Here is a 57,262-nt window from a genome sequence, read left to right on the forward strand (position 1 = left end):
TAAAACATAAACAACCTTAATTAGCCAATAAGCCTTATTTATCTTCAATAATCAATTTTAACCGGACAACAGTGAAATAAATTCAGCATGACGATCGCTTTGGAAAATGGATTGTCTAAAATAATATTAGCCATCAACAATTTAACGAACCTAACTCTTCCCAAACCTGTAGTACAAGCTTAAACCACCATAATTTTGTGCCTTTGCCACACTTTTAACTTCCTTTGTTTTAAAAATCACATTGAAATCGGCAGTAAATCTTTTTGAACTGTAATTTACCCCGAACTGTTGTTCAAAAACAATCGGCTTTACACCAAAAGTTACCGGACTGTCATCATTAAAAAGGCTTCCTTGTATGGTGGCATCGTAAGCAACAAAGTTTAATTGTGGTTTTACATAGAAGAAAAACTCTGAATTGTTTAAGCTTTTTGTTTTCGAATTTCCGATCACTGCGTTATGATAGGCGCTGTTAAACAATTGATTTAATTTACCTGCCCTAAAAAGCACTGATGCACCCAAACCCGAAAAAGTTGTTCCTAAATTGGCATAACCCTGTGCACTGATATCTACAATAGGATCTTCGGGTCTAAAAAGTAGTTTACTGTAGTTGGCGGCAAAGTTTATCGCCAGTTCATTTTTGATTTGGTAATCCCAACCTGCAGGAGTATAAAAACCCACAGTTTTATGTAGAAAACGCTGTGCAGTTTGAGCAAGTGAGTTGGGGCCTACCGTTCCCAATTCTACACTGGTTTTTAAAACACTCTCATTTTTATAGAAAATAGAGTATGCACCACCTGCATAAAGATAACCTGCAAAAGGCCTGTCCTGATCTTCTTTATTCGGTACCTGGCCCCAATAAGGCGTATACATTTTTTGTCCGGCAGAAATTTCGTAAGTCTTTTTCTCTATTTTATCCGATAGTTTTTCGGTATTAATGGCATGGCGGAAGTAAATAAATAATCCGTTAGTATAATATCTATCGTTTAATGTGGCCAAATAAGCATCGTTTTCGGTTTTAAAACCGAATTCGTTTTTAAAAGATTGAGAAAAACTGGTCGAAACAACCAAACAAAAAACTACGGTAAATAAAAATGATCTCATAAAAAAGCCCAGGCAATTTACCTAGGCTATAAAAGTATTTATTGTAATTGGATTTTTGATCGTTAATCCAAAAGAATTAGCAATTAGTTTACAATGGGAGCAATTTTGACACTTAAATCTAAAGGTTTTTTTACTTTATTTTTAGTTAAAGCCAATTCAATTACTTCGCTCATTTCGGTTACATAGTGAAATTTTAAATCCTTGATATAACTTTCTTTAATCTCTAAAATATCTTTACGGTTGCTTTTGCAAAGTATAATTTCTTTAATGTTTGCCCTTTTTGCCGCAAGAATTTTTTCCTTAATCCCACCAACAGGAAGTACTTTTCCGCGTAAGGTAATCTCGCCGGTCATCGCTAAATGCTGTTTTACCTTACGTTGTGTAAATGCCGACGTTAAGGCAGTAAGCATTGTTACCCCTGCAGAAGGTCCGTCTTTTGGTGTAGCACCTGCAGGCACGTGAACATGAACATCCCAGTTGTCAAATAAAGTGTAATCGATACCAAATTCAGCTGCATGCGCACGTAGATAAGCCAAAGCAATTACTGCCGATTCTTTCATTACATCACCCAGGTTACCGGTTAAGGTTAATTTTCCTTTCCCAGGACTTAAGCTCGATTCGATGAATAAAATATCACCTCCAACGCTTGTCCAGGCTAAGCCTGTTACCACGCCAGCTACTTCATTGCCTTCGTATAAGTCTTTATCATAAATCGGGGCACCTAAAATACGCTCAATATCTTCATTGCTTAAGTTTGCATCATAAGCCTCTTCCATTGCAATTTTTGTAGCCACACCACGCACCAGAGAGCCGATTTTTTTCTCTAAACCACGTACGCCCGATTCTCTTGTATAATCTTCGATCACTTTTTCGATCAGGGCAGGTTTAAGGGCAATATCTTTGGCCTGCAAACCATGGTTTTCTTTCTGTTTTGGCAACAGGTATTTTTTTGCAATCTCTATTTTTTCTTCAATAGTATATCCATTCACCTCAATAATTTCCATACGGTCTAACAAAGCAGGCTGTATTGTACTTAAAGAGTTTGCTGTGGCAATGAATAAGATGTTTGACAAATCGTAATCTACCTCAACATAGTGATCGTAAAAAGCATTGTTCTGCTCAGGATCTAAAACTTCCAGCAAAGCTGATGATGGATCGCCGCGATGGTCGGTTCCTACCTTATCAATCTCATCCAAAACAAAAACAGGGTTATCTGCTCCAGCTTTTTTAATAGACGAAATGATACGGCCTGGCATGGCACCTATGTAAGTTTTACGGTGACCACGGATTTCGGCTTCATCGCGGATACCCCCTAAAGCCATACGTACATATTTGCGGCCTAATGCTTTCGCAATAGATTTTCCTAAAGATGTTTTACCAACCCCCGGAGGGCCAACCAAACATAAAATTGGCGCTTTCATATTGCGCTTTAATTTTAATACGGCTAAGTATTCAATAATACGTTGTTTAACTTTTTCTAAACCAAAATGATCTTTATCTAAGATACGCTGTGCTCTTTTTAGGTCGAAATTGTCTTTAGTAAACTCGCTCCAGGGTAAATCTAAAAGGAGTTCTAAATAATTTAACTGAACGGAGTAATCTGGGGCAGCAGGGTTCATTCTACCCAACTTATCTAGTTCCTTATCAAAATGATCAGCAACGGTCTGCGTCCATTTTTTCTTTTTAGCTCTTTCCTGTAAAGCATCAAATTCTAAATCGGCAGAGTTGCCGCCCAATTCTTCCTGGATGGTTTTTAACTGCTGGTTTAAGAAATAATCGCGTTGTTGCTTATCAAGGTCGGTACGTACTTTAGACTGGATCTGGTTTCTCAGCTCCAGCATCTGCAATTCGACCATTAAAAGTTCCATTACTTTTTGCGCTCTTTCCTGCAATTTATCCATCTCAAGGATTTTTTGCTTATCGGCCATTTCGGCATTCATATTTGACGAAATGAAATTGATCAAAAATGAATTGCTCTCAATGTTTTTTAGTGCAATACTGGCTTCGCTTGGAATATTTGGTGAAAGCTGGATAATCTGCGCAGACATCTCGCGTATAGAAGCGATTAATGTTTTAAACTCTTTATCTGCTTTGTGCTTTTGTTCTTCGAATTTTTTAACAACGGCTTTGATATAAGGTTCGTTCTGTACCTCTTCAATTAAGCTGAAACGTTGTTTACCCTGGATAATTACGGTGGTATTTCCATCGGGCATCTGTAACAGCTTAATGATGTTTGCCACAGTACCAACCGTGTTAAGCTGCTCAAAAGTAGGATCTTCGATAGAGACGTCTTTTTGAGAAACAACACCAATAATCTTATTTCCTTTGTAAGCTTCTTTAATTAATTTAATGGATTTATCTCTTCCAACCGTAATAGGAATAACTACGCCTGGAAATAAAACTGTGTTTCGCAAAGGCAATATGGCCAACGTTTCGGGCGTTTCCTCATTGTTCATTTCCTCCTCGTCTTGTTGAGACATTAAGGGAAAAAATTCGGTATCCTCATTTATAATTGGCATTGCTGTGTGGAAATCAAATATATCTTGTTTACTCATTATCACATTTTCCGCTAACGACAAACTGGCAGTTTAATCGTATTCACTTTATTTAATTTTGGTATTAAGTTAATAAATTCAACTCTTGTGCCAAAGTGAAAATAATATTAATCTTATGTTAAAAAGGCAGAGTAATATAAATATTTTCGCCAATATCATATAAAGCATATTTTAGCGTTTAAGCTAATGTTTAGGGCATCTGGTTTTGAATGAAAGAAAATTAAAAACTTTTAATTTATCAGAATAGGATTATATTGCAAAAAAATTCTCCTATAAATTTGGTTAGGCGTTAGATTTGTTAAACTTATTACTCATACATGAACAATTTTAAAAAGGCGATTTTAGGATTAATTATTTTTACATCAACTGGTAGTTTCGCACAAAGCAATTACGAAAGAAGCATGCAGGCTATGATGAAAGGTGATTATAAAACTGCCGCTCTACAATTAGAAAAAGCTGATACTAAAACTCCTGATAATGCAAATGTACTTCAGATGCTGGGGTATTCTTATTTCCAAAATCGTGAATACGAGAAATGTATCGCTACTTACAGCCGATTATTAACCATTAAACCTACAGAGGTTTCTGCTTATTATTACCGTGGTATTGCAAGATTAAAAATAGCCAACGACCCTAAAGAATCGTTAAATACCATGCGCGAGAATTTTTATTTGGCATCTCTCAAAGATTTCACAAAAGCCATTGAAATTAATGGCGATGAAGATGCACAGATGTTTCAGAACCGTGGCTTAGCTTACAAAGATTATGCAATTTTCAGGTCTTTTAAAGCAAAGAAAAAAGAAGAAAAAGTAGCTTGCGTAGCTTTATTCAATAACTCTATCGCTGATTTTCAGAAAGTATTAACCTTACAGCCATTAAGAAAAGACATTATCGATTGGGTAACCTACGATAAGGCACAGATTGCAAGCCTAAAATAAAAATACAGCCTTTACATAAAAATGGGACTTGAATATTTTCGAGTCCCATTTTTTTTATTTCAGTTTTCCAATAACTGAATACTTTTTTTCTTTTAGCAATCTAATTTTCTGTTGCTTTTTGATTGTGTATAAGCTATCCGGATAGTAAGTTAAAGTATCCTGCGATTGGTATAAGATGTTTTTATTATCGATGATGATCTCTATTTTACCTGCTTTCTGACCTTTCCAGATAATAGAAACCTTCTTAACAGGGATTTTTTTATTATCGGAAGTATAGATATCTACTCCATCCTGTTTTTTTGTTTTAAAACTTCCTTTCCACGATATTTTATTAATGTCGGCATTAACAAAAATGGCTAATTCTTTTGCCCAGTCAGCGATTTTAGACGTTTTGCTTTCAGCTGCCCCATTTACACTAACGGTTTTATTTACAACAGGGTTTAGCTTTTGCAAGCGCGGAATTTCTTTTCCGAAATATCCTTTTATATCGAAATAGGTTAAACCAGTATTTGCTTCAGCTTCTTTTCGCTGGTTGCAGGAAAACAATGCCAAAGCAAATACCAGGATATAAAGTTTTTTGATCATTATACTAAAACATTTCCTGTCATTTCTGCTGGAATAGCCACGCCTAATATTTTTAGAATAGTAGGGGCAATGTCGCCTAGTTTACCATCTGCAATGCTTTTATAGTCCTTATCAATTAAAATACAAGGAACCAGGTTGGTTGTATGTGCAGTATTCACAGACCCATCACCATTGATCATAAATTCTGAGTTTCCATGATCGGCCAGGAGAATAAACGAATAGCCATGCTCCAGACCCTTTTTTACTACAGTTTCTGCACATTTATCTGCAGTTTCAACCGCTTTTACCACGGCCTCAAAAACGCCTGTATGGCCAACCATATCTGGATTGGCAAAGTTTAAGCAAATAAAATCAGCCCATCCTGTTTCCATTTCTTTGGTAATAGCATCTGTAATTCCTGCAGCACTCATTTCGGGTTGAAGATCGTAGGTTGCTACTTTCGGAGAAGGGATTAAAAGGCGTTTTTCGTTTTTAAATTCAGCTTCCCTACCGCCAGAGAAGAAGAAAGTTACGTGAGGGTATTTCTCGGTTTCAGCAATGCGGATTTGATTTTTATTGTTGTTGGCCAATACCTCGCCAATGGTTTGGGTTAAATCATCCTTGGTAAAAATTACGTTTACCTTTTCAAAGCTCTCGTCATAAGTAGTCATGGTAACATAATACAACGGCAGTTTATACATTTGCTGTTCAGGGAAATCTTTTTGCGTTAAAGCAGTAGTAATTTCACGGCCTCTATCTGTACGGAAATTAAAACAGATAACCACATCATCATTTTGTATAGTGGTAACAGGAGCCCCATTAGCCTGCGTTAATACGATTGGTTTTAAGAACTCATCTGTAATACCATCAGCGTACGATTTTTTTATTGCTGCCAAAGCATCCTGGGTTTTTTCGCCAATGCCATTTACCATTACATCATAAGCTTGTTTCACACGCTCCCAGCGGTTATCGCGGTCCATTGCATAATAACGGCCAACCATGGTAGCCAATTTAGCATTGGTATTTTGGATATGGTTTTCCAGATCGGTAATAAAACCCAGACCAGAATTTGGATCAGTATCACGGCCATCTAAGAAAGCATGGATAAAAGTATTTGGCACATTTGCTTCATTTGCGGCATCGCATAAAGCTTTTAAATGTTCGATATGGGCATGTACGCCACCGTTTGAAACGAGGCCGATGAAGTGAACTGCTTTGTTATGCTGTTTGGCATAATCAAATGCACTTACTAAAACCGGGTTGCTGTGCAATTCTCTGTCTGTAATCGATTTGTTGATTCGTCCGAGCTCTTGGTAAACTACCCGACCTGCACCTAGGTTCATGTGTCCAACTTCAGAATTTCCCATCTGTCCGGCTGGTAAACCTACTGCTTCACCAGATGCCTCAAGCTTAGAATTTGGATATTTCTGTAATAAAGAATCGAAAAAAGGAGTATTGGCGGCATATGCTGCATCAGAATTATCTTGTTTTCCGTAGCCCCAACCATCTAGAATTATAAGTGCGAGTTTTTTATCGTTTACCATTTTTAGTGTAAAATTTATTGATATACATTAAAACATTTTCGTGTATAACATGTTTTAGTGTTTTGTTTATATCGCAAATATAACTTTATTGAAGCTTATACAAATGAAGAAATCCTTTTTTTGATGTGCTAATGGCATAATTTTAGCTATAGGGTTCTGTATAAAATACAGAAATGATCCGGAGCTTATTTTTACTCATTATTAGTTTGTCGTCATTATATCACCCTACAGCGCTTCAGGCAGATATTATTGATGATTTATCGTCGTATTTTAAGGCTAGCAACTCAAAAGAAATTGCAAAAAATTTCGCCTCAACTATCGAACTTATTATTGTTGATGAAGAAGATGTATACTCTAAAGCACAGGGTGAACAGATTTTAAGAGATTTTTTTGTTAAACATCCTCCAGTAAAAACAAGTATTTTTCATAAAATTAATACCAATCCAAATTATCGTTTTGGTGTAATTATTCTAAGTACGGCCAAAGAGACTTTCAGGGTGTCTATCACCATGAAAAAATTCAATACCAGCTTTTCGATTACCGAATTAAGGATTGAACCAGCAAAGGATTAATTGGCTAGGCAGGACTCACGAAATTTTGCCACCGCTATGCTTTGCCAACTGCATAAGTCGCGGAGACTAGAAACTTCTGAAGCCAACAAATCACTTTAACCCATCAGTAAATTGTCTGCTAATAAATAATTCTTATTTTTGCGGCATAAAATCTACATTTTGGATACTCAACTTATACATCAATTCATAAAAAATGCCCTTACCGAAGACGTTGGTGATGGAGATCATACTTCACTTTCAACAATTCCACCAGGAACGCAGGGAAAAGCAAAACTGATTATCAAGGAAGACGGCATTTTGGCTGGAGTTGAATTGGCCCTTGAGATTTTTAAAGAGGTTGACGATACTTTAAAGGTTGATGTACTCTTGCAAGATGGTGTAACGGTAAAAGTAGGTGATATTGCCTTAACCGTTTCAGGAAGTACACATTCTATTTTAATTGCCGAACGATTGGTTTTAAATTGCATGCAGCGCATGAGCGGTATTGCGACTAAAACCCATCGGATTGTTGCGTTGTTAAAAACAACTAAAACCAAAATTTTAGATACCCGTAAAACCACTCCTGGACTTCGTTATTTAGAAAAATGGGCAGTAAGGATAGGAGGAGGTGTAAACCACCGCATTGGTTTATATGATATGATCTTAATTAAGGATAATCATGTAGATTACGCCGGAGGGATTTCAAACGCCATTATAGCTGCTAAAAAATATCTGACAGATCAAAATAAGTCACTTCAGATCGAAATTGAGGTACGGAACCTGGAAGAGTTATCTCAGGTTTTGGCTATTGGTGGTGTAGACCGTATTATGCTTGATAATTTCAGTTTTGAAAATTTAAAGGCAGCGGTTAAATTAATAGACGGCAAATTTATTACAGAAGCTTCTGGAGGAATTACTGAAGAGAACGTTGCTGAATATGCAGCATGTGGTGTAGATTTTATTTCAATGGGTGCACTTACACATTCTGTGAAAAGCCTGGACATGAGTTTAAAAGCATACTAAATTGATTTGCTATAAAATTAAAAGCTTATTTTTTGTATCATTGTAGGCTATGGTTACGGTTTATTCTCTCAGCGCGTTATTAATTGCTTACCTTTTCGGATCTATACCAACAGCTGTATGGCTTGGTCAGGCGTTTTATGGCGTTGATGTAAGGGAATACGGAAGTGGCAATGCCGGTGCGACCAATACTTTTAGGGTATTGGGAAAAAAAGCCGGAATTGCTGTTATGATCATCGATATTGCAAAAGGCTATACTGCAACTAATTTGGCCTATCTGATCGGCATGTCTGTAACCGGGCCGCAAAATTCAGTAGTTTTCGTAAATTATCAACTTGCACTCGGTGTAACTGCAGTAATGGGACATTTATTTCCAGTTTTTGCAGGTTTTAGGGGTGGCAAGGGGGTTGCTACACTTTTTGGAATGATTTTGGCAGTTAACTTCGAGGCATCTATGCTTTGTGTTCTGGTTTTTGTGGTAGTATTGCTGTTAACTAAATATGTTTCATTAAGCTCCATTTGCGCAGGGTTTACTTTTCCGCTAAGTGTGGTCTTCTTGTTTCAGGTCTCTATCAAATCTGAAGTGCTTTATGGCATGGTGGTTTGTATTTTAATCTTAGTTACGCATCAAAAAAACCTCGAAAGATTGCTGAAGGGCAAAGAATCTAAAGTGTATTTGTTTAGGAAGAAAACTAATTAATTAACAAAACACATTTCACCAAAACTTATTTATAGGCTTACTGTTTAATCTTCGGTTCTGCTTATCAGTATTTACTAGTCATTTAAAATCGCATTTATGAAAAAGTTATTTTTAACAGCAAGTGTTGCTGGGATTTTATTATTTAACTCATGTTCTACCGTTCCTTTAACTGGGCGTAGCCGATTTGATTTAGTGAGTAACGACCAGGTTTTGCCAATGGCATTCCAAGCTTACAGCACCTTTTTAACAGAAAATAAAAGTACGGTTTTGCCGGCCTCGAATGCACAGGCTTTGAAAGTCAAGACCGTTGGCAGTAGATTAATTACAGCTGTAAAATCGTATATGAACAGCAATAACTACGGTAACCTGATTGCAGATTACCAGTGGGAGGTTAATGTGGTACAGAACAACGAGAAAAATGCATGGTGTATGCCAGGAGGGAAGATTGTAGTTTATACGGGTATTTTGCCTGTTACCCAAGATGATGCTGGTTTAGCAACCGTAATGGGCCATGAGATTGCCCATGCTATTGCAGGTCATTCTGCAGAACGGATGTCGCAAGAAATGGTTGCCCAGGGTATTGGTGCAGCGGCGGGGGTAGCATTATCTAAAAACCCACAAACACAATCTATTTTTAATACCCTTTACGGTGTTGGTACACCAGTAGCAATGTTAAAATTCAGTCGCAACCAGGAATTAGAAGCCGACCGTTTGGGATTGATTTTTATGGCAATGGCTGGATACAATCCACAAAATGCCACTGCTTTCTGGAACAGGATGTCGGCTGCATCTGCGGGAGCTCAAAAGCCAGCTGAGTTTTTAAGTACCCACCCAAGTGATGCTGCACGTATTGCACAGATCCAAAAATATTTACCTGAAGCACAGCAGTATTATAAGAAGTAAGGTTTAAGGTGTAGGGTTTTAAGGCTGAAGGTACAAAGGTGGAGGGTTTATGCATGATGCAGAGACTTCCACCTTTTTCTTTATCGTCGCCCTGAATCTATTTCAGGGTCTTTCCAGTCACTAAGATTCTGAAATAAATTCAGAATGACGATTGCCCTGAACAATGAACCGATAGCCAATGAACTAATCGCCCAATACTTTCAAAATTGCACTGGCTTTTAATAAACACTCTTCATATTCTAAAGTCGCATTACTTTGGTAGGTAATGGCGCCACCAACCTGAAAAGATAGATAGTTAGATTCAGCATTGTATAAAATACTTCGGATCACCACATTAAAGTCGAAATCTCCATCTGGACTTATACAGCCAAAAGAACCCGAATAAATGCCTCTTTTGGTTACTTCGTATTCTTCGATCAATTTCATGGCTTTAACCTTTGGGGCACCCGTCATAGAACCCATTGGAAATGCGTTTTTAATGGCATCGATAAAATGAATATCTGGATTTAGTTCGCAGCTAACGGTCGAAATCATTTGATGGACCTGCGGGAAGCTGTAGATACCAAATAACTCGTCGACTTTAACAGAACCCTTAACTGCCGATTTAGTGAGGTCGTGACGCACCAGATCAACTATCATTACATTTTCGGCCTGCTCTTTAATATCATTCCTGAGTTGCTGCTTTATGGCCTCATCTTCTATCAGATCAGAACTTCTTTTGGCTGTGCCTTTAATGGGCTGCGAGATAAGTTTAGACCCACGTTTGCACAAAAACCTTTCTGGTGTTGCAGATAAAATATATTTACCATGAACTTTAAAATAACCTGCAAATGGGGTAGGAGAAACTTGATTTAGCGCCTCGAAAGTTTGGATAGGATCTATCTCTGTATTTTCGGCAAAAAACTCCTGGCAAAAATTAATTTCGTAAATATCACCCCTAATAATATGATCTTGTAAAGCCTTTACTTTACGAGTGTATTGATCTTTCGATAACCTTTGCGTAATCTTAATTGAATTCAGCTTAGTTTCTGCTGACGATTGAAAAGATTCAATATCATCTAAAATGGAATGATGGCCAATTAAAACTTCTACCTTGCCATTTTTAAAAGCTATTAAATATTTTGGAACAAAAAAGTAAAGATCGGGGAAATCTAAACTATCCAAATGACTTGAACTGAGATCTTCGGTTTCGTTTTTTAGATCATAGCTGAAAAAACCAAAAATCCATTGTTTATGTGTAGCATAAAAACTTTTTAATTGATCAAATGCATTGCCTGACAAACACTTTAATTCATCCACTGCAGCCGCCGCGATCATAAAGTTGTAGGCAGAATAATCGTCTTTGTAATGATTTGAATCTAAAAAGCAACAAATCTCGAACTGGTCGGCCCAGTGCAATGCTTTTTGTTTAAAATCGGATATGTTTTGTAGGGTTTTCAAGCTGCGGCAAAGGTAGAAATTGAGATGAGAATTGTAAAAAATTAATTTTACCTTGGGTAATTATTAAATCATGAAAGTAAAGTATCTATTCCTCCTCCTTGTTGCTGCACTAATATTCAGTTGCTCGATGCTCGAACAAAAAAAAGTTTATTTGAACAAGCTCCAGGTTGCAAAAGTGAAAATGGACACGACTAATGCCAAAGATTCTTGTGCAATAGTAGATATTTTATGGTTCTTTCCAAGTATGAAACGTTGCGGCATCGACAGAGAACAGGTAAACCTATATGTATGTAAGCAAGAATCGACAGGAGATACATTATACGTTTTCGCTGAATGCGGCCCTGACAAAGCCCTTCCATTTTTTAAGGGCGTTTATATTATGAAAGGCGACATCAAACGCAAAGATTTAAAAGAAGTGATTGTTTCTGTGCCTGAGAATTTTATTATCCCCAAAAAGGCTAAATATGTTTTCTCTGATTTATTTTGGTTAGAGGATTGAGGATGTTGATACGCAAGTTGCTAAGTTAATTTGCTATCTCAATTGGTAAAGAATTACCGGCTTTCTCACGCTTCTGCCATTAAAGTTGATAACTCTGGAACGAAAAAAGCAACCCGATTACGGATTGCTTTTATATGATCAGTCGTCATTTAGCATGACGAATTATGTTTTTAACGTAACTCCAAAGTTTGTGCTCTGTCTGGTCCTACTGAAAGGAATTTAATAGGCACTTCTAATTCTTTTTCTAAGAACGCAATGTATTCAGTCAATTTAGCAGGGATTTCGTCAACCGAAGTAATTTTAGTCACATCGGTAGCCCAACCATCAATTGCTTTTAATACTGGTTTTGGTTCGATAGAAATGATATCGTATGGCATATAATCAATCGTTTCGCCATTATATTCGTAGTGGGTACAAGCATAAATGGTATCGAAAGTGTCTAGAACATCAGCTTTCATCATAATTAATTCGGTTACACCGTTTAACATGATGGCATATTTTAAAGCTGGAAGATCAATCCAGCCACAACGGCGGGCACGGCCTGTAGTTGCGCCAAACTCATGACCTAAAGCACGTAAGTTCTCACCAACTTCGTTATCTAATTCAGTTGGGAAAGGACCACCGCCAACACGGGTACAGTAAGCTTTGAAAATGCCATAAACTGCACCAACTTTATTGGGAGCAATACCTAAACCAGTACAAGCACCAGCAGTAGTAGTATTGCTTGAAGTTACAAAAGGATATGAACCAAAATCTACGTCTAATAATGTGCCTTGAGCACCTTCTGCTAAAACCGCTTTTCCTTCTTTTAAGAAACCGTTTACATAATGTTCGCTATCTACGTGAGGAATGGTTTTTAAAAATTCGATTGCCTCGAAGAAAGATGCTTCTTTTTCAACCAATTCATATTCGAAACCTTCGTAGTGAGAAAGGATTTCTGTATGTTTTTCTACCAATTTAGCATAACGCTCCTTGAAATCGGGTAGCGTAGTATCACCAACGCGTAAACCGTTACGGCCGGTTTTATCCATATAAGTTGGGCCAATACCTTTTAAGGTTGATCCAATTTTATTTTTACCCATGCGTGCCTCGTTAGCAGCATCCAATAACTGGTGGGTTGGTAAAATTAAGTGTGCTTTACGGGCAATTACCAGTTTGCCTTCGGCAACCGGATCATGACCAGCTTTTTTTAAATTATCTAACTCTCTTTTTAGGATAATAGGGTCGATTACTACACCATTACCGATAAGATTCATGGTTTTTTCGTTAAAAATTCCTGAAGGGATTGTATTTAAAACGAATTTTTTGCCATCGAACTCTAAAGTATGTCCGGCATTTGGGCCACCCTGAAAACGGGCAATAAGATCATATTTTGGACTTAGTACATCAACGATTTTTCCCTTTCCTTCGTCGCCCCATTGCAGGCCGAGAAGTACATCTACTTGCGTCATTATTTAATAAATTAAGCTGGTTTTATTTGTATTTTGATTTAATTTTGTTCAATTTTTTCGGTAGTTGTTGCACTTTCGCTTACTTTTCTGGCCATGCTGCAATCAGAGCAGAAGCCGTAAAGATTTAACGAATGGTGTTTAACATCAAATTTTAAAAGATCACCAACCATGGTCTGTATCTGGTGGATTCGGGGATCGCAGAATTCTACTACTTTACCACATTCTATACAGATTACGTGATCGTGCTGGCGGTAACCATACGATTTTTCGAATTGCGCCATGTTTTTACCAAACTGGTGCTTGGTAACTAAATCGCAAGAAACCAATAACTCCAATGTGTTATAAACCGTAGCACGACTTACGCGGTACTTTTGGTTTTTCATATGGATATAAAGGGTTTCTACATCAAAGTGGTCGTTTCTTGAATATATTTCTTCCAATATAGCGAAACGCTCTGGTGTTTTACGTAGATTTTTGTTTTCTAAATAAGCTTCAAAAATCTTGCGAACGAGCTCATTTGTTTTTTGTTCAGACATAGTTTTTAAACTCCATTCAAAGGTAGTCAATTAGTTTGATTGTTCGAGGGTTAGATTGTTGAAATGTTGTAAGATTAGTCTTAAGTCGAAAGCCCTGAGTCCAAAGTCTACAGCTATACAACTCAGGACTTCGGACTCCAGACCCTGGCCTAATTATGCATCAAACCTGGTTACTCCGGTAACCCCTCTAACCTTTAATAAATTTTTAATCAGGTTTTCCAGGTGTTCGGTATCGTTTACAAAAATCATAATCGAACCATCAAAAATCCCCTCATTGGTATCAACAGTAATCGATCTCATATTTACTTTGAAGTCGGTAGAAATTACCCTGGTAATGTTGTTAATTAGGCCTACATCATCAATACCTACGATGCGTAAACCAGTTAAGAAAGTTAATTCCTGTTGTTTGTTCCATTTGGCTTTTACCACGCGATAACCATAATTAGCCATTAACTGTGCTGCATTTGGACAATTGGTGCGGTGTATCTTTATACCTTCGCTCACGGTGATGAATCCAAAAACATCATCTCCCGGTATTGGGTTACAGCAAGCTGCCAACGTATAATCAATTCGCTGCATATCTTCACCAATGAGTAAGATATCAGATTCTCCACCTTTAATTTTACTCTTGATTCCATCAACAGAAAGATTTTCGGGACGCTCAGGGCCACGGTTTTCAACTTCTTTCTCGCTCGATAGATATTCTTTAATATCTTTCAGCTCTATTTTCCCAAGGGCAACATTCACAAAAAGTTCTTGTGTAGAAGGCAGCTTAAAGAAATAGCTGAGTTTTTGTAAATTATCGGTATTATAAGTGATTTTTAACGATTTCAGTTTCCTTTCTAAGATTTCTTTACCATTTTCGGCAATTTTCCGCTTTTCTTCCTTTAAAGAAGATTTGATTTTAGCTTTTGCTTTAGCCGTTACAACCACGTTTAGCCAATCTTCTTTAGGGGTTTGTTTGCTCGAGGTAATAATCTCTACCTGATCGCCATTTTGAAGTTTGTATGAGATGGGAACCAGCTTATGGTTAACCTTTGCGCCAATACAGGTAGCCCCTACATCGGTATGGATCTCGAAGGCAAAATCCAATGCTGTAGCACCTAGGGGCAGCTGGATCAAGGCGCCTTTTGGCGTGAAAATAAAAATCTCATCGGAGAAAAGGTTCATTTTGAAATCATCAAGAAAATCCAAAGCATTGGCTTCAGGATTGCTCAACATTTCGCGAACTTTCTGTATCCATTGATCCAGACCGTTATCATTGCTCGATTCTTTGTATTTCCAGTGTGCAGCGAAACCTTTCTCTGCAATTTCGTTCATGCGCTGTGTACGGATCTGCACCTCCACCCATTGTCCGCGTGGCCCCATTACCGTGGTGTGTAAACTTTCGTAACCATTTCCTTTTGGTGATGAAACCCAGTCGCGTAATCGATCTGGATTTGGACGGTATAGATCGGTTACAATCGAATACGCTTTCCAGCAATCGGCTTTTTCATTTTCAGGTGCCGAATCCAAAATAATCCGGATGGCAAAAAGATCGTAAACCTCTTCGAAAGGAATATTTTTCTTTTTCATCTTGTTCCAGATAGAGTGGATTGATTTTGGCCTGCCATAAACATCGGCCACTAGACCTTGCTCATGAACAATCTCATCAATAGGCTCAACGAATTTTTTGATAAACAGTGCTCGTTCTGCTTTTTTCTCGTTTAATTTCTTTGCGATGAATTTGTAGGTATCAGGATCGAGATATTTCATCGAAAGATCTTCCAACTCTGATTTTATGGCATATAAACCCAATCTATGGGCTAATGGAGCATATAAATAAATGGTTTCTGAAGCGATTTTAAGCTGTTTGTGGCGAGGCATAAAATCCATTGTGCGCATATTGTGCAAACGATCGGCAAGTTTGATCAGGATTACCCTTACATCATCGGCCAGAGTGAGCAGCATTTTTCGGAAATTCTCGGCCTGTAATGAGCTATTGGTATCGAAAACACCAGATATTTTGGTTAAACCATCTATAATTTTAGCGGTTTTTTTACCGAATTCGCGCTCAATATCCTCTAGAGTGATATCGGTGTCTTCTACCACATCATGTAGTAAGGCACATACAATAGAGGTTGTTCCAAGGCCAATTTCTTCAGCGGCAATCTGTGCTACAGCGATAGGGTGGTAGATGTAAGGTTCGCCAGATTTTCGGCGCATATCTTTATGGCTTTCCAATGCCATATCAAAAGCTTTCCTGATTTCTTTTTTATCGCCTTTCTGTAAAGTAGATTTGCTTGCCCGTAGTAATGCCCTATATCTTTTTAGAATCTCTTGCTTTTCCGCCTCTAAATCAATCACTAACTCTGTTTTCATTTGTATTTTTTGCGTAAAAATTGCGTCTTATTTATGAATAAAACTTATATTAGTTTTGTGAAACAACTAATATATGAAATAACACCTAACTTTGTAAAAGTATAAATTTATGAAAATTAAAGGGCTCTTTTTTCTTTGTATTGTAATGATTTGTAGCATTTCGCTACGGGCCCAGGATCCTGCCGCGCCAATATTCCCTAAATTGGGTAAAAGTGATACAATAAGAGTAGCCTCAACAAATGATAATGGTATAATGATTCCGTGGATGCAGCTTAATGATGTATCTATTTATGCCGCAAGGATATGGAAATCGCCGGCGGAACAGGCTGCGTACAACCGATTACGGTATAATGTATTAAAAGTAATGCCATATGCACTGTTTGCAAAACGTAGATACGAACAATTGGAACAGGATATTGCCCGTACACCAGAAAAAAAAGAACAGAAACAACTGGTTAAACAATGTGATAAAGAAATTAAAGACATGTTTAACCGCGAAATAAAGGATTTAACGATTACTCAAGGTCAGATTTTAACGAAACTGATCGACCGCGAGGTGGGCAGAACAACATACGATATTATAAAGCAGACCAAGGGTGGTTTTGCTGCATTTTCTTATCAGATTGTGGCCCGTGTGGTTGGACATAATTTAAAAAGTACTTACGATCCGAACGAGGATAGGGATATAGAATCTATTATCCGTACTTCAGGATTTTATCAATAAAATATAATGCAGGAACGCATTCCGAATATTTATTCGTTTAAGGTTAAGAAAATTAATGGCGAAGAACAGCCGTTATCAGCCTACAGGAACAAAGTTGTTTTAATTGTAAATACAGCATCAGAGTGTGGTTTTACACCGCAATTAAAAGAGCTACAACAACTTAAAGACGAGATTAATAGCCCTGATTTTGAGATTCTGGGCTTTCCCACTAATGATTTTGGAAAACAAGAACCACTAAACGGTTCTGATATCGCATCTTTTTGTGAAATTAACCATGGTGTAAAATTTCCGGTTTTTGATAAGATTATGGTCCGTGGCGAACATGCTCATCCGCTTTATCAATTTCTGAGCGATAAAAAACAAAACTCAAAATTAAGTTCGAAACCTCGGTGGAATTTTCATAAATACATTGTGAACAGAAATGGCGAAGTGGTAGATTTTTTTATGCCTTTTACCAAACCACTGAGTTCGAAAATCAAAAAGAAAATTCAGCAATTGCTGAACCAAAATGCCCAATAATACATCATGAAATTAGATATTTTAGTTATAGCCGTACATCCTGATGATGCCGAGCTTTGCTGTTCAGGTACCATTTTAAAACATATTGCCATCGGTAAAAAAGTCGGGATTGTAGATTTAACCCGTGGCGAACTGGGTACACGGGGTACAGCAGAAACGAGAGATGAAGAAGCGGCGGCCTCTGCTAAAATTTTAGGTTTACATGCCCGTGAAAATTTAAGGCTAAGGGATGGCTTTTTTCAGAATGATGAATTTCACCGTTTAGAAGTAATTAAAGCCATTAGGAAATACCAACCAGAAATTATTCTAAGCAATGCGCTGGAAGATCGTCACCCCGATCACGGTAGGGCAGGCGACCTCGTTTACGATTCGGTATTTTTATCGGGTTTACCAAAAATAGAAACATCAATTGATGGAGTTAAGCAAGAGGCGCATCGCCCAAGATTGTTATTGCAATTCATTCAGGATAGGTATTTAAAGCCTGATATCATCGTAGATATATCTGATCATATGGATAAGAAGATTGAGTCCATCAAGGCTTTTAAAACACAGTTTTATAATCCTGATGTAGATGGTTTGCAGACTTATATTTCTTCTCCCGAGTTTTTCGAAAGTGTAATCGGCCGTGCAAGAGAATTTGGAAAGAGCATTGGCGCAACTTTTGGCGAAGGTTTTACTTCTAGAAAATTGTTGGGCGTTGATAATTTATTTGATTTGCGATAAATGTTTATTGGAACTTATCAGAAGTGCATGCCTGGTATATTTTTAAGGCATGCACTTCTTTTTCTTAGATACGGCAAATTATTTATTCGCCTCTAGATTTCCCTTGATCTCTCCAGCCTTAAATGCTGCTTGTGTTTTCAGATCGTCGACTTTATCAGCAGCTTTGTCAGCCAAATCACTTGCCTTATCTTTCAGATTTTCGCCTGCAGCTTCAACATTTCCCTTAGCTTCGCCTGCAGCAAATGCACCTTTTGTTTTTAGCTCATCAAACTTGTCATCTGCTTTGTCTTTTAACTCTTCGGCTTTGTCTTTTACATTTTCCCATGTATCTTCCGCCTTGTCTTTAACGTCTTCCCAAGCATCTTCTGCTTTGTCTTTTAATTCGTTAAATTTATTTTTTGCTTTATCAAAGAAACTTTGTTCTTGGTCCTGATTTTGATTTTCTATGCTCATAGTTAATTGAATTTTTCAGATTAACAACTTAAATCAGATATAGTTTTAAATTTTTGTTGATGCCCAGCTAATGTCAAAAAAAATAGCACAAAATAACAAAAGCCCCCTTTATTTGTTATGCTGAAAATGAATAATAATGGCGAATATATTCTCATCTCTCAAAAACGCTTACAATCTTTTTAAACATGTCGATTTCGATAAGTTAGAAGCTTTATCGAAAAAAGTTGATTTACCCAAAATGGTCGAAACGATATCCAGCCTGGACGATAAACAGATTCAGGGGATGATGAAAATGATGGGTGGATCGGGAAAAAAGAAAGAATTGCCACCCATTGAAGGCGATTTTTATCATTTAGGCGATGAAGCGCTTAAAGATGAAGACCGTGAACTTCAGTTAAAAGTACGTGCTTTTTTGGAGAAAGAGGTAAAACCCATTGTAAACCATTACTGGAATAAAGCAGAATTCCCTTTCGAAATTATCCCAAAACTTGCTGAACTGAATATCTGTGGTTTAACTTATAAAGGTTATGGCTGTCCGGGAAAATCGAATCTGATGGAAGGCATTTTAGCGATGGAAATGGCTAGGATTGATACTTCGATTTCTACTTTTTTTGGCGTACAGAGTGGTCTGGCGATGGGATCGATCTATTTATGTGGATCGGAAGAACAAAAACAACAATGGTTACCGCTAATGCAGCAATTTAAAATTATTGGTGCATTTGGGCTAACTGAACCTGAAGTGGGCTCGGCTGCTGCAGGGGGACTAACTACAACATGTAAAAAAATAAATGGTAAATGGGTGTTAAACGGCCAGAAAAAATGGATCGGTAACGCCACTTTTGCCGATATCTTAATTATTTGGGCACGCGATGTGGAAAGTGCAGAAGTGAAAGGATTTATTGTAAAAAAAGATAATCCAGGTTTTGCAGTAGAGAAAATGCAGGATAAAATGGCCTTACGGATTGTGCAGAATGGAATTATTACCTTAACTAACTGTGAGGTTGAGGAAGCAGATCGTCTGCAAAATGCAAACTCATTTAAAGACACCGCTAAAGTACTGCAAATGACAAGGGCAGGGGTTGCGTGGCAGGCTGTAGGTTGTGCCCGTGGTGCTTATGAAAATGCTTTGGAATATACACGGAATCGAAAACAGTTTGGCAAACCCATTGCATCTTTTCAATTGATTCAAAATCACTTGGTAGAGATGTTATCGAATTTAACAGCCATGCAAACCCTCTGTTTTCGCTTGTCGCAATTGCAGGATCAGGGACTGCTGAAAGATGAACATGCCTCTTTGGCAAAGGTATTCTGTTCGTTAAGAACGCGTGATGTAGTAAGCAAAGCAAGAGAAGTGATGGGCGGGAACGGTATTTTACTAGAATATAATGTGGCCCGTTTTGTAGCCGATGCTGAGGCGATTTATTCGTACGAAGGCACAAAAGAAATTAATACACTGATTGTTGGGCGAGCTATTACAGGATTTTCGGCCTTTGTTTAGGGGAATTTGATTTTATGTAATGCTTGTTAATCTGAGCATAGTTGAAGACTCCTGTTGGGGAATAAAGAATTTTTAGGGTTTGGAAACGAATGTCAGTATTTTATAGGGGCTGCAGTCCAGCCATTCTCTTTAATCTTTTTTATTTCTGTCATGCTGAGGCACGAAGCATCTTTTTCATCGGTTAGAGATGCTTCGTGCCTCAGCATGACAGTACATCCTAGGATAGTGGAAGCACCCCCGATTGTAAGGCATGCCTCCCGATTTTACATTGGAATTAAATTGAAAAGAGAGAAAGTGGAGCTGAAAATTCCAAACGCATATAGCCCTTCATCCCCAAATCAATAAGGATTAAATTTTTAGACAATTAACTTCTCAAATTTTGCCCTCTTTTTAATATGGATGTTTATTAAATACAACCTGACTCATTGCACTTTTCTCATACAGCGCAATACAGGCTTTGTTAAAAGCTGGATCAAAGTTTACTTCTCCTGGCCGTAATGTTTTTGGAATATTTCCGTTTTGCATAAAGAAATAAACTTTTGTATTACCGTATTTGGTATGAGGCATCAGATTGCCATAATCTTCCATTTCTTTCCATAGCGAATCTTTAACTGAAACGATATAGATCCGTTGTACCGGACCAGTATTATTTGCATTTCTATACTTGGCAATTTCTTTAAAACCAGCTTTCATATCCTCAATTCCAGGCTGATCAAAAACATCTTTAAACATGAAAAATATTAATGCTAAAACCCCTGCAACCAGGAAATAAACCAACAATTTTCTATTCATGCCTACAATAAAGGCAATATTTTTTCCATAACCGTCAAGCCTTCGTCAATATGTTTTTGCTCAATGCAAAGCGCCGGGCGAAAACGTATGGTTTTCTCCCCGCAACCCAAAAACATCACATTGTTTTCTAATCCTTTGCCAATAAATGCGTTGCGCATTTCTTTTGTAGGAAAATCAAAAGAACACAATAAGCCTCTTCCGCGCACATTTGTCATTTGATCAAACCTATGCGATAGATTTTCTAGTTGATCTCTTAAGTAAGCACCCACTTTTTCAGCATTCCCACAAAGCTGATCTTCTTCTACAATTTGTAAAATCTGTGTAGACCGAACCATGTCAACCAAATTGCCTCCCCAAGTTGAGTTAATCCGGCTTGGTACTTTAAATACATTGGTTTCAATTTCGTCTACTTTATTGCCAACAAGGATACCACAAACCTGCATTTTTTTACCAAAGGCGATAATGTCTGGTCGGGCCCTTTCACTAAAATGCTGGTGGCACCAAAATTTGCCGGTTAAACCCACGCCTGTTTGTACTTCATCATAAATCAAAAAGGCATCGTTTTCATCTGCTAAAGCCTTGAGTTGAATCAAAAACTCTTCGCGCAGGTGGTTATCTCCACCTTCTGATTGGATCGGCTCCACAATTATCGCACAGATATCGTCTTTATTATCAGCAAAGGCTTTTTTGATCTGGGCTAAAGTTATATCCTCGGTTTGAATGGCATGACTTAAATTATTTCCTGAAAGTGGAAATTTAACTTCTGGAACAGCCACCCTTGGCCAATCGAACTTGGCAAACCACTTTGTTTTGTCGGGCAGCGTATTGGTTAAACTTAAAGTATAACCTGTTCTGCCATGAAAAGCCCTTTCGAAGTGTAAAACCTTAAAGCCTTTTTCTTCAGTATATCCTTTTGCAAAGTTTTTCTGCACTTTCCAGTCCATGGCAACCTTAATCGCGTTTTCTACTGCTAAGGCCCCACCAGCAATAAAAAAGGCATGTGGCAGGTAATCAGGAATACCAACTTTAGAAAATGTTTCAACAAACTGTGCATACTGTTGGGTGTAAACATCAGAGTTCGATGGATTAGCTAATGCAGCGAGGAGAAGATTTTTTTTAAACGCTTCATCGTTGATCATTTTAGGGTGGTTATAACCTAAAGGCACGGAAGCAAAACAAGTGAAAAAATCGAGTAAAGTTCTGTTGTGTTTAGCATCATAAATGTAAGCGCCATGACTTTTTTCCATATCATAAGTCAGGTCGAAACCATCGGCCAAAATGTGTTTACTTAACGATTCGTTAACGCGATCTGCAGGTACTGTTAGTTGATACATAAACTTGGATTTGGTATATTCCAAATTTAGTTAAATGCGCCTAAAATCAAAATTTAAGCACTTTTTGTACCCATGCATCAAAAAATAGGTTTAAACTGTTTAAAGTATGATTATAGACAAAATCGGGTTTTGGACTTCACAGATGTGGAAAACTTTTTTACCTGTGCTCTTTATTAAAGTGCCTTATTTTGATAAAATGAGTGTGCCAAATGCTTTAATTTTCCATTCAATACCAGGAACAGTTTCTGTTGCATATTTGGCAGATGTATTTTCAGCAAAAGTGATTATCCATTTTTTGCGACGATAAAAAAACTCACAGCTTGTACTATGCCAATTTCATTACTGGCAATAATGCTCAAACATGTCCGTTTTTATAAATTGAACCTCTTTTAGATATGAAAAAAAATACTATTTTAATGCTGATTATGATCGTTGCTGCATGTGGCTCAGCTAGAGCACAAGCAGTAGCTGCTAAACCTCTTACGGTCTTAGAAGTCAACAGAAAGAGGATTGACTCCTTGGATAGTAAAATTATTGAAACGATAGCACTTAGGGAAAAACTCGCTAAGGAGATCGGAGAATATAAGGCTAAGAATAAAATACCTGCGCTACAAACGGCTCGCTTTCAGGAGGTCCTGAATAATGCTGTTAAGGATGGGGTGCAGCAGGGTTTATCTGAGGAATTTATTACCGAGCTCATGAATGCGATCCACCGTGAAAGTCTTAGGATCGAAAGCAAAGCCGCACATAATTCAAATTAATTTTTCAAACCAAAAATTAAGTAAAAAAAGCCACACCTAAACATATTTTAAATGTGGCTTTTTGTTATTTCGAACAAAACTGTCTAAAATATGGATGTAGACAAAACCAGCTTTTGGACTTTACAGATTGGAAAACTTTTTTTTAAAGATAATCTATATAACCCTGGTCTCCTCCATGATAAAAAGTAGATTCATCCCAATCTGTTAATGGTAAATCATGATATATCCGTTCTGCCAAATCAGGATTTGAAATAAATAACCTGCCGAAAGCTACCAAATCCACAAGTTCAGTTCGTAATATTTCTTCAGCCGTTTTTACCGTGAAACCACCTGCCATTATAATCAGGTTTTTGAACCGCCTACGGGCATCCTGCAAAAAATCCAGGGGAATAGATTGTGCTCCATTGATAACTTCGCTGGAAAAGTGCACATAAAGAATATTTATTTTCTGCAATTCATCCAGAATATATTGGTGTGTTGCAAGTTCCTCTGGGTACGGTTTCAAATCGTACAAGGCACGAAATGGTGAAAGCCTGACCCCTGTTTTATCTTTACCAATTGCATCAGCCACCCCATGGACAATCTCCAACAAAAATCTGCTTCTGTTTTCAATACTTCCGCCATAATGGTCTGTCCTGAGGTTGCTATGCGGGTTAATAAACTGGTCGATCAGAAAGCCATGTGCGCCATGTATCTCCACTCCGTCGAAACCTGCATTTATGGCATTTATGGCAGCTTGTTTAAAAATGTTAACCCAAATAGGTATTTCAGGTGTTTTAATGGCAATTGGTATGGCCATGGGCTGATATGTGCCATCTGGCAGGTGAATAGTCTCTTGCACGCCTATTGCCGAAGGAGCGATCAAAGATTCCCCATTTTGAATAGATGGATGGCCTACACGCCCGCCATGAACTAACTGCACAAAAATTTTTCCACCTTTTGCATGAACGGCATCCGTAATTTTTTTCCAGACTTGTATCTGCTTATCATTATAAATTGCAGGCGTATTTAATACTTCGCCTCCGTTGGATGCAACCAGGGTATTATCTGTAATCAATAACCCCGCACTAGCCCTTTGTGCATAATAGGTTATCATGGATTCTCCAGGTATACCGTCAAGACTTGCCCTCCGCCTATTCATCGGTGCCATTATTATTTTATTGCGGAGTGGGAGGGATTGATGAAGAAACGGTGCTAATAATTTTTTCTGTTCCATTATTTTTTTCTTACAAATCTAAATCCATATACACTTTCTCAACAGGAACAAAAGTTGGTTTTCTTTGTATATTTAGCGGTTAATGAAAAGCAAGCATTTATACCAACCTTTTGAATTGCATGTTTCGGATATGGAGCATTGGCAAGAGCGCCCGCTGGTTTATCAATTTTTTGAAATTGTCCAAATCATCGAAGGCGAAGGCAAACGTATTGTCAATGAAAACAAATTTTCGTACCATACAGGTAGTATCTTTTTGTTCACACCCTTAGATTGCAGGGGCTTTGAAAGTCGTACCCCCACACGGTTCTGTTCGATCCGCTTTTCGGAAGTCTTCCTCGAAAAATATAAAAACAAACAGGAAAAAGAGCAAATTGTAAAATGGCTGAAACAGCTTGAGAATATTTTTACACATCATAACCGTTTTAAGGCATTGTTGATCAGAGATGATAAAGATTGTGATATGGTTTCTATGTTGATTAAAAACATGACTGAAGAATACCATAAGAAACCTTCTTATTACGAAGAAAACTTACAACATTTTGTTACACTCATTTTAAATATTTTATCGCGAAATGTACTTCCTGAACCGGCGATAACTAGCCATATCAAGTTTGAAGAACCATTAATTAACAAAATGCTGGTGCATATTCATCAACACATTCATTGCCCGAAAAAATTAAAAATAAAATACCTGGCTGAGCAATTTCACCTGTCTGCAAGCTACATTGGCGAATATTTTAAGAAACTAACAGGCGACAGCCTGCATTGCTATATTACGCAATACAAAATGAATTTGATCGAGCAACGATTAATTCATAGCGAACACACCATTGAACAGATAGCAGATGAGCTGGGTTTTTCGGATACGAGTCATTTAAGCAGACAATTTAAAAAAGAAAAAGGATTGACCCCTGCAGGTTTTAGAAAAAGAAATATTGTTGAGTCCATCGCTTGATTAAAAGTTAAATTATGGATGTTATCCCTAGCGGTTTAGTAAGGCAATTTTGTGATACAGGGATTAATCGTGAAAAAAGGTAGGATAGCCCACACGGTTCATATACACGTGATTTATATCCTAAGCCCAAGACAGGAATTTCTATCTTAAAACCTTCCCGATATTTAATTTAAATATCGGGAAGGTCTTATCTAAAGAGCATTTGCCGTTGCGCTACATCCCGTCTGATCGCATTGCAAAAACTAATTTTACATGTCTGAAGGCATTTGCTTCGCTCCATTCATTATCATAGTTTAAGCCATAAGGCCAAAAATGACCTCCTCCTGTATGTATTGCGGCACTTTGACCATCAAAAATCTTAATGAGGGCTACTGTATTGGCTCCCAGGAAGTCGCCTGTAGTAGTATTTGACGCCCATCCACCACTTATACCAACCCCATAGGTATGTGCAATTTCGTGCATTGCCGTACGCACAGCCTGGTAACTGGTGTTTGCACCAAAACGTATATTACCATTCGTACTTCCATCAGCTGTGGGCACACCTGTGTTATATTCTACCGTGAGCGTGCGCGATGGCCAGTTAGCACCTGCGTTATACCTCGCACAGGCATCGTTCATGGCATTAGTAATGCGTGTAACCACATCGGCAGGTACTCCTGTGCTGGTAAGTACCCAACCCAATTGACCATTAGCGTTAACGGTTAGTAAAGACCATTGTTGGCTTTCGTCACCCGAGTAACTCCATTGTTCAACATTGGCGCCATTATCTATAGATTGATTGGCCACATTAAGGTCTTTGCCGCTGTTTCTGTTTATAATACGATAATAACCGTTCCCAAGTGATGTAAATTGCCACTGCTGATTTGTTGCTCCGGTGTAGGTAGATATATTTACGTTAGCTCCATCGGCTGTACCTGCCTGGTCTACCTGAAGCCCTTTCGCGCTATGTACACCAATAATCGAATAGTAACCACCAGAAAGCAGCGTTAAGGTCCATCTTTGATTTGTTCCGCCATTGCTGGCATATTGGGAAACATTTGCACCGTCTGCAGTCTGAAATCCGCCAACATCAAGAACTTTCCCGCTTTTGTGGTTCACGATGTAGAATGTACCGTTCCCGACAGATAAAGGGGTTTCGTTAGGCGGTATTGCACTTAATTTTACTTTTATGGAAAGGTCTTTGGTTGCATCTGGGTCAGGGAGATCGCTTTTTCTGCAACTGCCGGCAAGTAAAATCAGTCCGAGCATAAAGATGCTGATTAGGCCTGAAGTAAAGGATTTTGTTTTCATAAAGATTAGGTTAGGATGAATGAACACGCATATATAAATGTTCGTTTGGTTATTTAAAGAGGACATATGCTACCCATTTATATGGGCCACTCTTTTTTTAGTTTGAAATGTATAGGTTAAAGTGGTCTTAAATTAAAAAACAGATTTTCAGCGATATAAGGCTGATAAGCCTGTTTTGGTGGTTAGACAGTTAATGAAATTTTGTTATGAAGAAATTGAAGTAATCACTGAGCGTTTAGTGAGCTATAAGCAAGTTCACTAAACTTGATTGAATGGTTAATTAGCATATGGCTTTTGGCGAAGCTTGATACTCTGTTGATCTTCAATGGGAGAAGAGTTTCTAAATACGAGGGTGATTTGGCGTTTTGCAGCATAATTTAGTTTTTCATGATCGGTTAAACGGTTTGTTATCTCGAAGAACTGGTTATAGCATTTTAATGCTTACAACCATCAATTATCTTGATGGTGAATACAGGATAATCAGGAACTATCATATTTTATACTTGGTTAAAACAAATTAAGCATAAAAAAAGTGCTGGTAGTGAGGGGTAATCTAATAAAAATGAGGGGGTAAACTCTTTTTATTTTTGCGATTATAGCCTTATCTTAAGTTTTTATATAAAGTATAGTTTTTATAAGCGTAAGAAATACGTTTATTTTTTATTCAATAAATAAAAAAACAAAGAAAACAGAAGTGGTTTATGCCAATTTTTGGCCATTATCTGTCGCTTTAATTGATGTTTCCGGAATCTGGCGCTGCCGAAGAAGCGGCCGGTATAAAAAATGATACCTTTAAAGGGTATCATTTTCTAGTTATTACAAAGTCAGTCGATTTATTTTTTATTAGCTTGAAGCTGCGTTGCTAACAATACACCTCCAAGGGCAGCAGTCAGAAAAAAACCTTCAAAAATCCGTAAACGCTTTTTTTCTTTAAAACCGCGATAAAAAGTATAAGCAGCTATAATACCTAAACCCACATATTCTATATCTCTTTGTACTCTCTTTGATGAATCTTTGGGATTGATCAAAGCAATCTTCAATAACGTTTCAATTAAACTGATATTTTTAGAAACGCCTCTTCTAATCTGTGCTTTACTTGCCGAAGCACCAAATTTTTTTGCCACTGTTTGTAGCCCGCTAGTGGTAATCTCGTTGATTAAATGTGTTTGAGTATCTTTTTTTTCCATATCGCTTTTCATAAGTCCTATTATTTCAACGCCACTTATGGCATATAGTTTTGACTAATTTGAAAAAAGCGGAATATGGATCAGATTCTATAAGTCTGCTTCTTCAATCAGATAATCCTTAATTCCTACTTCGATATGGTGACCAATTAATTTTTTTCTGTCTATTTTTAATATCAGAACGCCGAACGTCTTCCTCCGCCATCAACAACCGAAACAGTTCCAGTTACATATTTGGCACGTGGCGAAACGAGGAAGACAGCCATGTTTGCCATATCCTGCACTTCACCAAAATCTTGCAGCGGTATTTCGCTTTCTGCATATTTCCGACGCTCATCACCAGGAAAATAGGGCCGGATGTTTTCGGTATCGATCAGTCCAGGTTGCAAACAGTTCACCCTAATTCCATATTTACCCAACTCGCCAGCAAGTTGTTTAGACCACATTGCAACAGCAGCCTTGGCAACAGCAGAAACATTCAACGATCGTAATTCATAAGTACTGGTTAAATTGAGTATTGTACCCTGCTTTCGGCTTATAAAATGCGGTAACAACGCTTGCGTGAGTAGTCTGGGGCGCTCAAAATCTAAGGCCATCGACCTAGTCCAGGGTTCTTCGGGCCCTGTGGCACCTACGGGCTGACTTTGCCCCGCATTATTAATGAGGATGTCAATATGGCCAAGTGCAGCTAAAGCCGCAGTGGCAATTTTTTGTGGTGCGTCAGGTGTTAGTAAATCCTGTGTAAAAACAACAGGCGTAGGGCTTCCTTCGGCAACGATCTCGTTGAAAAGGCTATCTAATGATTTTTGGTTGCGGCCCGTTATAAAAACTTTTACACCTTCTTTTGCCAGTTCTTTTGCTATTGCTCTACCAATTCCTTTAGAGGCCCCGGTTACCACTGCAGTTTTTCCGGTTAAATATAAGTCCATATTTTCTTGTGATTAAATTGACCTTGCAATAATAACCCTTACCATGTATTTTTATAGCATGCACTACCATTTGTGTGGTACAAACAAATTTGTAAGTAATGACGGCAAGAAAAGAAAATTCTACCTATACCCTCAACGAAAAATTTATAACGGATTGCGATCTGACCTATGCGGCCAACAAAATAGGAGGGAGATGGAAAATTATAATATTGGATAAACTTGGAAAGCGAAAAATGAGGTTTAACGAGCTGAAAAAAGAATTTCCATATATATCAGAAAGGATGTTAACCTTACAGTTGCGGGCATTAGAGCATGATGAACTGGTTAAAAGAACCGTTTATGCGGCGGTTCCACCAAGGGTAGAATATGAACTAACTCCGATCGCATTAGAATTTCTCCCCATTTTTTGCCAATTAAGTGCCTGGGGAAAGAAGAATAAAATGCTAAAGAATAATAGATCATAAACCGTTAAAGTATGAACATATATATGCATAAATCAGCAGATATTGGTTACCTTTAATGGATTTGGCAGATGTTAATGCTGCAATCAGTTGATTAGTATATTTTAAAACGATATCGAGTTAAGTATTATGGCAGAAGTTAAATTAAATATCCAAAAAGAAGAACCTAGCGCATTTGAACTTTATGATGAAGGTGAAAAATATGGAGAAATGGTTTTTGATATTCAGGGAGAAAATTTAACGGTTTATCATACCGAAATTGACCCCGAGAAAGAAGGCAAAGGTTATGCAAAACTATTGCTAGATGCGATGGTAAATTATATACGAACAAATAACCTGAAGGTAATTCCACTGTGCCCTTATGTGCATTTGCAATTTAAACGACATGAAGAACTTTATAAAGATATCTGGAACAAAGTGCGTGAAAACGACTAGTCTATAATAATTATAGAATCAATTTCAGGAAAGTTACATTAATCAAGCATTTTGATCTGGATATGTTGTGCGATATCGTCAAAGAAAATTAACTTTACCGAAAACCATTCAAATTCTTAAAACTTACTACGCACAAAATGAAACTCGTAACCATTCAGAAAAACGTTTTAGTAATTGCTTTAATATTGTTTTCGTTCGGAGGCTTTGCACAAGGTATTAATGCTGACGCATCAAAGAAACTCAATACACTTCAACAGCAGTTTGTTGATCTGCGTTTTGGCATGTTTATCCATTATAACATCCCAACTTACGCAAATGCAGATTGGCCTGATCCTGAAGCATCTCCGAAATTGTTCAATCCCAAAAAGCTCGACGCGAACCAATGGGCTAAAGCGGCAAAATCGGCTAATATGAGTTATGGCTGTTTAACCACTAAACACCACAGCGGATTTTGTATATGGGATACCAAAAGCACCGATTATAATGTAATGAACAGTCCTTACGGAAAAGATGTGGTAAAACAATTTACCGATGCTTTCCGGGCAAATGGATTAAAAGTAATGCTTTATTATTCCATTTTGGATACACACCATAAATTGAGGCCCAATCAGATCACACCGAAACATATCGATATGATTAAACAGCAACTAACTGAGCTGTTAACCAAATACGGCAAAATTGAAGCATTAATTATTGATGGTTGGGATGCGCCGTGGTCTAGAATATCTTATGATGATGTGCCTTTCGAGGATATTTATACTTTGATTAAAACGCTGCAGCCTGATTGTTTAGTGATGGATTTAAATGGGGCAAAATATCCATCAGAAGGACTTTATTATACCGATATTAAAACATACGAAATGGGCGCGGGCCAACGAATGCCTAAAGAGAGTAAAGTGATGCCAACTTTAGCTTGTTTGCCCATTAACAGCTCGTGGTTTTGGAAAACCGATTTTCCAACGGTTCCGGTAAGAAAGCCACAAGAAATTGTAGATGGCTTAATTAAACCTTTAAACGCTGCAAGTTGTAATTTTATTCTAAACGTAGCACCCAATAGAGATGGTTTAATTGATGATAATGCACTAGTTGCCTTAAAAGAAGTTGGTCAATTATGGAAAAACGAAGGGCCAACCAAAGCACTCCCACCATTGGGTTTGCCTATTATTTCCAGTAACCTCGCCAAAAATCAGGCAAGCAACTCGAGCTGGAGCAACGATATGAATATTATGGATTTTGCAAATGATGATAGCTATAGGTCCTCATGGGAATCGAACAGCGCTGTAACAAATCCTTGGTATGAAGTTGATTTTAAAAATGAAAAAGCCATAAATATGATTGTTGTGGCAGAACAAAAAGAAAACATCGACACTTATGTACTTGAATATTGGAACGGTGTAGAATGGAAAAAAGCTTTTGACGGAAAAAACGAAGACCGCATTAAAATTCACCGTTTCGATCGTGTTTGGACCAGTAAAGTCCGCATCCGTATTACACATGCAAAAGAAACACCATCAATTGCCGAATTTCAGGTTTTTAATGAGCGGAGGTTATAATGCCAGTTGTTTTGGACGATCTGTTATTTCAATGTGTATAGATAGTGCATCTTCATCTATTATTTAATAGCCTTGCTCTATTTTTATTTCATTGAAAAGAAAGTAGCGATACTTTTATAACAAGAATCAAATCAACGGGACGATTTAGAGATCTTATTGGGGTTCCTCAGCAATGAGGAACCTTTTTTATTTAGGGCCAGTAATATTGACCAGATTTACAACATATTTTTCAGTATTTACAGAACAGGATAATTTTTCTTAAAAAGCCTCACCAGGTTTTCTGCTATTACCTTGTTGCCTTTATCAGAAGGATGCAAACCATCATAAGTCATTTTCACCGCATCTAACGGATAAGGATAATCATCATTTTTGGGATTATAGGGAATGGAAGCAGATTCTGGATATTTATAGTTCTGGTATACTCCAGTTGAAGGATTTTTCAGCCTTTTAAATTTAACTGCTTTTTCAAGTTTGAGTTTTCGGTTATGATACAAGTCAACCACTGGGAAATTTTCATGTTTTGCTATTTCGATGATGGCATTGGCAAACATTTCTAAAGTCTGCCCTTTTTTTGCTTTATAAGATCCGAATGCATTGTTGTTGGCATCGGCTATATATACAAAATCGTTGCGCTGTATCGGTGTAATAACTACAATTTTAGCACTTGGATTTAAACTCCTGATTTTATCGATAATGATGCGGTAAGCACCACAGGTAGTACCTGCTCCAGTGTTATTAATATAATCGTTTAAAGAACCTACCGGGATGCCGTTCCACCAATCGTTTGTGCCCAGAAAAACAGAATATAAGTCTGATTGGACAATACCCAGGTTGTTGATTTCTTTTGCAATGCCAACCGTTGTCCAACCGTTATGACCTTGGTTAATATAACTGATGTTTGGCAAACGATCTTTCACCCGGTCTAAATATCCCTTTTCAACCCGGTTACCTGTTTCATTTAAATGATTGTTAAGGTAGGTAATGGAGTCGCCGATAGCCGTCCATTTGATTTCTTTTGCCGGGGTAAACGAAAAATTAATAATCAAGAGGAATAAAAGTGATGTAGTTAATTTTTTAAGGTTTTTTTTGCTCATGTTGTGTTAAAAATCATAGTTAATCCATAGGTGAAGATCTGCGATGAATTTAGTTAGAAAATTTTAGGTTTTTGAAACAATCGGTCTTTTTAAAAATAGATATATGGATTTAAATTAAACATCTATTTTTTTGAGGTATTGGTCGATTTTAAGCTCAACTTACAGGGTGGTCTTTTATATTTATATTAATTCATCAATTATTAAAGGTTAAATAGTAAAAAGGGGGGCAGAAATGCCCCCTTTTTATTTTTGGTTATGCTGCCTTAAAAAAAATAGCGCATTGGCCATAATGGGCAGATTTTGTTGATAAGCTATCAGGCCAGGAAGCTTAATGGCAGTTAAAAATATTCTTCGATATGTTCATAGTGGTATATCGGCTTAAAACTTATCCCTCATCCCAAAGAGCCCCATCAGTCCTCCGGTATGGATGGCCAGTATTTTTTCTTCTGTACCAATAATGCCTTGTTGCTGAAGATCCTGGATGGCATAAAACATTTTTGCTGTATAAACAGGGTCTAGAAGCAGCCCGGTTTTTGCAGTAAAGCTTTTGATAAAGCTGATCAGTTCGGGGGTGGTTTTTGCATATCCGCCAAAATGATAATCGAGATGAAGCTCAAGGTGATCGGATATGGGTGTATATTTCGTTATTTCCTCTTTAATAAAGGTAGCGCCTTTTAACACGGGTATAATATGGAGTTTAGTATTTAAACCGTATTGCTGAATTCCCTTTAACAGACCTGCAGCCGTGGTTCCTGTTCCGGCAGCACAGAAAATGTGGTCATATGGCTCAACTAGTTCTTCAATTACCTCTGCACAGCCAATGGTGGCCTCAATAGATGCACCCCCTTCGTTTATAAAATAAGCTTGAGCGTCAGATGCAAAGTATTGATCAAACAATTGTTGTTTATCCCGGTAACTTTCTCGGTTAGTAAAAATAAGTTCCATCCCAAATAAACTGCACAGCAATAACATCTCATTTTTTACTTCTTCTCCACGTACAAAAGCTGTTGCGGCTAAGCCCGATCTTGATGCTGCAGCTGCAGTAGCTACAAGGTGATTGGAGTAAGCACCTCCAAAAGTAACCAGATGCGTTTTGCAATCTGCTTTAGCCTTCGCTAAAATATATTTAAGCTTACGCCATTTATTCCCGGAAATATAAGGATCAATAAGATCATCCCGCTTAACAAACAGGTTATTAAAAGGCGCAAATGTTATTTTTTGTACTGGACTATATATTTCTTCGAACACGTGTAAAAATAAAAAACACCCGAGTATTTCGGGTGTTTTAAGTATTATTATATTCGAAAATTAATTATTTACCGATACCAAAGCCAAAGCCGGCATTAACCATGCTGTATTTTGCCTGGGTATATGAACCATAAAATTTAAAGAAACCAAACTTCAACTGAAAGCCTAAACTTCCCCTTACACCATCAATATCGGTTTGTTTCACCGAGATTGGATCAACATAAGTTGCATTGTTTCCGCCATCTTCAAATTTATAAGTACCAAGCGCCTTTAAATTGGTGTTAGAGGTTTGGTAACCGATGCTGGCAAAAGGAGTAAAAAACATGATTTTCTTAGAAACGATGGCATCAAAATTTACACCATTGAATTTAGCATCAATACGTTGATCCGAATTTGCCGTATTATTGATATTCAAAGGCAAATTATATTTGTATTGGGTAAAGCCTCCAGCGATTGCGATATCTACAGGAACTAATTTCTCAGTAGCTGAGCCCATAAAAAGTGGCAGAAGTTCAATTTTTGCACCGAAGCCGATCATTGATAAGCTTCCTAAATCGCTGCCTAATTTAATCTTTGGCATTGCTCTTAAGGTAACATCAATGTTTTTGGGTAAGCCCAAAGTAGCCTGGATTTGTGAAGAAGGTACTACATGGAAACCTACGCCCTGTGGCAGGTTGAAGAATTTATTGGTCGGAATTCCACTACTTGTGTAAATCTGCATTTTACCACCTTCATGGTCATCGCCAAAGGCAGTAGGGCCTATAGATGATGCGCCTGGGGCAGGTTTAATATTGCTTAGGCCTAATGTATTTACATCGTAGCTTCTGGCCGATTGTGGAACGAAAGCTGCTGAAGCGGAAACACGAACATCGAACTTTAAAAATCCCTTCGATTTGGCAGTATTCGACCATCCATCAGTTAAACCCAGGCCTAGACCTTTGTACAAAGGATCAAAATAGGCATTAACCAGTTTGGTTGCATCAGCCGGCCCACCAACAAATAGCCCCCCAACATCTTGTTGAGCACTTGCTTTTTGAGCCATTACCAATAAAAATAAGACACATAATGCCTTTAAAGCGTAACATTTTTTCATATAAATGATTTAGGATGATTTGATTGTACTAAAGATAGGGTTGTTTTTCCGAAAACTGCAATCATTAAAAAAATCTTGAGGTTAAAAGTTTATTTTTGTCCCATGGAAAATGTGGTCGAATTGCAGGAATCAGAAGAGCAAGAATTATATGAACATTTAAAAATAATTGTCGATAAGGGGCAGTCTTTGCTGCGTATCGATAAGTTTTTGATGGTGCGCGTAGAAAATGCTTCGCGAAACCGTATTCAAAATGCAATTGATGCAGGGAATGTATTGGTTAATCAGAAACAGATAAAAGCGAGTTATAAGGTTAAACCTTATGATGAAATATCTATCGTTTTACCGCACCCACCGCGAGATACCGAAGTATATCCTGAAGATTTACCGCTCGATATTATTTACGAGGATAGCGATCTTTTGGTTGTAAATAAAGCTGCGGGGATGGTTGTACACCCTGGTTTTAACAATTATACCGGAACCTTGGTTAATGCTTTGGCATTTCATTTTGAGCAACTGCCGCAGTTACCTGGTAATGATGGCAGGCCAGGGTTAGTGCACCGTATTGATAAGGATACTTCGGGTTTATTGCTGATCAGTAAAAATGAAAAATCGATTACTCACCTTGCACGCCAGTTTTTCGACCACAGCATTACCCGTAAATATATTGCACTGGTTTGGGGCGATATCGAAAGCGATGGAACAGTAACCGGTTATATTGGCAGAAGCGCGAAAGACCGCCGTGTGATGGATATTTATGATGATGAAGAAAAAGGGAAATGGTCTGTAACGCACTATAAAGTATTAAAGCGTTTGGGTTATGTTACCTTAATCAGTTGTGAGCTCGAAACAGGTCGTACGCACCAGATAAGAGCGCATATGCAACATATTGGTCACCCACTTTTTAACGATGCCATGTATGGCGGTGATAAGATTTTAAAAGGGACTACGTTTAACAAGTACAAACAGTTTGTAGATAATTGTTTTGAGTTGTTGCCCCGTCAGGCTTTACATGCGCAAAGTTTGGGGTTTATTCACCCAACCACCAAAGAGTATATGTATTTTGAATCGCCATTGCCGCCTGATTTTAAAGCCGGCTTAACCAAATGGGAAAATTATATCGCTACATCATAAAGTATGCTTCAGGAGTACCTTTTATTTAATGATGAATTTCAGGCGGTAAATGCCCCGATTTTAACAGCTTCGAATAGAAGTTTCAAATTTGGCGATGGATTGTTCGAAAGCATGCGAATGATCAATAATAAGCTGCAATTTGCCGACTTACATGCTGATAGGTTAACAGCAGGTATGAAAGCATTAAAAATTGACGGACATGCTTTAATGGATGATTATTTTCTGCGCCAAAAAACCGCCGATTTAGCAAAACGCAACAAATGGAGCGGTAATGTCCGTTTCCGCCTTTCGGTTTATAGGGGCGGAGCAGGTGTTTACACGCCCGAAATAAACAAAGCAGGTTACATTTTAGAGGGCATTCCCTTAAAAGCATCTACATATGAGTTAAACAGCAAAGGTTTGATCATTGATGTTTTTGACGAAATGACCAAACCGGTTAATAAACTCTCGAATTTTAAAACAGCCAATGCGCTGCTTTATGTAATGGCCGGCCTTTTTAAAAGTCAGAACCGTTTAGATGAGGCAATGATCCTGAACCAATACGGCTTTCTTTGCGAAAGCATTAGTGCAAATGTTTTTGTAGTATACAATAAACAGATTTATACACCTTCACTTGCTGAAGGCTGCATAAGTGGCGTAATGCGTACAGCCATTATGCAGTTGTGCAAAATGAACGATATGCCTTTAATCGAGGCACAAATTAACCCTGAAATATTAAAAGAAGCCGAAGAGGTTTTTATTACCAACGCTACACAAGGAATTCAATGGGTAATGGGTTACGGCCGGAAACGTTATTTTAACGAGGTATCGAAATTTTTGATTGAGAAATTGAATAATTTATAGTGCTATCCATGGTCTCTAGTCAAGAGATCAGATGTCGGTCGTCATGCTGAATTTAGTTCAGCATCTTTCATGCTATATAGATACTTTCATATCAGCAACAGCGAGCTGAGATTTTTAGCCTAAGCTGATCAATTTTTTGGAAAGCAATACCTGTGCTAATCGGTTCTGATAGTCCCGCCCTTTGCTTAATCCCGATAAACTTAATTAGAAAACTAAAAAAATACTTAATCGGGATAACGCTGTCGGTCGGGTTTATTTAACAACGGACAGTTATTCTATGATACTATGCAATTTAAATCCAAATAATTGCACTGTTGAGGCCATTTAAACACGATAAATGCGAGATGCCAACTCCCTTCAATTTTTGAATGAGAAACTGAAGGGTTTGTAATAACTTCCCCTAGAAAGCAATTCATTTGCTTCGGCGATGTTACATTTATTTCTATCGGTTTGTGTATATCTAAACTATATTTTTAGTATTATTGGTTACACACACACACAAATTTAACCGAAATGAAAAAATTACTCATTCTCGTAATGGCTTGCTATGGCCTGAACGCTCGTTCGCAGCAGTTGAACGAATCCAGAAACTTTCTGTACTTCTATTCAGATTCTACAGTTTATGCACAAAAGATTAGGTTACGCCCCGATTTTACCGGCGGGTGGTCACTCCGGGCCGATTCAAGGCGGGTACCGGTGGCACAGGTCAAATTCTTTAACAATGAGGATGGCTTTTTTGCGAATACCCGAAAACTCAGCCTTTTGCGAGAGGCCTCTTTTGCTGAGCGGATTATTGAAGGTAAGCTCAATCTTTATCAGGAAGTGATTTATGATGATGTTCCGATGGAAGGTGAATATTATGGATTTAGAGATTATAGGCGGCAGGCAGTAAACAACCGGATGTTTATTAACAAAGGATATGCCGATTTAAAAAGGGTAAATTATCGTAATTTAAACGAAGCTATGGCTGATAATCCGAAAAGTTTAGCGCTGTTAAGGCGATATAGGAATACTAAAATTACAGGCATTGCCATGTACGTAGCAGCAGGAGCTGCAATTATCGCTAGTGGCATTACACTGATGTCGGAAGGTAAACAAGTAGGTACTACATTCGGTAGTATGCCAAAATACGCAGACCGCAATTACACGGGCAGTTTTGTTTTGTTAGGCTTGGGTGCTGGTTTAAGTTTAGGAGGATTTCTGGTAGGTGAATCGGGCAAGAAAAATATAGAAAGGGCCATCGATCATTATAACCGCTAGCGTTTAAAATGATAACCAGACAGCGCCTAGTTAAGTCTGTCTGGTTATTTTATTCCAAGCGATGTAAAAGCTTTACAAGCGCATACCCCTTAAAAAATCCTCAATCAGCATCCGTTTTTTACCTTCATACTGAATATCTAAAAGTTTGATAAAGCCATCTTTTGCAGCAAATTTTAAATAGGTTTTACCATCTGTTAAAAAGCCTCCGGCAACAATGCCTGGTTCTTTATCTTCTATTTCGGCCTTGAATATCTTTAGGGTTTTATCGTTTAAAAAAGTAAAGGCAGTAGGGTATGGGCTCAGTCCGCGGATTAAGTTATAAATCGGCTGCGCCTGATTGTTCCAGTCAATTTTGCAATCATCTTTGAAAATTTTAGGCGCATGTTTTAAATCGCCACTTTGTGGCTGAGGTTGTTCGCTAACCTCACCGGCCTCAATCGTTTTAAGTGTTTTTACCAGTAGGTTGGCACCAATGTGCATCAGTTTATCGTGCAGGTCGCCGGCGGTTTCGTCATCAGCAATGGCAACACTATCGCTCATGATAATATTACCGGTATCAATTTCATGTGTAAGGAAAAATGTGGTTACACCACTTTCTTTCTCGCCGTTAATAATGGCATGGTTTATCGGTGCGGCTCCACGATATTGTGGTAAAAGTGAGCCATGGAGATTAATAGTTCCGTTTGGTGGCATATTCCATACCACTTCCGGTAACATTCTAAAAGCCACTACAACTTGTAAATCGGCTTTATAGCTGGCAAGGATTTTGAGAAATTCAGGGTTTTTTAGTTTTTCGGGCTGTAACACCGGAATGTTTTTTTCTACAGCATATTTTTTTACCGCGCTTTCATTCAGTTTTTGACCACGGCCTGCAGGTTTATCTGGCGCAGTAACTACTGCAACTACATCGAAATTGGCTTGTACCAATGCATCTAAAGAGGCTACCGCAAAATCGGGCGTACCCATAAAAACTATTTTCATAATGAAAGTGTTGTGTTTCTAAAATAACGTGGCTACCCACGTTTAAGTTCTGCAAAATAACTAAAAATAAACCCATACTTATAGGCAAAAAATGGTTCAAGGCAAAGATGTTGTTCGGGCAAGTGGATTGGTGTATGTAACTGATGGCATGCCTGGTATTTACCGTAAAGGAAAACCAGGTAAATTTTATTATGAAGATAAAGATGGGAACAAAATAACAGCAGAGAAACACCTTGAGCGGATAAAAGCCTTAGTTATTCCACCCGCATGGCAAAATGTATGGATAGCCAATAAACCTAATGCATACCTGCAGGTTACGGGGATTGATGCTGCTGGTAGGAAACAATATAAATACCACTCCAAATGGACTAGTCGCCGCTCAGAAGATAAATATTTTCGCCTTCTCGAATTTGGTAAAGCCCTGCCTAAAGCTCGGAAAAACTTACAGAAAGACCTTCGCCGAAAAGATTTTGATGAGCGTAAGGTATTGGCCATTTCGGTAGATGTGCTCCAGAAAACATTGATTAGGGTAGGCAACGAAAGTTATAAGCAATTGTATGGCTCTTTCGGCCTTACCACTCTGCGAGATAAGCACGTAAAAATAAATGGCAGTAAAATTACCATGGATTTTGTGGGTAAAAAAGGAGTGCGGCAAAAAGTAGAGCTGAACGACGGTACACTGGCCAGATTGGTTAAAAAATGCCGGGATATTCCAGGGCAGGAACTTTTTCAGTTTTACACCAATGGCAACGAACATAAAAGCATCGATTCAGGTAAAATAAATGCCTACATTAAAGAAATTACAGGCGATGATTTCACAGCAAAAGATTTCAGGACCTGGGGTGGTACCCTCGAAGCCATGCGCCAGTTTGCCCAGTGCCAGTTTAATGAAAATGCGGGTCTAAACAGTAAAAAAACAATTGTTGCCGTTTTAGACTGCGTAGCCAAAAAACTAGGTAATACCCGTGCAGTATGTAAAAGCTCTTATGTTTACCCGCTTTTGCTCACGGCTTACGAGAACAATCAACTGGAAAAATACCTGAAAAAGATGAATAATAATTCGCTTAAGGGTAAAGTTAGCTTGGAACACAACGAAAAGGTGTTATTATCTTTTTTAAAATCAGGTAGTAAGTAAAAAAGCGATTATATTTGTTTTTTATCCTGTTATGCTAATTAATCTCGACGATACAGCCAATATTTTTAACACGCTTATAGAAGAGTCTCCAATGCCAATTGCACTTTATATTGGCGAAAATATGGTTATTCAGGTGGCCAACAGGGCTATGCTTAAAGCCTGGGGGAGAGATGCATCGGTAATAGGTAAAGAATTGGCCCTGGCACTGCCCGAGTTAAAAGATCAGCCATTTCTTAATATCCTCAACCAGGTAAGAAATACCGCTGTGGCTTACGAAGCCAAAGAAGATAAGGTGGTACTTTTAAATGATAATGTACTCCAAACCTTCTATTTCGATTTTATTTATAAACCATTAATGGATACCGACGGAAAGGTTTGGGGCATTTTAAATAATGCTACCGATGTAACCGAACTGGTAAATGCTAAGTTTAAAGTAGAGCAAAGTGAGGCCTTGTTTAGGCAAATGATTTATGATGCGCCCGTAGCCATTGGCATTTTGAGGGGGAGAGATTTTATTATAGAAGATGCCAATGATGATTTGTTAAAAATATGGGGAAAAAGCAAAGCTATAATTGGTTTAAAACTTTTAGATGGATTGCCTGAAATTGCTGGTCAACCTTTTCCTGAACTTTTGCTACAGGTTTACGATAGCGGGATTGCCCATTATGGTTACGAAACGATGGCCCGGCTGGAGCGCAACGGCGTTTTAGGCGATTTTTATTTCAACTTTGTTTACGACCCGATTTTTGGTCAGGATGGCCAGGTTTCTGGTATTATGGTAGTTGCCAACGAAATTACTTTACAGGTTATTTCAAAAATGGAAGCTGCTAAAAGCGAAGAACGTTTTCGGAATTTTCTTTATGATATCCCCATGGCCACCGCTTATTATGAAACTGAAAATATTATCATCAGGCTGGCTAATGATGAAATGCTCCGGTTTTGGGACAAAGATAAAAGTGTGATCGGCAAAACCGTTGAAGAAGCTATACCCGAATTAAACGTACAACCATTCGTTGGTATTTTAAAAGAAGTGTACCGTACCGGAATTACCTATCATGCCGATCAGGAAGAAGCCCGTTTACTGGTTGATGGTCATGAAGAAAAACGTTGGTTCAGCTTTACATATAAACCGCTTAAAGATTCGAATGGTGAGGTATATGCCATTATTCATGCCGCAATGGATGTTACCAAGCAAGTGCAGTTACAACAGCAAAAAGACGAATTTTTGGGGATTGCCAGCCACGAATTAAAAACACCGGTAACCAGTATTAAAGCTTATGCTCAGGTGCTCGAACGCATGATTAGAAATGAAGGCGATGAGAAAAAGGCAAATATGGTTCGCAAGATGGATCAGCAGTTAAACAGGCTGACCGGATTGATTGGCGATTTATTGGATGTTACCAAAATTCAATCAGGCAAAATGACTTTTAACCCCGTAGAATTTAATTTTGATGCAGCGGTTGAAGAAATTGTAGGAGAAATGCAGCACATCAGTTCTAAACACAGAATTATTTGCAGTTTATCTAGTAAAGCGGTTGTTTATGCCGATAAGGAGCGTATTGGACAGGTAATAATTAATTTTCTATCCAATGCAATTAAATACTCAACCGATGCCAACGAGATAGATGTAACTACATTTAATCAGGATGGAGAGGTTGTTTTAAGTGTTAAAGATTATGGCATCGGAATTTCGAAGGACATGCAACACCTGGTATTTGATCAGTTTTACCGAATAGACGGAAATTTACAGCATACCTATCCCGGTTTGGGCTTAGGCCTTTACATCTCGTCCGAAATTATTAAAAGTGAGGGTGGCAGAATTTGGGTTGAAAGCACAGCCGGACAGGGTGCTACTTTTTTCTTTGCGCTAAAAATAAAATCGTTCAGATAATACAACTGGCTGTAATTTAAAAGATCATTTATGCTTTAGGAGCTTTCTTGATCGGGTGCACCGGCTGTTCTTCGTTCTCACGCTGTTTAGCTGGATTATTCGTTCGAACGGGCTTATTGGGTAAACTGTCGTTTTCCTTTCTAACCGTTTTATGGTCAATAGGTTCTCGGCCTTTAGGTACCTCTTCCTGGTAATTACTTCCGGGTTTATCGCTTTTAACTTTTGGACCGCTCATAACTAAAATGATTGAATTTTGAATGATTGAATTGCACAACGCTTATCAATTTAAATAATAACAAACCTCGATCCGTTAAGTTTGAAAATATTGCAAGGGTTATTCAATCATTCTCTCATTCAATCCCTCTCTCATTCAATAATTAATTGTAAAGCAAGTATTTCTTACGCATGGTTTTGTAGGTACTTAGGCCTGGTTCCCAGCTCGCTCTAATTTCTGCTTCACTTTTTCCATCAATTACCTGTTGCCTAAAATCTGCCACACCAACCAATCTTTCAATAGTCCCCATTTCTTTACTTAATTTACTATTAAAGAAATCTTCCTTTTTTGGTGATGCCTGATACAGTTCGATTAACCAGCTAATATTTACCTGTTTAGATTTTATCAGTTTTGAGGTATCGTAAGTTCTTAAATCCAAGCCATAACAAACCTGATCTTGAAATAATGGCGTTTCAGACATTCCTTTTATGCTTTTGGGCGTAAAACTGAAATCGAATTTCCCTTTTAAGTAAGGTGCCCCAACAACAGTAAAAGGAAACATTGTTCCCCGACCGTGATTTAAATAAGTACCCTCAAATAAACAGGTAGATGGATAAAGTAAAATAGATTGCTGCGTATTCAGATTTGGAGAAGGTTTAACAGGTAAAGTATACGCCATATCATGATTGTAATTGGCATTTTTGATAATGGTAATCTTGCACTTCACTTTATCTTTTAACCAGCCTTCGCCATTTAGCATTTGTGCATATTCGCCAACTGTTAAGCCATGAGCAATTGGAATAGGCTGCACACCAATACCCGATTTAAATTTTGGATCTAATATCGGCCCATCAATTAAATAGCCATTTGGATTGGGGCGGTCTAAAATCAATAATGTTTTATTGTTCGCGGCACAAGCTTCCATAACACGCTGTAAGGTATTAATATAAGTGTAAAAACGAACGCCAACATCTTGGATGTCAAATACCATAATGTCGATGTCTGCTAAGTCTTCAGCAGTGGGTGTGCTGTGTTTACCATAAAGTGAAATGGCTTTAATACCTGTTTTGGTATCAATATCATCATTAACGGTAACACCTGCGCTGGCATTCCCTCTAAAACCATGCTCAGGACCAAATATTTTCTGGATTTTAACACCCCGTTTCAGCAGGCTATCAACTGAAGTCTGCGTACCAATAATCGATGTGGGGTTAACCACCATACCAACACGTTTACCTTTTAATAGCGGAAGATATTTTTCGGTCTGCTCTGCACCGGTTTTAATTGCTGATGGGAGCTTAACAGTCTTGATCATCAATTTTCTGTTTTCCGGGCTTTTCTTGCCAAGAACTTCCTGTTCGAGTGGTTTGGGTTGTCCGCAGGCAGATAATGCAATTAAACTGGTTAAAGCAAAGCTGATGTAATTTTTCATTTTCAATATTATTCTAATCTTCCGGTATTATAACAAAACAATTTACAATATATTTTAATTATGCTATTGGTATTTCTTCGTTATAACTTAATAATTGATGTTTAAAGTTGGTTATTTATTTTCGAAAATGCCATTTTTAAAAAGGAATTGAGCATTTTTGTTAATACAAATTGATTAAATTGAATTTCGAATATTTTATAGCAGGGCGGATAGCCATTAAATCAGAGCGTACTTTTTCAAAACTTATTGTCCGCATCGCAATAGCGGGTGTGATGCTGAGTTTGGCTGTCATGATTCTTTCTATCGCCATTATTAAAGGCTTTAAAACTGAAATCCAGGATAAAGTAAGGGGCTATTTAGGCGATGTACAGATTACCCGTTACGATCTGAATAATTCATTCGAGCATTCTCCATTTGTACTTGATGGAGAGACGAAAAAGATGCTCAAAAACAATCCCGATATTGAGTATTATTATCCTTTTGCTACAAAACCGGGCATCCTTTCGGCAAATAATGAAATTGAAGGGATTAATTTTAAAGGAATTGATAAAAACTATAAGTGGGATTACATTAAACAGCATATTATCAGCGGAACCATCATCGATTTTTCCGACAGTACGGCTGCCATGCAAGAACTGCTTATCTCGAACTACACGGCTAATCGTTTAAAGCTCAAAACAGGTGATGATTTTATCATGTATTTTGTTCAAAACCAATTGCGACCGCGTAAATTTAAAATTGTAGGTATTTACGATATAGGGGTAGAAGATATTGATAAGGGTTTTGTACTGGGCAACCTGAATATAATTAAACGCCTAAACAATTGGGAAGCGAATGAAATTGGTGGGATAGAAATTAAGATTAAAGATTTTAACAGGCTTAAGCCTATTGCCGATAATATTTATGAAAGGCTTCCACGCAATCTGCGCTCGTATTCTATTGAAGAAAATTTCCCTAATATTTTTACCTGGTTAGGCCTTCTTGATGTAAATACCAAAGTACTTTTAATCCTGATGCTCATTGTAGGTGTAATTAACATGGTTACAGCATTGTTGATTATGATTTTAGAAAAAACAAATATGATTGGGATGCTAAAATCTTTCGGGGCCAGCAACTGGAGTATTATGAAGATTTTTCTTTACAATGCCGCTTATTTAATTGGTATTGGCTTATTACTTGGGAATATTCTGGGCTTAGGGCTTGGTTTCTTACAGCAGGCCACTCATATTTTTAAACTTAATCAGGCTTCTTATTTTTTAGCCTACGCACCCATAGAATTTCATTTTATCGATGTGCTGCTGCTTAATATCGTTACGGTAGTGGTGTGTTTAACGGTTTTGATTATTCCTTCGCTATTGATTAGCAAAGTTTCTCTGCTTAAAGCAATCAGATTTAAATAAGGAAAAAACTTGGGTCACCGGACAGATCATTTCCCGATGCCCAAGCAAACCTAAACTTAAGCTCTTGTCAACTCAACTTTTACAGTTTTTGTAATATTACTTTTCTGAAGCTGAGGGTATGGTGTGATGTCTATTAATTTGAGTGAATAATTTATGCCGTTAATTTTAATGTTTGTTACATTTTCTAATGTGCCACATTCTCCTCCTTTGCATAAAATAATTTCCTGGTCAACGTTATTACCCGTTAATTTGAAATACGCTGTTGCACCTCCGGCGCTTATACAATCGGCATTTATTGGGCAACGGCTATCGCTAATCGATTTTAATACTAGTGTAGATGCACCGATTGATTTTGAAGTATTGATTTCAAAATCGTAATCCGTTGTTTTTGTTTCAGGATTCTTCTTGCATCCAAAAACAGAAATAGATAAGGCAATAAAGAAGAATATTAAATTTTTCATTTATAGATATGGATTAATTACTTCTTTTTAAAATATATTCATAATCTACAGTGGCATATGAGGTAGCTGGAGAAAAATCTGTCTTTGCACTGAATCTTTTTCTAAGGGTTAAATCTACTCCGCTGCTTCTAATATCGTATTCACCGTTTAAAATCATATTCCAATCAAAATCTGCTGTCCAAACGTCCTCATCGTTAAAATATCCGACCCCATTTTTAAAGGTATAGGTTCCCTTACCTCCCGATGGTTTTAGGTTAGCATCGGTACTCGGCGTAATGTTGAATTTTCCATCCTTTAACGAAATTGAAATTGGGCGGGTTATCGGTACAGACTTAACACTATTGCTAATGACCAATACACCTGTATAGTTGCCATCCAATAAAACATCTACGTTTGTAGATTTTTTACAGCCTAAAGATAAGATCAGGGCAAAAAGGAAAATACAAATTTGAACTTTCATACCCCTTAAACGGAGCTCAATATGAAAACGCTACACTTAGATTGAAATCCAGTCTATACCTTGTGTACTATGGATAAATTCAGTCCGTGGCTCGAGGTTTAGGTAAGGGTAAGTGACTTTTGATAGGTATAAGCCCGTAGGATGGGCGGGCAATGATAGTTTTGAAGGTTGCAGGGTAATCAGCTCGTTTTCAAATTCATCAAAGCTAAGCTCTCCTTTACCAACCATTAAAATTTTACCCATAATAATGCGGATCATTTTGCCCAAAAATCGGTTACTCGCAATATGGAACCTCAGCCTGTCGCCTTTTGGATTTACAAATAAATCGGCTTCCATTACATTGCAAATGGTATGTTCATATTTATCTGGATGCGTACAAAAAGCCCTGTAATCTTTGTATTGAGGTAATAATTTTACAACAGCTTTCATTTTATCAAAATCTAAATTGTTTAATTGATAAAAGGAACTTTGGGTGCTTAAAAAAGGATCTTTATAGGTATGGATAAAATAATCATATTTCCGCTGTACAGCATCAAACCGGGCATGCGGTTTTCCTTCCATTTTAATAATGTCGAATACCGCAATATTGTAAGGTAAGGCTTTATTTAAAATATAAAGCAGATCGAAATCAATCTCTTTTTCAATATCAGCATGAAAAAAAAACTGGCTGGCATGTACATGTGCATCAGTCCGCCCGCAGCCGTTAATAGCAATCGGCGATTTTAAAATCTTAGAAAGTGTTTGTTCAATAACTTCCTGAACGCTTTTTACCCCAGGTTGTTTTTGCCATCCACTAAAGTACTGGCCTTGATATGCAATGTGAAAGAAATACCTCATTTTTCAGCTGCAATTTTACGGAAATTTTAGCAGCAGGAATATTAAATCATATTTTTGTGCGGTAAATTTTAATCATGGATTTAATAAACTGTCCTTGCGGAAGCGGAATTATCTTTAACCAGTGTTGCCAGCCTTATCATTTAAAAGTGAAAAAGGCACCAACAGCAGAAGCTTTAATGCGGTCTAGATATTCGGCTTTTGTAGTGGCCGATGCTGCTTATCTTTACGATACTACGCATCGCAGTAAAAGAAAAGGGCATTCGGAAAGTGCTTATTTGAACAGTGCGAAAAATACCAAATGGCTAAAACTCGAAATTGTTTTTTCAGATTTCGATACCGTAGAGTTTAAGGCTTATTATCTCAATAAGAAATTTCAGACTGAAGTATTGCACGAAAAATCTAACTTCAGGTTAGAAGATGGCCAATGGTACTATGTGGATGGAGAATTTTATGAATAAATTAACTTGGTATCGTCACCCTGAACCGAGCCTTAGCGAGCTCACCGAAGGTAATTTATTTCAGGGGCTTTTAGCGAGAAAGATGCTGACCACGAAGTAGCTACAAGGCAATTAAAATACTATTTCTACTTGTAAAATAAATTCGGCATGACGAAAAAGCCTACAATTTCTTTGCTTCATTCCAATATACATCCATTTCAGCAAGGGTCATATCGGCTAAGGCTTTTCCATGTTCTTTTGCTTTGGTTTCGAGGTATTGAAAACGTTTGATGAATTTTTTATTGGTTTTTTCTAATGCATTTTCAGGATTAATGTTAATGAAGCGTGCATAATTGATCAGTGAGAAAAGTACATCGCCAAATTCTGATTCAGCCTTTTCGATATCAATGGCCGTATTGTCGACAACATTAAATTCTGTTTTAAATTCTTGCAGTTCTTCTTCTACCTTTTCCCAAACCTGATTTTTATCTTCCCAATCGAAACCTACACCACGGGCTTTTTCCTGAATGCGGGCAGCCTTAACCAATGCGGGTAGTGAAGATGGAACACCAGCCAACACCGATTTGTTGCCTTCTTTTAGTTTTATCTGCTCCCAATTGCGTTTAACATCTTCTTCGTTCTGCACTTCAACATCGCCATAAATATGTGGATGTCGGTTTACCAGTTTGTCGCAAACCCCGTTTAAAACATCAGTGATGTTAAAATCATTGGTTTCAGAAGCAATTCTCGAATAGAAAACCAAATGCATCATCACATCACCAAGTTCTTTTTTTATTTCATCTAAATCGCCATCCAAAATTGCGTCGCTTAACTCATACGTTTCCTCTATAGTTAAATGGCGCAGTGTTTCCATGGTCTGTTTTTTATCCCAGGGACATTGCGTGCGTAATGTATCTAAAACGGTGAGTAAACGTGTAAAAGCATCAGCTGGATTATTAGCACTTGCAGGAATTGGATTGTTAGGCATATTTTATGGTTGAACTATGTTTATCGAACGCTAAAGTACCAAACCCAAGCGATTAAGAAAAGCTGAAAAGGTATTCTGAACCATAAATATTTTGGCCCCGGACCTGGTTTATGCAGATTTTCGTAATTGATGTGGTGTTTGGCTGCATAAATATTTGCGGGTAAAATGGCAATGTAGAAAATAATTAATGCTATTCCGGTCAAATGTCTGGTACTTACTATTGCCAATCCAATTGCAAATAAGATTTCCAGAACCCCTGTTAAAAGTACAACTTCTACTTTTTTAGGAATAAATAGCGGAACCATGGCAGCCATACTGGTTTTAAACTTGAAATGCCCGATAGCTGTAAAAAGCAACATTACACCCATGGCAATATTGCCAGCAAAAATATTCCCTTTATCAAAGGTAGTATGGCCACCAAAAGCCAACAGTACAACATAAACAATTACGAGTACGAGTAAGGGTTTCATTTAAAGGGGTATTAGTCTATTTTATTAAGTTAAAAGCAATTAAAATTGTAGCAATAAACAGTACCAATAAGCCAGATAAAAATATAAAGTCAGCAGCTTTTTCCAGCCGCTGGCTGGCAGTTTTTTGTCTTCTCATCGAGATAAAGGATAAGATACAGCTGGTCATAAAAAACATTACAGCAGCCACAGCAAATTCATCAATCAAAGAGCCATCAGTAAGTGCAAGTTTTTTTAAAGAAGTAAGTACAATAAAGCAAATGCCCAAAAGATTTGCAGAAGTGCTTAAAATATGAGGCGATCTGTTTTCGGCCATTTAGTCTTTTTCTTCTAATTTAATCTTTTTTGTGATCCGGTAAACACGCTTCTTTTTGTCAGGCTTATGCTCTTCACCCATTAAAATACCCCAAGGTTTTAAATTATCTACTCTATCGAAGATTATTTTTAACATGGCCAGATAAGGAATACATAAGAACATGCCCGATATTCCCCAAATCATCTCGCCAACTATAATACCAATAAAGGCAAATAATGCATTTATTTTTACTTTCGAACCCACCACCAGTGGCATTAGTACATTTCCATCTATAGCATGGATGCCAACAAAAGTAATCAAAACCAGTAGCACCTTACCCGCACCTGCTGTTGCAAAAGTAATTAGACAGCTTATTAACAGGGCAAAGAATATTCCCAAATAAGGAACTACGTTAAAAATACCTGCAACTAGGCCCAATAGAACCGCATATTTAACACCTAATAAACTCAGTACGGTAATCATTAATACCGTAACAATAAGCATCTGCAGAAATAAACCTATGATATATTTTTTGATAATATACTGGATCTGACTAACAATTTCTGAAACTTTTTCTTTGTGCTCTTCTCTAAAAACCGAAGTTAAAAAGGTAAATAAAACCCTGCGGTAGTTTAAAATAAAGAATGTAAATAGTAATGTAAAACCTAAAAATAATAGGGTAGAAGATAACGTAGCCAGCGTGGTCGCAACAATTGCCGCACTAGTGGCCAAAGCCTTTTCTGTACTGTCTTTTAAATAGGAAGTAGTGTTTTCGAGATTGAAATTAAAGGTGTGTTTGCTCCATTTGTTCAATTCGGTAAAAGAATTTTCTGCTTTTGCTTTAAGTAATGGCCAATCTGCCCATAAATCGCTTAATTGATTGCCAAAGAAGTATATAATTCCTCCAATTACGGCTATCATCAGTATTACCGAAACAATAGTCGATAGGCTTCGTTTAAACTTTAATCGCTGTTCTAAAAAGTTACCTACAGGCAATAGTAAAATCGCCATTAAAAAAGAGAAAAGTAAGGGAGCTAACAGCGATTGACCTAAAATGGCAATGTAGGTTAGGCTAATTAGACAGAAAAGAACCAATGCAAGTTTGGGCAGAAATGATAGTTTGTCTTTCATATATTTTAGATTCTGTTTAATACAAAATACCCGATTAATTGTTTTATTAATCGGGTATTTAAATATAAGAGATTATTTTTAATAGATACTCGCTTTATCTAAAAGGGAAATGTCTTCAGCAGTTAATTTTAAATTTGCTGCTTCAATGAACGATTTTAACTGGCTTAAATCGGTTACACTTGCAATTGGGGCAGTAATTGATGGGTGATAAATTAACCAGGCCAGAGCTACCGAAGCTAGCTCAACATGGTGCTTTTCAGCAACCTGATCCAGTGCCGATAAAATTTTAAAACCCCGTTCATTCAGGAACTTTTTAATGCCTCCACCACGCTGGCTTTTACTTAGGTCATTTTCATTACGGTATTTCCCAGTTAAGAAACCACTGGCCAGCGAATAATAAGTTACAACGCCCAAGCCATAATCCAGGCAGATTTTTTCGTGTTCCTGCTCAAAGTTTTCTCTATCATAAAGATTGTATCCTGGTTGGTAAACTTCATATCGGGGAAGGCTATGTTCTGTAGCATAAACCAAAGATTCTTTAAGCCGGTCGGCAGAAAAGTTCGATGCCCCAATCCAACGTACTTTGCCGGCTTTAATTAAAGTTTCGTAAGCAGCTAAGGTTTCTTCAACAGGTGTGCTTTCGTCATCAAAATGAGAAAAATAAAGATCGATATAGTCTGTTTGTAGGCGAGATAAAGAATGTTCTACTTCATTTATGATATAATCTCTCTTTAAAGATTTACCCTGCCCCATGTCTGATCCGACTTTTGTTGCAATAATTACATCGTGGCGTTTATTATGTTTCTTAAGCCATTTTCCAATAATCGTTTCCGATTCGCCACCTTTATTTCCGGGTGCCCAACGCGAATACACATCGGCTGTATCGATAAAATTGAAACCGCTTTCTACAAATTTGTCTAATATTTCAAACGACTTTTTTTCATCAATTGTCCAGCCGAAAACATTTCCTCCAAATACGATGGGCGCAATATCTAAATCGGTTTTTCCTAAAATTCTTTTTTCCATGATATGAATGTTAATGGTATACTAACAAATCCTAATGCAAGCGGTTTTTGTATGGAGTTAAATTATATTAAATGAGAAGAGAATAATTTTTGGAAAGCAGCCAATTAACCAAATCGTCTTCCGAGAACTATCAGATGAGAAGCTGGGCAAGCGCGAGCCGAAGTAGTCTATGCCATAATTCTATGCTTTTTTAGAAAAGCAAGGCCTGTAGTGTTTCGGTTACACCCGTCCCGCCCTTTGCTTAATCCCGATAGATAACCAATTAATAGAATAATACTCAAATCGGGATAACGCTGTCGGTCGGGTTTATTTTGTTACAGATAGTAGTACTGTTGTATCCTCCTAAACCCGATCTGAGCGGGATGCCGATTCTTCATCGGCAGAAGCGGGAGCGGGACTACAGCGCACCATTGACTTCTGCATCTGCTTTCCAAAAAAAATGATTTAACAAATCGTCTTCCGAGAGCTATCGGGATGTGAGGCTAGACGAGTTTGCGCTAAAGCAATTTTCTGCTAAATGCTATTACTAACCTTTAAACTTCAGCCTTGGTCGCTCTCAGCATTTCTCTTTTTCCGGGTGCACCAGGCAATTTTTCTATGGTAAATCCGCACGCTTTAACTGCTCTTTTCAATTTCCCGGTAATGGCATAGGTAACAAAAGTTCCACCAGGTTTTAAGAAACTGCAGGCATGTGCAATAATTTCATCACTCCACATTTCTGGCTGGTGTTGTACAGAAAAGGCATCATAATAAATCAGGTCAAATTTTTGGTCACTGCGGTACTCGGCCAATGTAGTGTGCGGAATTTCTAATGTGCAAAACGAAGTTAATTTTTGAGGTGTTTTTAACGCCTCTGGGTAATTTGAAATAAAATCTGCCCATATTACTTCAGGAACATATGCTGCATAACCCGTTTGCTCAATCACATCGGTAGTAAGCGGAAAGGCTTCTATACTAGTATAATTAAGATTGATGTTATTTACATCGCAATAATAGAAGCTTAAAATAAAGTTTAATCCGGTACCAAAACCAACTTCTAAAATAGAAATTTCAGTTTGATCGGTAGAAGCAAATTTTAATCCTGCATCAATAAATACGTGTTTGCTTTCCTGTAATGCACCATGTTTACTGTGGTAATGTTCGCCTATAGTTTCGTTATAAAGGGTGTTCGAGCCATCAGCTGTAGGGGTTATGATATTCATGAGCTAGGATTTAAAAGGATTCTTGAATTTCAAGATCCTGATGCAAATATAGACACAGGATCAAAATATTTCTCGATAAATTAGCCAAAGATAGGCGCGCTAATCCGCTTTAATCTTCGGACTCTTGGCTTCTGACTTTTTCTCATTGTCCGTTCAGCTTTGGTCTTTTTTCTTTAACCTTTTGTTATTAGCTTTGATCCTCATCTAAACACTAAAAATGGATATCGAATCTTTCAGAGAATATTGTTTGAGTTTACCCGGCACTACAGAAGGTATGAAATGGGAACATCTGTGTTTTATGGTAGAAGAGAAAATTTATGTAATTATCGCTATTGATGAGGGGAACCGTTTTTCTATCAAATGTAATCCGGATGAATTTGATGAACTGGCTGCCAGAGATGGTATTGCGCAAGCCTATCATATGGCAAAGCGGCAATGGATTCAGATTGAGAATTTGGATATATTGAATGATAAAGAGCTAAAAAGCAGGGTAGCTGATTCGCGAGCGATGGTTTTAGCTAAGTTACCTAAGAAAACACAGGCAAAGTACGCTTAAATTTTACAGCTGGAGCCTTGAAATATCTTTAATCCGACTTTCTATACCAGTTTCTTTAAGGCCATAATGTAACCGATGTGCATACCTTCGTGGAAAGGGATGAAGTTTATCGCATCTTCTATAGAATTTAATTTCATACCATAACGTTTATCCCAAGGATCGAACTTTAGAAAAATACCACTCGAATAATCACCGGCTAAACGGTCCATGCTGTTTAAGAGTGCATCGAAAATAGAATCAATTGCTTTCTGCTCCATAAATTTTTCAGGTTTTGTTCCGCTTAAAAATGGCGAAAAGTGTTCTTCTTTCACTGTTACTGTTAAACCCGATCTTACATAACAGAGGTTTTGCTGTGCCGCGGTTAAATGGGCAATATTCCAGATGATGTTATTGTTAAAACCTGCAGGGATTTTATTTAACTGCACCGTGTTTAAATCTTTTACCAATTCTAAAACAAAAGCCCTGGTATTTTTAATCTGAGTGATGGTCGCAAGTGTATTAGACATTGAATTGTTTTATAAAAGACAATTTACTGCTCGTTTTCGGTTTTTTCTTTTTTCGTTTCTCCCTTGCTGGTTTCGTCTTTTTTTATGCCTTTACCTGCATTCAGTTCTTTCGACTTCATAATATTAAAACGGTACATTTCTTCAATGCCAACAAGTTTTCGTGTACACTTATCAATGTCGGTTCCTTCTTCCCATAAATAAGGGCGGAAGCTATAGGTTTTGGTACCATCTAAATTTGCTATAAATTGATTCCAGCTACTCCAGCGTAAGCCTTTATAAAATTTAGAAAGATCGCTGTCGAAACAAAAAACAAGAAACTCGCCATAGCCAGCCCCAAGTGGTTGCCAGGTTAAACTGTTTGGTTCAAGGTAATACACGTTTTTGATGTCTTTGCCCAAACCACCGTAATTAATAGCGAAGAAACCGCCAACAGCATCATCGGCAATTAAAAGGTAAGGAATGTTATCGCCATATTCTTTTAAGGTTTTTCCTTTGTTCCACTCAGCAATATTCCTGTTCAATCTTTCGCTACCCGAACCTAAAATTCTAATCCAACCGTTATCAACCATTATGCCACCGGTATTGTAAATTACTGAGCCAAGTGTAGCATAGGTAGTCATTTGTGAATTATATAACACTTCTTTAGCTTTTGCAGAATCAACAGGTAATACTTCAACCTTATTTTTGGCAGAATCAATCCATTTTTGTACCAGCGGCCAAGCCGGATCGGTTTTGTTTATTAATGCTTCGAGACTGATTAACTTATTATCCTGAGCAAAGGTTATTGAAGAGAATAAAGTTAAACTTAGGATAAGAATTGTTTTGGATGCGCTTCTCATGAAAAGGGGCTTATGTTTTTCCAAAGATAGAATGATAATTAAGAATTGCTGAAGAGAGATAGATTAATTTTTGATTTGGTAGAAATATTGGGTTTGATTGTGATCGTGCAGTCGGATGTTACATCTGACCGATTCGTTCAATGATCTATAGAAAATTGATTAATCTCCTGAATTGAATTGATAATTCCAGCCTATGTGAGATGGTAACTTCTGATACCACACTTATAAAAAAAACGTCCCGAAAAAAAATCGGGACGCTTGCAATATAGGGGTGATAATAAATAATTGATTTTAAACTATCGGGTGGAAAAGCCTTAAGCCCTGCACCTTCAAGCCTTCTACCTTAAAACTACCACATTCTAATTCTGTCTTCTGGTTTTTTATAGAGTTTATCGCCAGGTTTAACATCAAAAGCATTGTACCATGCATCCATATTTACAGGTGCACCAATGGTACGGTACGGACCTGGAGAATGTGGATCTGTTTTGATTAACTGAGCTGCACTTTCTGGTAGAATATTACCTCTCCATACCTGCGCCCAGGCTAGGAAGAAACGCTGATCTGGTGTAAAGCCATCGATTTTTTCATTACTTTGGCCTTGTTTGGTCATTTTAAAAGCGGTATAAGCAGCATTTAGGCCTCCTAAATCGCCAATATTTTCTCCCATGGTTAGTTTACCAATTACATGCACTGTATCCAATACGGTATAGCCATCGAACTGCTCTCCTAAAGCTTTTGTTTTAGCATCAAATTTGGCTTTGTCTTCAGCTGTCCACCAATTTTTTAAGTTGCCGGCAGCATCGTACTGGCTTCCACTATCATCAAAACCATGGCTCATTTCATGACCGATTACAGCACCTATACCTCCATAATTCACGGCATCATCAGCATTTGGGTCGAAGAAAGGGAATTGTAAAATACCAGCAGGGAAAACAATTTCGTTCAAAGTAGGGCTGTAATAAGCATTAACCGTTGGAGGGGTCATGCCAAAACGTTTGCGATCAACAGGTTTGCCTAACTGATCTACCATTTCATTATATCCCCAAACACTTGCGTTGCGTAAGTTTTGGAAATAAGTATTTTTATTAATCACTAAACCATCGTAGTTTTTCCATTTTTCAGGATAACCCACTTTTGGTGTAAATGCATGTAATTTAGCTAACGCTTTTTGTTTGGTTTCAGGGCTCATCCATTCTAAACCATTAATCCTGATTTCGAATGCTTTACGTAGGTTCACAATCATCTGGTTCATGCGTTCTTTAGCCTCTGGTTTGAAATATTTAGCAACATAAAGCTGGCCCAATAATTCGCCGATAGTACCATCTGTTAAAGAAGACATCCGTTGCCAACGTGGTGTTTGTACTTTCTGACCAGTTTGGGCCTGTGTGAAAGCGAAACTCGCCTTAACAAATGGAGAACTTAAACTAGATGCAGAACCTTTTAAAATGTTCCATTCTAAGTAGGTTTGCCAATCGTTAACCGGAACCGATTTCAACATTCCATCCAGGCTCGTCATAAATTTAGGCGAAGCTACCAATACAGTATCCTGATTTTTAATTTTAAATTTCGGCAAATAAATCGTCCAGTTAATATCAGGTGTTTTTTTGTTCAGTTCTGCAACAGTAAGTTTGTTGTAAGTGGCGTAAGGATCGCGCATTTCTAAACGGCTCATCTGCGCTTCAGCGAATTGCTTTTCAATTTTATAAACGGTTGCTGCTTTTTGTTTTGCTTCTTCAGGAGTACTTCCTGTTAAAGTAAATAAAGTAACCATATAGGTATTGTAAGCATCGCGGATCTTAACACTACGTGCATCATCTTTCAGGTAATAATCACGATCGGGAAGTGTTGTGCCGCCCTGACCAATATTGACCATGTATTTGTTTACATTCTTGCGGTCTTGGCCAACACCTAAGCCGAACATTCCACCGCCTAATCCATTGGTTCGCATGTAAGCCACCTGATCCAGTACACCTTGAATGTTTTTGATTTGCTTAATTTTCTCTAAATCGGCTTTTATTGGCGTATAACCCAATTTTTCAATGGTTACACTATCCATGGCGGCCGTATAAAAATCGCCAACTCTACGCTTAACCGAGCCTGCAGGAGCAGATTTATCGGCAGCGGCATCTTCTACCAGAGATTTAACGGCATTGATATTGAAATCACGAAGTTCGTTAAATGAACCCCAACGTGTTTCTTTAGCAGGAACAGGGTTGTTTTTTATCCACGTGCCACTTGCGTAGGTGTAGAAATCGTCGCCTGGCTTAACGGAAAGATCCATGTTAGCAGGGTCGATAAATTTTTTGGTTTGTGCATTTGCAGAAAAGCCAGCAGCGACTATACCTAGTGCCGCAAAATATCTTTTCAAATTTTGGTATTTCATTCGCTTAATAAGTTAGTAATTATGCGAAATTTATGAAATACTAATTAATACTGATGCTATATATTAAGAATATTACTTGTTAAACCAGTAGTAAATCTTCGCTAAACCAAGCCGTCTAATAAGTTCGGATGCTGAAAAAGAAATTTTAATAGATTTCATGATTTTAAATCTTTTATACACTATTAACATTTTTTAACAAAATTTATTGTGCGCTTGTAAAAATTATTGCTATCAAGAATGATTCGGGATAAAGCGTTTTATTTTCCATAAATTTGAAATACTTATCCAAACCTTTAAGGTTTAATGGATGATTAAGAAAATAATGTCTTAGTATAATATAATGAGCCACTCGCACGATAAAGAAGATAGCTGTTGCAGCAGTAAAGTACATTCTGCACCAAAACATAACCACGATCATGATCACGCACATGAAGAAGGTGACGATCATGACCACGACCATGGCGGAGATCCATCAGCCTTTAAAACTTTTTTGCCAGCCATTGTAACATTGGCTATGCTTCTTGTTGGAATTGCGTTTGACAATCTTTTTAATGTTGCGGCATTTCAGATTATTAGGCCTTATTGGTACATCGTGGCCTATTTACCTGTGGGTATTCCGGTTTTACGCGAGGTTTGGGAAACTTTTAAAGCCAAAGATTTCTTTACAGAATTCTCTTTAATGTCTATCGCTACAATCGGTGCTTTTGCCATTGGCCAATACCCTGAAGGGGTAACGGTGATGCTTTTTTATACTATTGGCGAGTTGTTTCAACTGGCAGCGGTAAACCGTGCCAAAAGGAATATTAAAGCATTACTGGATGTTCGGGCAGATGTAGCACATGTATTTCGTAACGGAAAATACGAAGATATTAATCCTGAAAAAGTAGAAATTGGCGAAACCATACAAGTAAAGGCTGGTGAGAAAATTCCTTTAGACGGAGAACTGATCAGTGATAAAAGCA

The 57,262-nt window shown here is 37.7% G+C and carries 58 protein-coding genes (1 of these 58 cut by a window edge); 25 read left to right on the forward strand and 33 right to left on the reverse strand.

Annotated features, from left to right (window positions below; translation table 11 throughout):
* Positions 1–150: 150 nt before the first annotated feature.
* Both HDC90_RS18910 and lon read right to left on the reverse strand, forming a co-directional pair.
* Positions 151–1,101, reverse strand: coding sequence for a lipid A deacylase LpxR family protein (locus HDC90_RS18910; protein ID WP_184469176.1), 951 nt, complete (start codon positions 1,099–1,101; stop codon positions 151–153).
* A gap of 83 nt (positions 1,102–1,184) precedes the next feature.
* Entirely contained in the window at positions 1,185–3,656 is a 2,472-nt protein-coding gene (gene lon, locus HDC90_RS18915; RefSeq protein ID WP_184469177.1) for an endopeptidase La, read from the reverse strand.
* A 317-nt stretch (positions 3,657–3,973) separates the two neighbouring features.
* Here lon and HDC90_RS18920 point away from each other — a divergent pair, with 317 nt between their 5' ends.
* Positions 3,974–4,594, forward strand: coding sequence for a tetratricopeptide repeat protein (locus HDC90_RS18920; protein WP_184469179.1), 621 nt, complete (start codon positions 3,974–3,976; stop codon positions 4,592–4,594).
* A gap of 54 nt (positions 4,595–4,648) precedes the next feature.
* Here the strand turns inward: HDC90_RS18920 and HDC90_RS18925 are convergent, their stop codons facing one another.
* The gene (locus HDC90_RS18925; protein ID WP_184469181.1) at positions 4,649–5,179 is read right to left on the reverse strand and encodes a hypothetical protein; all 531 of its coding nucleotides are present in this window, start codon (positions 5,177–5,179) and stop codon (positions 4,649–4,651) included.
* Positions 5,179–6,702, reverse strand: coding sequence for a 2,3-bisphosphoglycerate-independent phosphoglycerate mutase (gene gpmI / locus HDC90_RS18930; RefSeq protein WP_184469183.1), 1,524 nt, complete (start codon positions 6,700–6,702; stop codon positions 5,179–5,181). The genes HDC90_RS18925 and gpmI overlap by 1 nt, the downstream gene beginning before the upstream one ends.
* Positions 6,703–6,875: 173 nt before the next feature.
* On the opposite strand from gpmI, the gene HDC90_RS18935 reads away from it, so the two are divergent.
* The 4 genes from HDC90_RS18935 to HDC90_RS18950 all read left to right on the forward strand — a co-directional run bounded on the left by HDC90_RS18935 (position 6,876) and on the right by HDC90_RS18950 (position 9,876).
* Entirely contained in the window at positions 6,876–7,274 is a 399-nt protein-coding gene (locus HDC90_RS18935) for a DUF4783 domain-containing protein (protein WP_167295385.1), read from the forward strand.
* 159 nt (positions 7,275–7,433) lie between these two features.
* Positions 7,434–8,276 carry a carboxylating nicotinate-nucleotide diphosphorylase gene (nadC, locus tag HDC90_RS18940; protein WP_184469185.1) on the forward strand — a complete coding sequence of 281 codons (843 nt, stop codon included), beginning with the start codon at positions 7,434–7,436 and terminating at the stop codon, positions 8,274–8,276.
* Positions 8,277–8,325: 49 nt separating this feature from the next.
* Entirely contained in the window at positions 8,326–8,973 is a 648-nt protein-coding gene (gene plsY, locus HDC90_RS18945) for a glycerol-3-phosphate 1-O-acyltransferase PlsY (protein ID WP_029279402.1), read from the forward strand.
* A 96-nt stretch (positions 8,974–9,069) separates the two neighbouring features.
* Positions 9,070–9,876 carry a M48 family metallopeptidase gene (locus HDC90_RS18950; RefSeq protein WP_184469187.1) on the forward strand — a complete coding sequence of 269 codons (807 nt, stop codon included), beginning with the start codon at positions 9,070–9,072 and terminating at the stop codon, positions 9,874–9,876.
* A 183-nt stretch (positions 9,877–10,059) separates the two neighbouring features.
* Here the strand turns inward: HDC90_RS18950 and HDC90_RS18955 are convergent, their stop codons facing one another.
* Positions 10,060–11,316, reverse strand: coding sequence for an anthranilate synthase component I family protein (locus HDC90_RS18955; protein WP_184469189.1), 1,257 nt, complete (start codon positions 11,314–11,316; stop codon positions 10,060–10,062).
* A gap of 70 nt (positions 11,317–11,386) precedes the next feature.
* Here HDC90_RS18955 and HDC90_RS18960 point away from each other — a divergent pair, with 70 nt between their 5' ends.
* Complete coding sequence (locus HDC90_RS18960; protein ID WP_184469191.1) at positions 11,387–11,815, forward strand: hypothetical protein; 429 nt, start codon at positions 11,387–11,389, stop codon at positions 11,813–11,815.
* 170 nt (positions 11,816–11,985) lie between these two features.
* On the opposite strand, the gene HDC90_RS18965 is transcribed toward HDC90_RS18960, so the two are convergent.
* From HDC90_RS18965 to HDC90_RS18975, 3 genes are all read right to left on the reverse strand, one after another.
* Entirely contained in the window at positions 11,986–13,266 is a 1,281-nt protein-coding gene (locus tag HDC90_RS18965) for an adenylosuccinate synthase (RefSeq protein WP_184469193.1), read from the reverse strand.
* A gap of 38 nt (positions 13,267–13,304) precedes the next feature.
* Complete coding sequence (locus HDC90_RS18970) at positions 13,305–13,802, reverse strand: Fur family transcriptional regulator (RefSeq protein ID WP_184469195.1); 498 nt, start codon at positions 13,800–13,802, stop codon at positions 13,305–13,307.
* Between the two features lie 153 nt (positions 13,803–13,955).
* Positions 13,956–16,163 carry a bifunctional (p)ppGpp synthetase/guanosine-3',5'-bis(diphosphate) 3'-pyrophosphohydrolase gene (locus HDC90_RS18975; protein ID WP_184469197.1) on the reverse strand — a complete coding sequence of 736 codons (2,208 nt, stop codon included), beginning with the start codon at positions 16,161–16,163 and terminating at the stop codon, positions 13,956–13,958.
* A gap of 109 nt (positions 16,164–16,272) precedes the next feature.
* Here HDC90_RS18975 and HDC90_RS18980 point away from each other — a divergent pair, with 109 nt between their 5' ends.
* From HDC90_RS18980 to bshB1, 3 genes are read left to right on the forward strand one after another with little or no spacing between them, the layout of a single operon-like run.
* Complete coding sequence (locus HDC90_RS18980; RefSeq protein ID WP_184469199.1) at positions 16,273–16,887, forward strand: DUF4294 domain-containing protein; 615 nt, start codon at positions 16,273–16,275, stop codon at positions 16,885–16,887.
* Positions 16,888–16,893: 6 nt separating this feature from the next.
* The gene (locus HDC90_RS18985; RefSeq protein WP_184469201.1) at positions 16,894–17,406 is read left to right on the forward strand and encodes a glutathione peroxidase; all 513 of its coding nucleotides are present in this window, start codon (positions 16,894–16,896) and stop codon (positions 17,404–17,406) included.
* Positions 17,407–17,412: 6 nt separating this feature from the next.
* The gene (gene bshB1 / locus HDC90_RS18990; RefSeq protein WP_184469203.1) at positions 17,413–18,129 is read left to right on the forward strand and encodes a bacillithiol biosynthesis deacetylase BshB1; all 717 of its coding nucleotides are present in this window, start codon (positions 17,413–17,415) and stop codon (positions 18,127–18,129) included.
* Between the two features lie 78 nt (positions 18,130–18,207).
* Here bshB1 and HDC90_RS18995 read toward each other — a convergent pair whose 3' ends face one another.
* Positions 18,208–18,582, reverse strand: a complete 375-nt coding sequence (locus HDC90_RS18995; RefSeq protein WP_184469205.1) for a YtxH domain-containing protein — start codon at positions 18,580–18,582, stop codon at positions 18,208–18,210.
* A gap of 136 nt (positions 18,583–18,718) precedes the next feature.
* On the opposite strand from HDC90_RS18995, the gene HDC90_RS19000 reads away from it, so the two are divergent.
* Positions 18,719–20,080, forward strand: a complete 1,362-nt coding sequence (locus HDC90_RS19000) for an acyl-CoA dehydrogenase family protein (RefSeq protein ID WP_184469207.1) — start codon at positions 18,719–18,721, stop codon at positions 20,078–20,080.
* A gap of 390 nt (positions 20,081–20,470) precedes the next feature.
* Here the strand turns inward: HDC90_RS19000 and HDC90_RS19005 are convergent, their stop codons facing one another.
* A complete protein-coding gene (locus HDC90_RS19005) occupies positions 20,471–20,872 on the reverse strand; it encodes a hypothetical protein (RefSeq protein ID WP_184469209.1) in 402 nt (133 codons plus the stop codon).
* Between the two features lie 2 nt (positions 20,873–20,874).
* Positions 20,875–22,206, reverse strand: coding sequence for an L-lysine 6-transaminase (gene lat / locus HDC90_RS19010; RefSeq protein WP_184469211.1), 1,332 nt, complete (start codon positions 22,204–22,206; stop codon positions 20,875–20,877).
* A 106-nt stretch (positions 22,207–22,312) separates the two neighbouring features.
* Between lat and HDC90_RS19015 the strand changes: the two genes are divergently transcribed.
* Together HDC90_RS19015 and HDC90_RS19020 are read left to right on the forward strand one after the other, a co-directional pair.
* Complete coding sequence (locus HDC90_RS19015) at positions 22,313–22,513, forward strand: hypothetical protein (protein ID WP_184469213.1); 201 nt, start codon at positions 22,313–22,315, stop codon at positions 22,511–22,513.
* Between the two features lie 88 nt (positions 22,514–22,601).
* Complete coding sequence (locus HDC90_RS19020; protein ID WP_184469215.1) at positions 22,602–22,967, forward strand: chorismate mutase; 366 nt, start codon at positions 22,602–22,604, stop codon at positions 22,965–22,967.
* Between the two features lie 142 nt (positions 22,968–23,109).
* Here HDC90_RS19020 and HDC90_RS19025 read toward each other — a convergent pair whose 3' ends face one another.
* Positions 23,110–24,183: an alkene reductase gene (locus tag HDC90_RS19025; protein ID WP_184469217.1), complete on the reverse strand. Its 1,074-nt coding sequence runs from the start codon at positions 24,181–24,183 to the stop codon at positions 23,110–23,112.
* A gap of 82 nt (positions 24,184–24,265) precedes the next feature.
* On the opposite strand from HDC90_RS19025, the gene HDC90_RS19030 reads away from it, so the two are divergent.
* On the forward strand, positions 24,266–25,138 hold the full coding sequence (locus HDC90_RS19030; protein ID WP_184469219.1) for an AraC family transcriptional regulator: 873 nt from the start codon (positions 24,266–24,268) through the stop codon (positions 25,136–25,138).
* Between the two features lie 213 nt (positions 25,139–25,351).
* Here HDC90_RS19030 and HDC90_RS19035 read toward each other — a convergent pair whose 3' ends face one another.
* The 3 genes from HDC90_RS19035 to HDC90_RS19045 form a co-directional block, all read right to left on the reverse strand.
* Entirely contained in the window at positions 25,352–26,428 is a 1,077-nt protein-coding gene (locus HDC90_RS19035; RefSeq protein ID WP_184469221.1) for an RICIN domain-containing protein, read from the reverse strand.
* 833 nt (positions 26,429–27,261) lie between these two features.
* Positions 27,262–27,615, reverse strand: a complete 354-nt coding sequence (locus HDC90_RS19040; RefSeq protein ID WP_184469222.1) for a hypothetical protein — start codon at positions 27,613–27,615, stop codon at positions 27,262–27,264.
* A gap of 173 nt (positions 27,616–27,788) precedes the next feature.
* Entirely contained in the window at positions 27,789–28,541 is a 753-nt protein-coding gene (locus HDC90_RS19045) for an SDR family NAD(P)-dependent oxidoreductase (protein ID WP_184469224.1), read from the reverse strand.
* Positions 28,542–28,639: 98 nt separating this feature from the next.
* On the opposite strand from HDC90_RS19045, the gene HDC90_RS19050 reads away from it, so the two are divergent.
* The 3 genes from HDC90_RS19050 to HDC90_RS19060 all read left to right on the forward strand — a co-directional run bounded on the left by HDC90_RS19050 (position 28,640) and on the right by HDC90_RS19060 (position 30,990).
* Positions 28,640–29,005 carry a helix-turn-helix domain-containing protein gene (locus HDC90_RS19050; protein WP_184469226.1) on the forward strand — a complete coding sequence of 122 codons (366 nt, stop codon included), beginning with the start codon at positions 28,640–28,642 and terminating at the stop codon, positions 29,003–29,005.
* A gap of 126 nt (positions 29,006–29,131) precedes the next feature.
* Complete coding sequence (locus tag HDC90_RS19055) at positions 29,132–29,437, forward strand: GNAT family N-acetyltransferase (protein ID WP_184469228.1); 306 nt, start codon at positions 29,132–29,134, stop codon at positions 29,435–29,437.
* 137 nt (positions 29,438–29,574) lie between these two features.
* Positions 29,575–30,990, forward strand: a complete 1,416-nt coding sequence (locus HDC90_RS19060) for an alpha-L-fucosidase (protein WP_184469230.1) — start codon at positions 29,575–29,577, stop codon at positions 30,988–30,990.
* A gap of 236 nt (positions 30,991–31,226) precedes the next feature.
* On the opposite strand, the gene HDC90_RS19065 is transcribed toward HDC90_RS19060, so the two are convergent.
* The 3 genes from HDC90_RS19065 to HDC90_RS19075 all read right to left on the reverse strand — a co-directional run bounded on the left by HDC90_RS19065 (position 31,227) and on the right by HDC90_RS19075 (position 34,425).
* The gene (locus tag HDC90_RS19065) at positions 31,227–32,084 is read right to left on the reverse strand and encodes an SGNH/GDSL hydrolase family protein (RefSeq protein WP_184469232.1); all 858 of its coding nucleotides are present in this window, start codon (positions 32,082–32,084) and stop codon (positions 31,227–31,229) included.
* A 378-nt stretch (positions 32,085–32,462) separates the two neighbouring features.
* Positions 32,463–33,332, reverse strand: coding sequence for a pyridoxal-phosphate dependent enzyme (locus HDC90_RS19070; RefSeq protein WP_184469234.1), 870 nt, complete (start codon positions 33,330–33,332; stop codon positions 32,463–32,465).
* A gap of 64 nt (positions 33,333–33,396) precedes the next feature.
* Positions 33,397–34,425: a DUF6588 family protein gene (locus HDC90_RS19075; RefSeq protein ID WP_184469236.1), complete on the reverse strand. Its 1,029-nt coding sequence runs from the start codon at positions 34,423–34,425 to the stop codon at positions 33,397–33,399.
* Between the two features lie 102 nt (positions 34,426–34,527).
* Between HDC90_RS19075 and HDC90_RS19080 the strand changes: the two genes are divergently transcribed.
* From HDC90_RS19080 to HDC90_RS19090, 3 genes are all read left to right on the forward strand, one after another.
* Positions 34,528–35,556, forward strand: coding sequence for an RluA family pseudouridine synthase (locus HDC90_RS19080; protein WP_184469238.1), 1,029 nt, complete (start codon positions 34,528–34,530; stop codon positions 35,554–35,556).
* A gap of 3 nt (positions 35,557–35,559) precedes the next feature.
* Positions 35,560–36,399 (forward strand): aminotransferase class IV, encoded by an 840-nt coding sequence (locus tag HDC90_RS19085; RefSeq protein ID WP_184469240.1) that lies wholly within the window; start codon positions 35,560–35,562, stop codon positions 36,397–36,399.
* Positions 36,400–36,912: 513 nt separating this feature from the next.
* Positions 36,913–37,659 (forward strand): hypothetical protein, encoded by a 747-nt coding sequence (locus tag HDC90_RS19090; RefSeq protein WP_184469242.1) that lies wholly within the window; start codon positions 36,913–36,915, stop codon positions 37,657–37,659.
* 72 nt (positions 37,660–37,731) lie between these two features.
* Here the strand turns inward: HDC90_RS19090 and fmt are convergent, their stop codons facing one another.
* Positions 37,732–38,640, reverse strand: coding sequence for a methionyl-tRNA formyltransferase (gene fmt / locus HDC90_RS19095; protein WP_184469244.1), 909 nt, complete (start codon positions 38,638–38,640; stop codon positions 37,732–37,734).
* Between the two features lie 91 nt (positions 38,641–38,731).
* On the opposite strand from fmt, the gene HDC90_RS19100 reads away from it, so the two are divergent.
* On the forward strand, positions 38,732–39,775 hold the full coding sequence (locus tag HDC90_RS19100) for a DNA topoisomerase IB (RefSeq protein WP_184469245.1): 1,044 nt from the start codon (positions 38,732–38,734) through the stop codon (positions 39,773–39,775).
* 31 nt (positions 39,776–39,806) lie between these two features.
* Positions 39,807–41,666, forward strand: a complete 1,860-nt coding sequence (locus HDC90_RS19105; protein WP_184469247.1) for a PAS domain-containing sensor histidine kinase — start codon at positions 39,807–39,809, stop codon at positions 41,664–41,666.
* Between the two features lie 28 nt (positions 41,667–41,694).
* On the opposite strand, the gene HDC90_RS19110 is transcribed toward HDC90_RS19105, so the two are convergent.
* Complete coding sequence (locus HDC90_RS19110; RefSeq protein WP_184469249.1) at positions 41,695–41,901, reverse strand: hypothetical protein; 207 nt, start codon at positions 41,899–41,901, stop codon at positions 41,695–41,697.
* A 142-nt stretch (positions 41,902–42,043) separates the two neighbouring features.
* Positions 42,044–43,312 (reverse strand): exo-beta-N-acetylmuramidase NamZ domain-containing protein, encoded by a 1,269-nt coding sequence (locus HDC90_RS19115; protein WP_184469251.1) that lies wholly within the window; start codon positions 43,310–43,312, stop codon positions 42,044–42,046.
* Positions 43,313–43,491: 179 nt separating this feature from the next.
* On the opposite strand from HDC90_RS19115, the gene HDC90_RS19120 reads away from it, so the two are divergent.
* Positions 43,492–44,712 (forward strand): FtsX-like permease family protein, encoded by a 1,221-nt coding sequence (locus HDC90_RS19120; protein ID WP_184469253.1) that lies wholly within the window; start codon positions 43,492–43,494, stop codon positions 44,710–44,712.
* A gap of 56 nt (positions 44,713–44,768) precedes the next feature.
* Here HDC90_RS19120 and HDC90_RS19125 read toward each other — a convergent pair whose 3' ends face one another.
* The 3 genes from HDC90_RS19125 to HDC90_RS19135 are packed head-to-tail and all read right to left on the reverse strand — an operon-like array spanning position 44,769 to position 46,470.
* Complete coding sequence (locus HDC90_RS19125; RefSeq protein WP_184469255.1) at positions 44,769–45,173, reverse strand: hypothetical protein; 405 nt, start codon at positions 45,171–45,173, stop codon at positions 44,769–44,771.
* Between the two features lie 13 nt (positions 45,174–45,186).
* Positions 45,187–45,633 (reverse strand): hypothetical protein, encoded by a 447-nt coding sequence (locus HDC90_RS19130; RefSeq protein WP_184469257.1) that lies wholly within the window; start codon positions 45,631–45,633, stop codon positions 45,187–45,189.
* A gap of 36 nt (positions 45,634–45,669) precedes the next feature.
* The gene (locus tag HDC90_RS19135) at positions 45,670–46,470 is read right to left on the reverse strand and encodes a tRNA pseudouridine(38-40) synthase TruA (protein ID WP_184469259.1); all 801 of its coding nucleotides are present in this window, start codon (positions 46,468–46,470) and stop codon (positions 45,670–45,672) included.
* A gap of 74 nt (positions 46,471–46,544) precedes the next feature.
* Here HDC90_RS19135 and HDC90_RS19140 point away from each other — a divergent pair, with 74 nt between their 5' ends.
* Positions 46,545–46,928: a YchJ family protein gene (locus HDC90_RS19140; protein WP_221451894.1), complete on the forward strand. Its 384-nt coding sequence runs from the start codon at positions 46,545–46,547 to the stop codon at positions 46,926–46,928.
* Positions 46,929–47,088: 160 nt separating this feature from the next.
* Here the strand turns inward: HDC90_RS19140 and mazG are convergent, their stop codons facing one another.
* The 6 genes from mazG to mnmD all read right to left on the reverse strand — a co-directional run bounded on the left by mazG (position 47,089) and on the right by mnmD (position 52,016).
* The gene (gene mazG / locus HDC90_RS19145; protein ID WP_184469260.1) at positions 47,089–47,895 is read right to left on the reverse strand and encodes a nucleoside triphosphate pyrophosphohydrolase; all 807 of its coding nucleotides are present in this window, start codon (positions 47,893–47,895) and stop codon (positions 47,089–47,091) included.
* A 20-nt stretch (positions 47,896–47,915) separates the two neighbouring features.
* Entirely contained in the window at positions 47,916–48,365 is a 450-nt protein-coding gene (locus tag HDC90_RS19150; RefSeq protein ID WP_184469261.1) for a hypothetical protein, read from the reverse strand.
* A gap of 16 nt (positions 48,366–48,381) precedes the next feature.
* On the reverse strand, positions 48,382–48,678 hold the full coding sequence (locus tag HDC90_RS19155) for a hypothetical protein (protein WP_184469262.1): 297 nt from the start codon (positions 48,676–48,678) through the stop codon (positions 48,382–48,384).
* Positions 48,679–49,788 (reverse strand): AI-2E family transporter, encoded by a 1,110-nt coding sequence (locus tag HDC90_RS19160; protein WP_184469263.1) that lies wholly within the window; start codon positions 49,786–49,788, stop codon positions 48,679–48,681.
* A gap of 78 nt (positions 49,789–49,866) precedes the next feature.
* Positions 49,867–50,814, reverse strand: a complete 948-nt coding sequence (locus tag HDC90_RS19165; protein ID WP_184469264.1) for an aldo/keto reductase — start codon at positions 50,812–50,814, stop codon at positions 49,867–49,869.
* Between the two features lie 533 nt (positions 50,815–51,347).
* Positions 51,348–52,016: a tRNA (5-methylaminomethyl-2-thiouridine)(34)-methyltransferase MnmD gene (mnmD, locus tag HDC90_RS19170; RefSeq protein WP_184469265.1), complete on the reverse strand. Its 669-nt coding sequence runs from the start codon at positions 52,014–52,016 to the stop codon at positions 51,348–51,350.
* 217 nt (positions 52,017–52,233) lie between these two features.
* On the opposite strand from mnmD, the gene HDC90_RS19175 reads away from it, so the two are divergent.
* Positions 52,234–52,572 carry an MmcQ/YjbR family DNA-binding protein gene (locus HDC90_RS19175; RefSeq protein ID WP_184469266.1) on the forward strand — a complete coding sequence of 113 codons (339 nt, stop codon included), beginning with the start codon at positions 52,234–52,236 and terminating at the stop codon, positions 52,570–52,572.
* Between the two features lie 41 nt (positions 52,573–52,613).
* Here HDC90_RS19175 and HDC90_RS19180 read toward each other — a convergent pair whose 3' ends face one another.
* From HDC90_RS19180 to HDC90_RS19190, 3 genes are all read right to left on the reverse strand, one after another.
* Positions 52,614–53,078 (reverse strand): DinB family protein, encoded by a 465-nt coding sequence (locus HDC90_RS19180; RefSeq protein ID WP_184469267.1) that lies wholly within the window; start codon positions 53,076–53,078, stop codon positions 52,614–52,616.
* Between the two features lie 23 nt (positions 53,079–53,101).
* Positions 53,102–53,917, reverse strand: a complete 816-nt coding sequence (locus tag HDC90_RS19185) for a DUF2625 domain-containing protein (protein WP_184469268.1) — start codon at positions 53,915–53,917, stop codon at positions 53,102–53,104.
* Positions 53,918–54,266: 349 nt separating this feature from the next.
* A complete protein-coding gene (locus HDC90_RS19190; RefSeq protein WP_184469269.1) occupies positions 54,267–56,300 on the reverse strand; it encodes a M13 family metallopeptidase in 2,034 nt (677 codons plus the stop codon).
* A 340-nt stretch (positions 56,301–56,640) separates the two neighbouring features.
* Between HDC90_RS19190 and HDC90_RS19195 the strand changes: the two genes are divergently transcribed.
* Positions 56,641–57,262, forward strand: the 5' end (the start) of a protein-coding gene (locus HDC90_RS19195; RefSeq protein ID WP_184469270.1) for a heavy metal translocating P-type ATPase. It continues 1,370 nt past the right edge of the window; only the first 622 of its 1,992 coding nucleotides appear in the window; its start codon is at positions 56,641–56,643; its stop codon lies beyond the right edge, outside the window.

Source organism: Pedobacter sp. AK013, assembly GCF_014205835.1.
Taxonomy (GTDB): domain Bacteria; phylum Bacteroidota; class Bacteroidia; order Sphingobacteriales; family Sphingobacteriaceae; genus Pedobacter.

What these genes read in the sequence shown, in the direction of transcription:
- HDC90_RS18910 (WP_184469176.1), bottom strand. Translation starts at nt 1,101, where the DNA reads ATGAGATCATTTTTATTTACCGTAGTTTTTTGTTTGGTTGTTTCGACC.
- lon (WP_184469177.1), bottom strand. Translation starts at nt 3,656, where the DNA reads ATGAGTAAACAAGATATATTTGATTTCCACACAGCAATGCCAATTATA.
- HDC90_RS18920 (WP_184469179.1), top strand. Translation starts at nt 3,974, where the DNA reads ATGAACAATTTTAAAAAGGCGATTTTAGGATTAATTATTTTTACATCA.
- HDC90_RS18925 (WP_184469181.1), bottom strand. Translation starts at nt 5,179, where the DNA reads ATGATCAAAAAACTTTATATCCTGGTATTTGCTTTGGCATTGTTTTCC.
- gpmI (WP_184469183.1), bottom strand. Translation starts at nt 6,702, where the DNA reads ATGGTAAACGATAAAAAACTCGCACTTATAATTCTAGATGGTTGGGGC.
- HDC90_RS18935 (WP_167295385.1), top strand. Translation starts at nt 6,876, where the DNA reads ATGATCCGGAGCTTATTTTTACTCATTATTAGTTTGTCGTCATTATAT.
- plsY (WP_029279402.1), top strand. Translation starts at nt 8,326, where the DNA reads ATGGTTACGGTTTATTCTCTCAGCGCGTTATTAATTGCTTACCTTTTC.
- HDC90_RS18950 (WP_184469187.1), top strand. Translation starts at nt 9,070, where the DNA reads ATGAAAAAGTTATTTTTAACAGCAAGTGTTGCTGGGATTTTATTATTT.
- HDC90_RS18960 (WP_184469191.1), top strand. Translation starts at nt 11,387, where the DNA reads ATGAAAGTAAAGTATCTATTCCTCCTCCTTGTTGCTGCACTAATATTC.
- HDC90_RS18965 (WP_184469193.1), bottom strand. Translation starts at nt 13,266, where the DNA reads ATGACGCAAGTAGATGTACTTCTCGGCCTGCAATGGGGCGACGAAGGA.
- HDC90_RS18970 (WP_184469195.1), bottom strand. Translation starts at nt 13,802, where the DNA reads ATGTCTGAACAAAAAACAAATGAGCTCGTTCGCAAGATTTTTGAAGCT.
- HDC90_RS18975 (WP_184469197.1), bottom strand. Translation starts at nt 16,163, where the DNA reads ATGAAAACAGAGTTAGTGATTGATTTAGAGGCGGAAAAGCAAGAGATT.
- HDC90_RS18980 (WP_184469199.1), top strand. Translation starts at nt 16,273, where the DNA reads ATGAAAATTAAAGGGCTCTTTTTTCTTTGTATTGTAATGATTTGTAGC.
- HDC90_RS18985 (WP_184469201.1), top strand. Translation starts at nt 16,894, where the DNA reads ATGCAGGAACGCATTCCGAATATTTATTCGTTTAAGGTTAAGAAAATT.
- bshB1 (WP_184469203.1), top strand. Translation starts at nt 17,413, where the DNA reads ATGAAATTAGATATTTTAGTTATAGCCGTACATCCTGATGATGCCGAG.
- HDC90_RS18995 (WP_184469205.1), bottom strand. Translation starts at nt 18,582, where the DNA reads ATGAGCATAGAAAATCAAAATCAGGACCAAGAACAAAGTTTCTTTGAT.
- HDC90_RS19000 (WP_184469207.1), top strand. Translation starts at nt 18,719, where the DNA reads ATGGCGAATATATTCTCATCTCTCAAAAACGCTTACAATCTTTTTAAA.
- HDC90_RS19005 (WP_184469209.1), bottom strand. Translation starts at nt 20,872, where the DNA reads ATGAATAGAAAATTGTTGGTTTATTTCCTGGTTGCAGGGGTTTTAGCA.
- lat (WP_184469211.1), bottom strand. Translation starts at nt 22,206, where the DNA reads ATGTATCAACTAACAGTACCTGCAGATCGCGTTAACGAATCGTTAAGT.
- HDC90_RS19015 (WP_184469213.1), top strand. Translation starts at nt 22,313, where the DNA reads ATGATTATAGACAAAATCGGGTTTTGGACTTCACAGATGTGGAAAACT.
- HDC90_RS19020 (WP_184469215.1), top strand. Translation starts at nt 22,602, where the DNA reads ATGAAAAAAAATACTATTTTAATGCTGATTATGATCGTTGCTGCATGT.
- HDC90_RS19025 (WP_184469217.1), bottom strand. Translation starts at nt 24,183, where the DNA reads ATGGAACAGAAAAAATTATTAGCACCGTTTCTTCATCAATCCCTCCCA.
- HDC90_RS19030 (WP_184469219.1), top strand. Translation starts at nt 24,266, where the DNA reads ATGAAAAGCAAGCATTTATACCAACCTTTTGAATTGCATGTTTCGGAT.
- HDC90_RS19035 (WP_184469221.1), bottom strand. Translation starts at nt 26,428, where the DNA reads ATGAAAACAAAATCCTTTACTTCAGGCCTAATCAGCATCTTTATGCTC.
- HDC90_RS19040 (WP_184469222.1), bottom strand. Translation starts at nt 27,615, where the DNA reads ATGGAAAAAAAAGATACTCAAACACATTTAATCAACGAGATTACCACT.
- HDC90_RS19045 (WP_184469224.1), bottom strand. Translation starts at nt 28,541, where the DNA reads ATGGACTTATATTTAACCGGAAAAACTGCAGTGGTAACCGGGGCCTCT.
- HDC90_RS19050 (WP_184469226.1), top strand. Translation starts at nt 28,640, where the DNA reads ATGACGGCAAGAAAAGAAAATTCTACCTATACCCTCAACGAAAAATTT.
- HDC90_RS19055 (WP_184469228.1), top strand. Translation starts at nt 29,132, where the DNA reads ATGGCAGAAGTTAAATTAAATATCCAAAAAGAAGAACCTAGCGCATTT.
- HDC90_RS19060 (WP_184469230.1), top strand. Translation starts at nt 29,575, where the DNA reads ATGAAACTCGTAACCATTCAGAAAAACGTTTTAGTAATTGCTTTAATA.
- HDC90_RS19065 (WP_184469232.1), bottom strand. Translation starts at nt 32,084, where the DNA reads ATGAGCAAAAAAAACCTTAAAAAATTAACTACATCACTTTTATTCCTC.
- HDC90_RS19075 (WP_184469236.1), bottom strand. Translation starts at nt 34,425, where the DNA reads ATGAAAAAATGTTACGCTTTAAAGGCATTATGTGTCTTATTTTTATTG.
- HDC90_RS19080 (WP_184469238.1), top strand. Translation starts at nt 34,528, where the DNA reads ATGGAAAATGTGGTCGAATTGCAGGAATCAGAAGAGCAAGAATTATAT.
- HDC90_RS19085 (WP_184469240.1), top strand. Translation starts at nt 35,560, where the DNA reads ATGCTTCAGGAGTACCTTTTATTTAATGATGAATTTCAGGCGGTAAAT.
- HDC90_RS19090 (WP_184469242.1), top strand. Translation starts at nt 36,913, where the DNA reads ATGAAAAAATTACTCATTCTCGTAATGGCTTGCTATGGCCTGAACGCT.
- fmt (WP_184469244.1), bottom strand. Translation starts at nt 38,640, where the DNA reads ATGAAAATAGTTTTTATGGGTACGCCCGATTTTGCGGTAGCCTCTTTA.
- HDC90_RS19100 (WP_184469245.1), top strand. Translation starts at nt 38,732, where the DNA reads ATGGTTCAAGGCAAAGATGTTGTTCGGGCAAGTGGATTGGTGTATGTA.
- HDC90_RS19105 (WP_184469247.1), top strand. Translation starts at nt 39,807, where the DNA reads ATGCTAATTAATCTCGACGATACAGCCAATATTTTTAACACGCTTATA.
- HDC90_RS19110 (WP_184469249.1), bottom strand. Translation starts at nt 41,901, where the DNA reads ATGAGCGGTCCAAAAGTTAAAAGCGATAAACCCGGAAGTAATTACCAG.
- HDC90_RS19115 (WP_184469251.1), bottom strand. Translation starts at nt 43,312, where the DNA reads ATGAAAAATTACATCAGCTTTGCTTTAACCAGTTTAATTGCATTATCT.
- HDC90_RS19125 (WP_184469255.1), bottom strand. Translation starts at nt 45,173, where the DNA reads ATGAAAAATTTAATATTCTTCTTTATTGCCTTATCTATTTCTGTTTTT.
- HDC90_RS19130 (WP_184469257.1), bottom strand. Translation starts at nt 45,633, where the DNA reads ATGAAAGTTCAAATTTGTATTTTCCTTTTTGCCCTGATCTTATCTTTA.
- HDC90_RS19135 (WP_184469259.1), bottom strand. Translation starts at nt 46,470, where the DNA reads ATGAGGTATTTCTTTCACATTGCATATCAAGGCCAGTACTTTAGTGGA.
- HDC90_RS19140 (WP_221451894.1), top strand. Translation starts at nt 46,545, where the DNA reads ATGGATTTAATAAACTGTCCTTGCGGAAGCGGAATTATCTTTAACCAG.
- mazG (WP_184469260.1), bottom strand. Translation starts at nt 47,895, where the DNA reads ATGCCTAACAATCCAATTCCTGCAAGTGCTAATAATCCAGCTGATGCT.
- HDC90_RS19150 (WP_184469261.1), bottom strand. Translation starts at nt 48,365, where the DNA reads ATGAAACCCTTACTCGTACTCGTAATTGTTTATGTTGTACTGTTGGCT.
- HDC90_RS19155 (WP_184469262.1), bottom strand. Translation starts at nt 48,678, where the DNA reads ATGGCCGAAAACAGATCGCCTCATATTTTAAGCACTTCTGCAAATCTT.
- HDC90_RS19160 (WP_184469263.1), bottom strand. Translation starts at nt 49,788, where the DNA reads ATGAAAGACAAACTATCATTTCTGCCCAAACTTGCATTGGTTCTTTTC.
- HDC90_RS19165 (WP_184469264.1), bottom strand. Translation starts at nt 50,814, where the DNA reads ATGGAAAAAAGAATTTTAGGAAAAACCGATTTAGATATTGCGCCCATC.
- mnmD (WP_184469265.1), bottom strand. Translation starts at nt 52,016, where the DNA reads ATGAATATCATAACCCCTACAGCTGATGGCTCGAACACCCTTTATAAC.
- HDC90_RS19175 (WP_184469266.1), top strand. Translation starts at nt 52,234, where the DNA reads ATGGATATCGAATCTTTCAGAGAATATTGTTTGAGTTTACCCGGCACT.
- HDC90_RS19180 (WP_184469267.1), bottom strand. Translation starts at nt 53,078, where the DNA reads ATGTCTAATACACTTGCGACCATCACTCAGATTAAAAATACCAGGGCT.
- HDC90_RS19185 (WP_184469268.1), bottom strand. Translation starts at nt 53,917, where the DNA reads ATGAGAAGCGCATCCAAAACAATTCTTATCCTAAGTTTAACTTTATTC.
- HDC90_RS19190 (WP_184469269.1), bottom strand. Translation starts at nt 56,300, where the DNA reads ATGAAATACCAAAATTTGAAAAGATATTTTGCGGCACTAGGTATAGTC.